Below are 56,414 nucleotides of genomic sequence, written 5' to 3'. Positions count from 1 at the left end.
CATCCGTACTCGCCGGTGACGATCTCGGCGACCGCGCTACACCACTATCGGGGACTCAACTCGGGGCCAGGCCGGCTTCGGTCGCTCGGGCAAGCGGCTCGCGGACAGTGTCGGCCCTGCGCTCTGGCCTGTCGGGTGCGTAGGCAACAGTGAACTCGCCCGCCGGAGCACAAGTGCAAGCAACCCGAACCGAACTAGGAGGCGCAGCCATGACGGCGGCGGTCGAGGTATACGCAGACGGCGCCTGCAAGCGCAACCCAGGCGGTAGAGGCGGGTGGGGTTGGGGCGTGGACGAAAAACACGCTCGGTCTCGGCCACGACGCCTCGACTACGAACCAGCGCATGGAGATCCGCGCAGCCCTGGAGGCAGTACGTACAGCGCCGGGAGCGCTGAGGATCTGGTCCGACTCCAGATACGTGGTCGACTGCTTGACCCAGGGCTGGTGGAAGGCGCGGGAGAAGAACGGCTGGAAGAATTCCAAGAAGCAGCCTGTAGCGAACCGGGACCTATGGGAGCCGCTGATCGAGGCCACAGCAGGACGCGAGATCACGTTCAGCTGGGTCAAGGGCCACTCCGGTGTACAGCTCAACGAAGTGGCCGACAGGCTCGCGAACTTCGGGATGCTAGGCGAGCCGGTAACGGCGCCGCTTGACTTGTCACGTGCCGAGGCCGAAGCGAAGGCCACCAAGAGGCTCGTGGTCTCGGCGAAGTGGACCGCGCGCGGTAAGGCGTGCGGTGAGTCCTACGCGACGGGAGCATCAGTCACGAATAACGAGCTCGGTTGGGTCCATGCGGAGTCCCTGCCGAACCAGTAGACAGGCCCTTGTCGCCGCAGGCAGCCTACCTAGAGAGGCCCGCACCCGCCGACCTAAGGCGGGTCTACAAGGGCGACGCCACACTTCTCTAGCGCCACTGATCTGCGGCCCCTAGGCGGCCCAGTTACGCTTGAACTGTCGGAATCTTCTTATACCGTCCGACCCATGAAGATGCCCAATGAGTGGCTGGGCGAGCAGACCCAGCTCCACATGACTGACGCCTACAATGGCGACCCAGCTCCCATCCCGCTATGGGGAGCCGTGGCCTCCCTCAATGGTGGCGCTGTCCCCCAGGACGCCATCGCACGCGCAAGCGGTGACGGCGGAGGAACCATCTGGCAGGTGACCTGGGTAGCCAATGGCCATGTGGGCTTCGCCCAGGCCACAAGCTCGCAACCGAACTGGACTGCGCATCCCCGGTTCGATGGACCGGATGAAATGACCGCTTGGCGCAGGCCTATCACTGAGGTCACAGCCGTCAACTTGATCAAGGTGGACTGCCGCAAAGTCACCAGCTATAGCGAGAGCGGCGGCGAGTGGCAGTGGGCCTCCGCCCAGGCAAGGATCACATTCAGTGATGGCACGACCGTTGTGTTGCCGCCCTTCGGTCCCGCCCGCAACGACTCAGAAGACCAGCGCGTGCAGTCTCAACTCGACACTCTGCGGACAGCGGCTTCATGAGCGAACCCAATCCGGGAGTAGACGGGCGGGCCTTGGAGGCCGAAACAACTGCTTACTGGCGGACTGTCGAGCAATGCTCGGAGATGTGGCGAGCACTTGCCTTCCCTCTTGCGGTCTCACCCGCGTTGGATCGGACCTTCAGGGTGGGCTTTCCTCTCGTCGCCCATTCACTCAACCACGCTGAGGCGGGCTTTGAGCTTCGAGAGCGGTCGCCCCATGTAGCGGCCACGAGCTCTCGGGTGGCTTTGGAGCACGCCCTTGCTGCGCAATGGGCCCTGCTGACGCAGGGTGGCCCGGAGCAGCTCGTGAAGCACATGCAGGCGGGCTACTTGCTCCGCACGAAGGCATTCGCAGGAGCGCTTGAAGATGATCCTGCGCTTACCCTCCATGTACCCGAGGAGGATCTCCGGACGCTCCACGAGGTGGCAGGCCAGGTGCCGGCTCCCGGCAAGGAGCGAGAGTGGAGCATGGAGCGAGTGTTTGACCGCTTCTCTGGCACTCCGCTGTTCTACGACCTCTATAGAGAACTTAGCGGAGCAGTGCACCCCTCCTACTCCACGATCCAGGCCCACCTCAATATGAATGACGGAGGCGATCGCCTTCACCAACGGGGCCAAAAACTCCTGGCGCACTCAAGTGCCCGGGCCACCGCGCTGGCGTCTGCTCTAGCCATGGACTTCATCGAGCGATGCCAGGCAGTTCCTCCCACGCCATCACCTATCGCTGGCGTGGCGGGTGCGGCCGGTCTGCCCCACGATCTCGCTTTCAGCGACCAGGCACCTGACCTGCAGCCGTTCAAAGGGGAAGCGCCTGCCTGAGGCCGCGTTGGGCCCGCCCTCGCGACCGTTTGTCCGAGCAAATGGTCGGTTGCGAGCGTGGGTGAGTGTCTTGGCCGGCCAAGTTGGTCGCGCTCGGCACGCTGACCAGCAGGCTGCGGCGTTCGGAGGCATTCGCGCGGGCCGGTCTCAACATCCCGGTAGCCGACGGCACCCGGGTGGGAAAGCGACGATGAAAGGTAGGGGCCTACTTGTCCGACGATGCGTCTGCCAGGCTGAGTTTCCCGGACCGTTGGGTTGGGGCACTACGCACAAGTCGAGTTACTGGCGTGCAAGGAAGCCAGCGAACTGGGCGTGCCGTTTCAGGGTCGTTCGGATTGCGTCCTTGATCGAGGACGGCCGAGTGCCTTCGGTGTTGAACGCCTTGAGCTCTACGATGCACGTGGTTTGCTGGCTACCTGGACGGTCGACCGCAACGTCGGCGCGCACCGTGGAGTACGGCGACCGGATGGTGCGCTCGTGCTCGGCGTTCACGCCCAGCATCTGGAGGCACTTCGCGATACGGCGCCCAAGTTGAGTGGGCTTGTCGGTAACGCCGCCGTCGTACCAGGCACGTGCGTCGTCCGCCCTGCTCGACTCGCGCTCTCGGAGCGGGGAGTAGACAGACGGGTTCCAGACTTCGTTGACGATGGAGTAAAAGTGGGACTTCTCGAAGCGGTCGAGGTAGGACTGGCTTGGCTCGAAGTCCGGATCGTCGAGGTTGCGGCAGAGCTTGTGTAGGTCTGCGGCGGCGATGGGAACCAGCCGCACATCGAAGTACAGCCGAGCCCGGTTGAGCTCGGACAGCGGCAGCGTCCTGCGGTCGTCTTCGTTCAGCTCGCGGTAGAAGGCGTTCCAGTCGAGTTTGTAGCCGTCACGCGCGTTGGTGAACCCGGCGACACGGGTGATCCTCAGCCCGTCGGTGACTGGCCACAGCATCACGACCTGGTACTGGGAAAGGTCCTGCAGCCGAGAAACCCGCTGGCTAAGGATGTCCCCCACGCGCTCGATGGTTGCCCCGAGTGTCGGTGAGCCGTCTGCCACCGTCTCGATGTTTTCGCGTAGCACCTCGAAATCCGCGAGCGGCTGCTCCTGGTTGTGAAACGCGAAGGTTTCTTCCACGATCTCGGCCCACTCGGAGTCGGCGGGGCCAGTCAGCTCGAAGTCTGACTGCAGCAGGATTCGTTCGTTCCGACTGGTTGCGGCCGCAAGGTCGGTCTGAAAGTCTGTACTCGTCGTGAGCCAGAGGAAGAGTACCGGGAGATCCTTGAGCTCGCCTCTGTCGAGAAGGCTCAGCCGCTCGACGAACTGCGAGGGAACTGCGGATCTCTCCGCCACATTCTCCTCGTACTGGTCCACCACGGCGATGATCAGCTCAGGCTGGTCACGGCGGCCGCGCGCGTCCCGGATTTCCTGCAGCAACGTCGCTTCGGACACGACCGCGGCACGAGACAGCTCCAAAACTTTCGTCTCTGGGAGGTGCGTTGCGAGCTCGCGGGCCGCGGAGCTCTTCCCGGAGCCGCTCCGCCCGTAGATGGGTAGAAACCGGATTCCGCCGCTGATCGCCATTGCGGACCGCGCCCGCTGGACGAGCTCCACGAGGGGACGGTTCGGTCGGAGCCGTCCCCGGAAGGCTGGGTCGAGATCCTCGTACCGAGAGGGCAGCCGAACGGTCACGTAGCAAACGTACCGGCACCGGCCGACTCTCCTGGGCACGGACCCGCCGCGGCGGACACGCCGCTCACGGTCAAAGCTATTCCCGCCGCCAGCGCTAGGCCAACTTGCCTTGTCGCGGCCAAGCTGGTCCTGATCGAGTGTGTTGAACTTCTGGTCCGTCGCGTTGGTCAGGTGTAGGACATGCTTCCCCTCGGTGCCCAGACCGCCCAAGAACCGAGATGCCCGGCCCCGCTGTGGTCATGGATCTGTTGGGTGAACTTGATGGACCTCAGCTTCTCGTGCGGCGACTTGCTAGTGGGGAGCACGCTGACCCGGACGTGACCGGTCCCGTAGATCTCATCGGTCTTGACGTCGAGCAGGACGCTCTTGGCGATCGCGCCGTAGGCGGCCGGGCTCGCCGGCTTGGGCTCCTCCGATTCGGTGGCGGCGCGGTTGATCGCGTCACCCATCTCCGCGAACAGTTCCGCATAGGAGACGGCCGGTCCGGCTGCAGGTGTTCCACCATGGCGGGGTCCTATGTGACCTTCGGTGTGCGGACGCGCTCCCGAGGGTGGGACGCGTGGCCGGGTTCGCGACACGGAGGCGCACCCGCCCGCCAGCAGCCGTCGGGGAGGCACAGCTCCCCGACGCATCCGTCAAGGAGATGCGAGATCACCATGCTTGAAAGACATGGACACCGACTGCCCCGGCTACGGCGGGGCGGACCCGGCTTAGCGAGGACGGCCTGGCGAGGGGATGTGCCGTGCAGTCCTCCCGGCGGCTCCTCGGAGATGCTCAACACGCGGGGTATCGGGAACGGGGGCATCGCCTTGCGCCTCGGCAAGAACGACGAAAGCTCGGTCGATCAACTGCGTCTCCGAGTAGAGCGATGCCTCGGGCATGCGCCTCCAGGTCAGTCGTAGGCCGGCGCCTCGGCGCCGGCCATCGCCGGGTCCAGCCGTACGCCGGCCGCGAGGTGCTCCTCGGCCTCGGCGGGCTCGCCGAGGTGGAGCAGCGCGAAGCCGAGGCGCATGTGCGCGGCGGCCAGGTCGGGGTCCGCGGCGAGGGCGCGGCGGTAGAGCCGGACGGCCTGGTCGAGGTCGTCGGGCTCGTGGAGCACTCCGCGGTTGAACAGGGCGGGCGCGAAGGCCGGGTCGGTCGCGAGCGCGTTGTCGTACTCGGTGGCCGCGGTCGCGGTGTCGCCCGCGGCCTCGGCGATGACGCCGAGGTTGTAGTGCGCGTAGACATTGCCCGCGTCCTGGTCCAGCACCGTGCGGAACGTCGCGCCGGCCTGCTCGGCGTCGCCGGCGCCGAGCTGGGTGAGGCCGGTCTGGACGAGGCTCTCGACCGAGGCCGCCGACGCTGTCGATGCCGACGAAGCGGCGCTCGGCGGCGACGGGTCGCCGGAGCACGCGCTGGTGACGAGCGCTCCGGCGAGGGTGAGTGCGGCGAGGGTCGGGCGGAGCATCCGGGGGATCAGCCCTCGGCCAGCTGGACGACGGTGAGCTGGATGTCGCGGAAGTTCGCCTGGCTGCCGCTGACGTAGCGCGGCCGGAAGATCTCGCTGCTGTTGGTCACGATGGCCACGAAGGTGACCGATCCGGTCACGGCGGCCGACGGGCTGGTCGCGGCGGGCAGGGAGAGCTGGCTTCCGGCGTGCGGGGTGTAGTCGGAGGCCGTGTCGACCCACCAGATCGCGGCGTTCGTCGACTCGCTGCGCACCGACAGGGTGACCTGGTAGATGCCGGCCGTCACCTCGACGGCGTTTCCGTTGACGGTGAGGCCGCCGCCGGTGGCGGTTCGGCCGAAGATGACCGTGTTGGTGCCGCCGGGGTTGAGGTTGGTCCCGTTCTGGCTGTGGCCGTAGGCGTACCGCGTGGTGACGGAGCCGGCCGGTCCGGCCGGTCCGGTCGGGCCCGCGGGCCCGGGAGCACCAGGGGCACCGGGGGCACCGGAAGGACCGGGCGCTCCCGGGGCGCCGGCGGGTCCGGCGGGACCCGGCGCACCCGCAGCGCCCGGCGCACCGGCGGGTCCGACGGGACCCAGGGCGCCCATCGGGCCGGTCGCCCCGGCGGGACCGCGCGGGCCGCCGCGCAGGTCCTTGCCGCCGCGCTTCCAGCGGATGTGGCTCTCGGCGGGCCGGCAGTCCTTGACGCTCGGAACCACCCGGATCTTGCCGGTCGTGACGTTGAAGCAGGCGCTGATCACCCGGACGCCCTTGCCCTGCGGGGCGGCCTCGACCGCGCCGGCGGTTCCGGCGAGCGTGGCCAGGGTCAGGACGACGACGGACAGGTGCGCCAGGAGGCGCCGGGGGGAGGCAAGCACGACCGAGATCGTAGGGACGCCGACGTGCCGGGGTGGATGCTTCGGGCGACGTCGGGACGATGTCCCGCAAGGTCGGGACCAGGGAGGGACGGTTGCGCCGCGATCGTTACCTGGATAGTCTGTGTCCAGTTAAGAGAGAGGTGTAGCCGTGCGGATGAACGAGGGCGTCGAGTGGGCCGCCCATGTCTGCGTGCTGCTGCACTGGCTCCACGAGGACGACGGCGACGCCGCGCCCGCTCCGGTGGCCGTGGCGCGGTTGGCGGAGGCCTACGAGCTGCCCGCGGCGTACCTCGTCAAGCAGGTCCAGGCGCTCACCCGCGCGGGCATCACCGAGTCCGTCCCCGGCAAGTACGGCGGCGTGCGCCTCGCGCGCCCCGCCGGCCGGATCACGCTGATGGACGTCGTCGCGGCGATCGAGGGTCCCGACGACGCCTTCGCCTGCACCGAGATCCGGCGGCGGGGGATGAACGAGGACCGGTCCGAGCGCGACTTCGCCAAGCCCTGCGGTATCGCGCACGCGATGCGTGGTGCCGAGCTCGCCTGGCGCCGTGAGCTGGCGGCGACCTCGATCCTCGACCTCGCGGCCGGGACGCCCCGCCGGGTCGCGGCCGACGCGCGGCGACACTTCGCGCGCACCTGATCCCGGGCGGCTCGGCCCCCGTGCCGAGACCGCTCGCCCCAGAACTGGACATCAAATGTCCATTTATCGAAGGAGAAAGAGCCATGACCCGCACCCCGATCCGTGACGCCTCGCCCGAGACCTACCAGGCCCTCCTGGTACTCGACGGGCGGCTGAAGAAGTCGCTGGGCCCGGTCCTCTACGACCTGGTCAAGCTGCGCGCCTCGCAGCTCAACGGCTGCGCCTACTGCGTCGACATGCACGCGACCGACCTCGAGCGGCGCCGGGTGCCGACCCGGAAGATCCACGGTGTCGGTGCGTGGCAGGAGAGCCCGTTCTTCGAGCCGGAGGAGCGGGTCGCGCTCGCGTTCGCCGAGACGCTGACCGGCGGCATCGGTGCCGTGGGCGACGAGCTGTGGGCCGAGGCCGGCCGGCTGCTGGGGGAGGAGCGCCGTGCCGACCTGATCGTCGCGGTGGGCGCCATCAACACCTGGAACATGGCCGGCGTCACCACCCACCTGCAGCCGGAGGGTGCCCTCGTGGAGGCCTGAGCGCCGACCGGGGCGCTCGAGTCCCTGCCAAACTAGAACACGTTCCACTATGGTCGTGGGGTGAGCAAGACAGCCTCGCTGACCAGGGTCGCGATCGCGTACGTCCTCGCGTTCGGCGCCGCGAGCGCGTGGCTGGCGTGGGGGCCCGACACGCGCTGGCTGTGGCTGGACGGGCTGCTGGCCGACCTCGTCGCCACCCTCGTCGTGTTCGCGGCGAGCCGGGTGCACCGCAACTCGAGCTTCTACGACGCCTACTGGAGCGTGCTCCCGCCGTACCTCGCGATCTACTGGTGGCTGGCCGCCGACGTCGCCCGCGAGGACGCGCGTGCCTGGCTGGTGCTCGGCGTGATCGCGCTGTGGGCGGTGCGGCTGACCGGCAACTGGATCCTCACCTTCCCCGGGCTGCACCACGAGGACTGGCGCTACCCGCTGGTCCGGTCCCGGGCCGGCCGGCTGGAGGTGCTGGCCGACCTGGTCGGGATCCACCTCGTCCCGACCTTCCAGGTCTTCCTCGGCATGGTCCCCGTGTACGTCGTCCTGACCCGCCCCGGTCCCGCCCTGCGCTGGCTCGACGGGGTCGCCCTCGTCGTGGGCGTCGGCGCGGTCGTCCTGGCGTTCGTGGCGGACCGGCAGATGCAGCGTTTCGCGCGCGAGCGCGCGCCGGGCCAGGTGATGGACCGCGGCCTGTGGGCCTGGTCGCGGCACCCCAACTACTTCGGCGAGATCTCCTTCTGGTGGAGCCTGGCCCTCTTCGGCATCGCCGCCGCGCCGGGCGACTGGTGGTGGCTGCCGGTCGGGGCGGTGGCGATGGTCGCGATGTTCCTGGGCGCGAGCATCCCGATGATGGAGCAGCGCAGCCTGGAACGACGGCCGGCCTATCGCGAGGTCGTCGCCCGGGTGCCGGTGCTGGTACCCCGGCCGCCGCGGCGGGTCCGGTCGACCTCGTGAGCCGCCCGCGCGTCGTCGTCGCCGGGCTGGGCGACAGCGGCCTGCTGACCGCGATCCACCTGGCCCGCGCGCACGTCGACGTGGTCGGCGTCTCCAGCAAGCCCGGCCTGGTCAGCGGCCAGGAGCTCGGCCTGCGCCTGGCCCGTCCCGAGCGCTGGGCGCGGGACTACCGGATCGGGTTCGACCGGTTCCGCCGCCTCGACGGCGCCGAGGTCGTGCACGCCGAGCTGACCCACCTCGACCCGGCCGCCCGGACCGTGACCGTCGACGACGGCACCACCGCCCGCCCGATCCCGTACGACGTCCTGGTGGTCGCGACCGGCGTCAGCAACGGCTTCTGGCGCCGTCCCGCGCTGCAGACCGAGGCTGAGGTGACCGCGACGATCACCGCCGCGCACGCCCGGCTCGCGGCGGCCGGCTCGTTGCTCGTCGTCGGCGGCGGGGCCGCCGCGGTCGCGAGCGCGCTGCAGTGCGCGACCCGCTGGCCCGCGTTGCGGGTGACGCTGGCGTTCCCGGGGGAGCGGGCGCTGCCGCAGCACCACCCGAACACCTGGACCCACGTACGCCGCCGGCTGCTCGCCGCGGGCGTCGACCTGCGCCCGGGGCACCGGGCGGTGGTCCCCGACGGGTTCGACTGCGACCGGATCACGACCGGTCCGGTCGCGTGGAGCACCGGCCAGCCGCCGTACCCGGCGGACGCGGTGCTGTGGGCGATCGGCCGGGTCCGGCCCAACACGGGCTGGCTGCCGGCGGAGGCGCTCGACGAGCAGGGCTTCGTCCGGGTCGGTCCGGACCTGCGGGTGCCCGGTCTCGCCGGGGTCTTCGCGGTCGGCGACGTCGCCGCGACCGACCCGCTGCGTACCTCGGCCCGCGGGCGTGCAGACCGGCTGGTCGCGGCCAACGTCCGGGCCCACCTGGCGGGCCGGCCGCTGGGGGAGTTCCGGCCCGCGCGGCGTCGGTGGGGCTCGGTGCTCGGTGTGGAGGACGACGGCCTGCGGGTGTTCACGGCCTCGGGCCGGCCGTTCCGGTTCCCGGCGTGGGCGGTCGGTGCGGTGCTCCAGCCGTGGATCGTGCGGCGCGGGATCTACCGGGGGATCCGCGGCTCCCGGCGGTGACGCCGAGGACCCTTCCACCGTGACAGTTTTGGTGGCAGAGTCGCGTCATGTATCCCGGGACCTGGGCCGCGACCACGCCGGACAAGCCGGCCCTGATCATGGCCGGCAGCGGCCGGACCCTCACCTACGGTGAGCTCGACGAGCGCAGCCTGCGCCTGGCCCGGCACCTGCGCGCGGCGGGACTGGGCCCTGGTGACGTCGTCGCGCTGATCAGCGACAACCGGCCCGAGACCTACGAGGTCTACTGGGCCGCCCTGCGCTCGGGGCTCTACATCACGGCGGTCAACAGCCATCTCGCGGCGGGCGAGGCGTCGTACATCGTGCGCGACTGCGGGGCCAAGGCCCTCGTCGTCTCGGCGGCCCTCGCGACGATGGTCGCCGACCTCGACGCCGACCTCGACCTGTCGGTCCGGCTCGCCTACGGCGGCCCCCTCCCCGGGTACGACGACTACGAGACCGCGCTCGCCGGGGCCGGCACCGAGCCGCTGCCGGAGCAGCCCCACGGCGACGACCTGCTCTACTCCAGCGGTACGACGGGACGCCCCAAGGGGATCAAGCCGCCCCTGCCCGCGATCGCCGTCGACGAGCCGGGCTACCTCTACCCGGCGATGTTCGCGCCGGCCTACGGCTTCGACGCCGACACCGTCTACCTCTCGCCCGCGCCGGTGTACCACGCCGCGCCGCTGCGGTTCGGCGGCGTGATCCACACCGTCGGCGGCACGCTGGTGATGATGGAGCGGTTCGACGCCGCGGCCGCGCTCGCCGCGATCGAGGAGCACGGCGTCACGCACACCCAGATGGTGCCGACGATGTTCGTCCGGCTGCTCAAGCTCGACGACGAGGTCCGGCTGGCCCACGACCTGTCGACCCTGCGCTGCGTCGTGCACGCCGCGGCGCCCTGCCCGGTCGACGTCAAGCAGCGGATGATCGCGTGGCTGGGCCCGATCCTCGAGGAGTACTACGCCTCGACCGAGGCCAACGGCGCCACCCGGATCGACTCCGCGACCTGGCTCCAGCACCCCGGCTCGGTCGGGCAGCCGCTGCTGGGTGTCCCGCACGTCGTGGGTGAGGACGGCGCGGAGCTGTCCGCGGGCGAGGTCGGCACGATCTACTTCGAGCGCGAGACCCGGACCTTCAGCTATCACAACGACCCGGAGCGGACGAGGGCCACCGAGCACCCGGAGCACCCGAGCTGGACCACGGTCGGCGACCTGGGCTACCTCGACGACGAGGGCTTCCTCTACCTGACCGATCGCAAGGCGTTCATGATCATCAGCGGGGGCGTGAACATCTACCCCCAGGAGATCGAGGACCTGTTCACGCTGCACCCGGCGGTCGCCGACATCGCGGTGATCGGGGTGCCCGACGACGACATGGGTGAGCGGGTGGTGGCCTTCGTGCAGCCGGCCGCGAGCGCGGAGAACGGGGAGGACGCGACGCTCGCGGCCGACCTGGCGGCGTACGCCCGGGAGCGGATCGCGCACTACAAGGTGCCGCGCGAGTTCCACTTCCGGGCGTCCCTGCCCCGCACGCCCACCGGGAAGATGGTCAAGGGCAGGCTGCGCGACGAGTACGTGGCGCAGGCCGGGGACCGCGTTCCTCCTAGGTGAAGATGCTGACGCCGCCGGGGCCGACGAGCAGCCCCACCACGATCAGCACGATTCCCCAGAGGAGCTGGCCTCGGAACAGGCTGACGATGCCTGCGACGACCAGGATCACGGCGAGGATCCACAAGATGAATGCCACGGTTTCCCTCCTGTCGGTGGGGCCGGTTGCCCCCGCTCCACCCAGTACCCGCGGGCCCTCCGGGCAGACGGTTCACCCGCTCGTCACCCTCGGGGTCTAGGGTCCGGGCGTCCGCATTCCCTGCTCGGAGGAAGCCCATGCGACGTACCCCTGCCGTGCTCGCCGCCCTGGCGGCGCTGACCGCGCTCACCACCCCGGCCGGCGCGTCCCCGCCCCCGCCCGCCCCGGACCGGCACCCGACGGTCCGCTTCGCCACCTTCAACGCCTCGCTCAACCGCGGCGCCGAGGGGCAGCTCGTCGCCGACCTCGCGACGCCCGGCAACGTCCAGGCGGCCAATGTCGCCGAGACCATCCAGCGGGCGCGCCCGGACGTCGTCCTCATCAACGAGTTCGACTACGCGCCCGGCGCGGCCGACCTCTTCCGCGACAACTACCTCGAGGTCGGCCAGCGCGGCGCGTCGCCGATCACCTACCCGTACGCCTACGTCGCGCCGGTCAACACCGGCGTCCCGAGCGGCTTCGACCTCAACAACGACGGCCAGGTCGGCGGCGGTGACGACGCCTTCGGGTTCGGGCTGTTCCCCGGTCAGTACGGGATGGTCGTCTACTCGCGCTACCCGATCGACACCGCACGGGTGCGGACCTTCCAGCACTTCCTCTGGAAGGACATGCCCGGCTCGCTGCTGCCGCGCGACTGGTACTCGGGCGCCGAGCAGGCGGTGCTCCGGCTCTCGTCGAAGTCGCACTGGGACGTGCCGATCCGGATCGGCCGCCGTACCGTCCACCTGCTGGCGGCGCACCCCACCCCGCCGACCTTCGACGGCCCCGAGGACCGCAACGGCAAGCGCAACCACGACGAGATCCGGTTCTGGGCCGACTACGTCGCGGGCCCCGCGCGCGGCCGCTACATCTACGACGACGCGGGCCGGCGCGGTGGCCTGCGGCCCGGCTCGAGCTTCGTGATCGCCGGCGACCTCAACGCCGACCCCTACGACGGCGACTCGGTCGACCACGCCGCGCGCCAGCTCCTCGACCACCCCCGGATCGCGACCCGCGTGGTCCCGACCTCCGCCGGCGCGCCCGAGGCCGCGGCCCTCCAGGGCGGCGCCAACCTCGACCACCGCGGCGACCCGGCCCGCGACACCGCGGACTTCGCCGACGGCGCACCCGGCAACCTGCGCGTCGACTACGTCCTGCCCTCGCGCCGGCTGCACCCGGTCCGGGGTGGGGTCTTCTGGCCGGTCGCGGCGGACCCGCTGGCGCGGCTGACCGGGGTCTATCCGTTCCCGACCTCGGACCACCGGTTGGTCTGGCTGGACCTGCGGCGCTGAGCGGCGCTGCTAGCGCTCCTCGTCGTCGGGGATGACGTGGACGGCGGCCTCCTCCGCGCTCGCCGCGGCGCCGTCGATACCGACGTCCTCGGCGACGAGGTCCGGCTCGAGGCCGTCGCCGGCGCCCGCGTCGGGCTCGACCAACCGGCCCGCGCGCCGCTCGCCCACCTCGGTACCGGCCTCGTCGGCGTCGTGGGGGAGTCCGTCGTCGTCGGCGTCCGGCGCGGAGCCGCCCGCCTCGTCGGGCACCTCCTCGGCCAGCCGATCGGCCAGCGGCCGGTCGTGGGTCTGCTCCCAGGGCGTGGTGCCGTAGCGCTGGGCGGCGGAGTACCTCTCCGGCGGCGAGTAGCCGCGGTCGAGCTCGTCGTCGACGTCATCGCCGAGCAAGGTGTCCTCCGGGGGCAGCTGCGGATCGCTGGTGGTCATGAAGGTGCGGTACCCGGAGGTCGCGAAGACCTACGCTGAGCCCGTGGAATCAGTCGCCCTGGCGTTCTCCTCGGGATGGGCCAGCGGGATCAACAGCTACCTGGTCGTGCTCGTGCTCGGCCTGGCGGACCGGTTCGGCTCCTTCGCCTCGATCCCGGACGTGCTGGGGAGGTGGGAGGTGCTGGCGGTCGCCGCGGTGCTCTACGCCTTCGAGTTCGTCGCCGACAAGATCCCGTACGTCGACTCGGCGTGGGATGTCGTCTCGACCGCGATCCGCCCGCTCGTGGGCGGCGTGGTGGGCGTGCTGATCGCGGGCGACTCGGCGTCGATCAACGAGCTCGTGGGCGGGGTGGTGGGCGGAGGCAGCGCGCTGGCGTCGCACTCGGTCAAGACCGGCACCCGAATGGCGGTCAACACGGTGCCCGAGCCGTTCAGCAACATCAGCATCAGCGTCGGTGAGGACGTCGCCGTGCTCGCCGTGGTGTGGTTCGCGATCGAGCACCCCTATGCCGCCGCGTCGATCGCGGCGGTGCTGCTGGTGGCGGGGCTGGTACTGCTGTGGCTCGCCTGGCGCACGGTACGACGGGGTTGGTTGCGGTTCCGCGCGTGGCGCGAGCGCCGGGCCGGCCGCACCGGCCGGGTCGAGGGCGCCGGGGTGGGCTCAGGGGGCGAGCAGTAGCTCGGTGCTCTCGGCGGCGAGCAGCAGCGAGCCGAGCAGGCTCGCCCGCTCGCCGAGCGCGCTCGCGGCGACGGTGGTCTGGGCGACCGGGTCCAGCGCGTGGCGGCGCAGCCCCATGCGCACCGACTCGAGGATCAGGTCGCCGGCCTGGGCCATGTCGCCGCCCAGGACGACGATCGCGGGGTTGAGCAGGTTGACCACCGCCGCGAGGCCGCGGCCGAGGTGGAGCCCGGCGTCCTCGAAGGCGCGGCGCGCGGACACGTCCCCGTCGTGGGCGGCAGCCACGATCTGCTCGAGCGTGGCGCCCGGCAGCTGGCCCCCGATGAGCGCCTGGATCGCCTCGACCGACGTGTAGGTCTCGAGGCACCCGCGACTGCCGCAGCGGCACAGGGGGCCGTGCTCGTCGACGGTGAGGTGGCCGAGCTCGCCGGCGCTGCCGGAGGAGCCGCGGAACAGCTGGTTGGCGATGATGATGCCGGCGCCCACGCCTGAGGAGATCTTGACGAAGACGGAGCTGTCGTGGCCGCGGGCCACGCCGATCCGATGCTCGGCCAGGGCGCCCAGGTTGGCGTCGTTCTCGATCTGGACGGCGGTCCCGAAGGTCTCGCGGGCCGCGGCGCGGGCGTCGACCCCGCGCCAGCCGGGCAGGATCGCGGCGCTCTGGATGACGCCGTCGGTCACCGGACCGGCCAGCCCGAGCCCGACCTGGCGCAGCACGGTGCCCGCGGGGTGGAGCCGGTCGACCATGGTCCGGGCCAGGGCGAGCGCCTCGCGGTGCCCGAGGTCGGGGTCGATCGGGCAGCGCTCCTCGGTGAGCAGCCGTCCGGTGACGTCGCCGATCGCCACGGCGAGGTGGCGGTGGCCGAAGTCGACGCCCGCGACGACGCCGGCACCGAGCGACATCCGGACCGCGGAGCCGCGGCGTCCGCTGCCCGCCTCGGTGTCGACCAGGCCGGCCTGGCTGAGGTCGCGGACGATATTGGAGACCGTGGCCGGTGCCAGACCGGTGGCCCGGGCCAGCTCGGCCTGGGTGAAGGCCCCGTCGGTGGCCGAGGCGTCGCGCAGGGCGTGCAGCACGCGACGCTGGTTGGCTGTCCGCAGGGACGCGGTCGAGCCAGGAGCGGCTGCGGACGAGGACATGGGCACACTGTGCCGGGGTGAGCCGAGAATGGTCAAGAACGGAACGCAAATCGTCGATCGATGCTCGATCGAGTCGTTTTGTGTTCAAGTCTTGACGACAACGATGTGACCCATGACACTCGAAGGCATCCATCGGAGCCGTCGAGGAGAAGTCCATGTCCACCCTGGTACGACGCGTCGCAGCCCTCAGCGCTGCCCTGTTCCTCGGTGCCACCGCGCTCAGCGCGTGCGGCGCCAACGACACCAAGAGCGGAGGCGACAGCGCGACCATCGCCCTCCTGCTGCCCGAGACCAAGACCACCCGCTACGAGGCCCACGACCGCCCCCTCTTCGAGGCGAAGGTCAAGGACCTGTGCAGCGACTGCAAGGTCCTCTACTTCAACGCCGACCAGGACGAGAAGAAGCAGGCCCAGCAGCTCACCAGCGCGCTCGACCAGGGCGCGGACGTCGTCGTCCTCGACCCGGTCAACGGCAAGACCGCGGCCGGCATGGTCGACGAGGCCAAGGGCCAGGACGTCCCGGTGGTGGCCTACGACCGGTTCATCGAGAACGCCGACTACTACATGTCCTTCGACAACGAGACCGTCGGCAAGATGCAGGCGCAGGCCCTGGTCGACGCGATGGGTGACAAGGGCAGCATCCTGATGCTCAACGGCGCCCCCTCCGACCCCAACGCCGCGCAGTTCAAGAAGGGCGCGCACAGCGTGCTCGACGGGAGCAAGGTCACGATCCTGGCCGAGTACGACAACCCCGACTGGAGCCCCGACAACGCCCAGAAGTGGACCACCGACCAGATCAACAAGTTCGACGCGAGCAAGATCCAGGGCGTCTACGCGGCCAACGACGGGCAGGCCGGCGGTGTCGTCGCCGCCCTCACCGGCGGCGGGGTCGCTGCGGACAAGCTGCCGCCGATCACCGGTCAGGACGCCGAGATCGCCGCCCTGCAGCGCATCGTCGCCGGGGAGCAGACCATGACGATCTACAAGCCGATCAAGATCGAGGCCGAGACCGCCGCCGAGGTCGCGGTGGCGCTGGCCAAGGGGGACGACGCGCCCGCGAAGACGGCGACCGGGATCGACCAGAGCGAGTACGAGAGCGTGCCGTCCTACATCTTCACGCCGATCGTGCTGACCGCTGAGAACATGAAGGACACGATCATCGCCGACGGCTTCTACCAGGTCTCCGACATCTGCACCTCCGACTACGCCGCGGCCTGCGCCGAGGCCGGCCTGTCCTGATGACGCTCACCGCTCCGGTGGCACCGGCCGGCGACACGGGCGAGGTCGTCCTGTCGCTGGCCGGGATCCACAAACGGTTCGGCGCGGTCCAGGCCCTCACGGACGTGGGCCTCACCGTCCGCGCCGGTGAGGTGGTCGCCCTCGTCGGCGACAACGGCGCGGGGAAGTCGACCCTGGTCAAGGTGATCTCCGGCGTCTACCAACCCGACGCCGGGCAGGTCGAGTTCGAGCAGCGCCCGGTCGTCATCGGCGGCCCGGCGGGTGCCCAGGCGCTCGGCATCGCGACCGTCTTCCAGGACCTCGCGCTGTGCGACAACCTCGACGTGGTGGCCAACCTCTTCCTCGGCACCGAGCACCGCCGGGGCCTGCTCCTCGACGAGGTCTCGATGGAGCAGCAGGCGTGGCGGCTGCTGCGCTCGCTGTCCGCCAAGATCCCGTCGGTACGGATCCCGGTCGCCTCGCTCTCGGGCGGGCAGCGGCAGACCGTCGCGATCGCCCGCTCGCTGGTCGGCGACCCGCGCGTGGTCCTGCTCGACGAGCCGACCGCGGCGCTCGGCGTGGCCCAGACCGCCGAGGTGCTCAACCTGGTCGAGCGGCTGCGCGACCACGGGCTCGGCGTGATCCTGGTCAGCCACAACATGGCCGACGTCCAGGCGGTCGCCGACCGGATCGTCGTGCTCCGGCTGGGGCGCAACGTGGCGGAGTTCGCCGCCGAGGAGGCGACGACCGACCAGCTCGTCGCCGCCATCACCGGCGCGTCGGACAACGTGGTCGCCCAGCGGGCGGCGCGTCGTACGGAGGGACGGGGATGACGATGACCGGCACGAGCGAGGCGACGGGGACGAGCGAGCCGCCCCGCCCGAGCGACGCCGAGGACGAGCGGCTGATCCGGGCGGTCTCGCCGTCCGACTACCTGCGCCAGGGATGGGGCAGGGTCCGCGGGGGCGACCTCGGGATGATGCCGGTGGTGCTCGGGCTCATCGTCATCTGCGCGGTGTTCTACGCCTACGAGCCGACGTTCCTGTCGTCGCGGAGCCTGGTGTCGATGCTGCTCTACGCCGCTCCGGTGGGCATCATCGCGCTCGGCATCGTGGTCGTCCTGCTGCTCGGCGAGATCGACCTCAGCGTGGGCTCGGTGTCCGGGTTCTGCGCGGCGATCATGGCGGTCCTCGTGGTCAACCAAGGACACGCGCTGTGGCTCGGCATCGCGGCCGCGCTCGGGGTGGGCGCGCTGATCGGCGTCGGCTACGCGACCCTGTACGTGCGCGTCGGCGTGCCCAGCTTCGTGTTCTCGCTCGCCGGCCTCCTCGCCTTCGAGGGAGCCCTGCTGTGGGTGCTCGCCGACGGCAGCATCAACATCCCGCGCGAGTCCGGGCTGGCCCAGTTCGCCCGCAACAAGTTCCTGACCGACGCCCAGGCCTACACCCTGGTCGCGGTCGTCGTGCTCTGCTACCTCGGCTCCCGGCTGTGGACGATCCGGCGGCGCCGCGCCGCCGGGCTCACGCCCCCGAACCTCGTCGCCGTGCTCCTCAAGGCGGCCCTGCTCGGCGGCGGCCTCGGCTGGCTCACCTACTACCTCGGCATCGCCCGGGGCTGGGGCTACCTGACGGTCCTGTTCGCCGTGCTGGTCGTCGTCCTCGACCTGCTGCTGCGCAAGACCCGCTGGGGACGCCACCTGTTCGCGGTCGGGGGCAACAAGGAGGCCGCGCGCCGGGCCGGCGTCCGGGTCGGGTGGACCTACTGCTCGGCGTTCGTCCTCTGCTCGGCGCTCGCCGCCCTCGGCGGACTGCTCGCCGCGGCCCAGCTGACCTCCGTGTCGCAGGACAGCGGGACCACCGACACCAACCTGACCGCGATCGCCGCGGCGGTGATCGGCGGCACCAGCCTGTTCGGCGGCCGGGGCTCGGCGTACGCCGCACTGCTCGGGATCCTCGTGCTGCAGGCGATCGAGTCGGGGCTCAACTTGATGAACGTGGACTCCGACATCCGCTACATCGTGACGGGCGGGGTGCTCCTGCTCGCCGTCACGATCGACTCGGTGGCGCGGCGGGCCCGGTCGAGCTCGGGCCGGGGCTAGCGGGCCCGACCGGCCGGATCAGGCGCGGGTGGGCAGCCCGTACAGGGTGGTGCGCTCGTGGACCGGCCGGTCGATGCCGGCGCCGATCTCGACGAGCTCCTCGACGGTCTTGGCCGAGCCGTGCTCGGAGCCGGCCATGCGGGAGATGGTCTCCTCCATGAGCGTGCCGCCGAGGTCGTTGGCGCCGGCGTTGAGCATGGCGCGGGTGCCGTCGATGCCGAGCTTGACCCACGAGGTCTGGATGTTGTCGATCCGGCCGTGGAGCAGGATGCGGGCCATCGCGTGCACGGCGAGGTTGTCGCGCAGCGTCGGGCCGGGGCGAGCCACGCCGGCCAGGTAGATCGGGGCCGAGGTGTGCACGAAGGGCAGCGGCACGAACTCGGTGAAGCCGGTGCTGCCGTTCTCGCGGGCGGTGTCCTGGACCCGGGACAGCACGCGCAGGTGACCGACCCAGTGCTTCGGGTTGTCGACGTGGCCGTACATCATCGTCGAGGTCGTCGGCAGGCCGATGCGGTGGGCCGTGGAGACGATCTCGATCCAGGTGCGGGCGGGCAGCTTGCCCTTGGTGAGCACCCAGCGGACCTCGTCGTCGAGGATCTCCGCGGCGGTGCCGGGCAGCGAGCCGAGGCCGGCCTCGCGGGCCTTGATCAGGAAGTCCTCGACGGACAGGCCGGTCCGGGCGGTGCCGTTGACGACCTCCATCGGTGAGAAGGCGTGGACGTGCATGCCGGGCACGCGCTGCTTCACGGCCGCGGCGATGTCGAAGTAGGCCGAGGCGGGCAGCTCGGGGTCGATGCCGCCCTGCATGCAGACCTCGGTGGCGCCGAGGTCCCAGGCCTCCTGGGCGCGGTCGGCGACCTCGGCGTAGGACAGCGAGTAGGCGTCGGCGTCGGTACGCCGCTGCGCGAACGCGCAGAACCGGCAGCCGACGTAGCAGACGTTGGTGAAGTTGATGTTGCGGTTGACCACGTAGGTGACGGCGTCGCCGACGGTCTCGCGGCGCAGGTCGTCGGCCAGGGCGACCACGGAGCGCAGCAGGTCGCCCTCGGCGGTCATCAGGGTCAGCGCGTGCTCGTCGGACAGGTTGCCCGGGTCGGCCTCGGCCGCGCGCAGGGCGGCCCCGCCCTCGGCGTGGAGGACGGCCGGAGCCCCGGTGCGCGCGGCGGCCTCGCCGACCGCGGCCCAGTCGCCGTAGACCGAGCCGAAGTCGCTGCGCCGGTCGTCGGTGCGGCCCTCGGTGTCGACGGCCTCGTGCAGGTCGGTACGGCCGCGGCCGTGGTCGGCGTCGAAGCCGCCGTCGGGCTCCTGCCAGGGCAGCCCGGTCGGGCGGACCTCGGGGATCGCGAGCCCGTCGGGACCGGCCAGGGCGGCGACGTGGGCGTGGACGCGCGGGTCGATCCAGGCCTCGCCGCGCTGGAGCGAGCCGGTGACGTACTCGGGGTGCACGGTCAGCCGGGCGCGCAGCTCGAAGCCGCAGGTCTGCGAGATCGAGCGCAGCCGGTCGAGCGAGGGCCAGGGCCGCTCGGGGTTGACGTGGTCGGGGGTCAGCGGCGAGACGCCGCCCCAGTCGTCGACGCCCGCGCCGAGCAGCGCCCGGCACTCGTCGAGGTCGACGAGGTTGGGCGGGGCCTGGATCCGCGCCTTGGGCCCGAGCAGCAGCCGGGTGACCGCGATCGCGGCGCGGTACTCGGCCAGGTCGAGGTCGTCGGCATGGCGCATCGCCGTGTCGGGCTTGGCCCGGAAGTTCTGGACGATGACCTCCTGCACCGCGCCGTAGGCACGCTGGGTGGCCCGCAGGGCGAAGATCGTCTCGGCCCGCTCGGTCAGGTCCTCACCGATGCCGACCAGCAGGCCGGTGGTGAACGGGATGCCGAGCCGGCCGGCGTCCTCGAGCACCCGCAGCCGGACCTCGGGGTCCTTGTCGGGGGAGCCGAAGTGGGCCAGTCCCTTGGTCTCGAACAGCCGCCGCGACGTGGTCTCGAGCATCATCCCCATCGAGGGGGAGACCGGCTTGAGCCGGTTGAGCTCCTCCCACGACATCACGCCGGGGTTGAGGTGCGGCAGCAGCCCGGTCTCCTCGAGCACCCGCACCGCCATCGCCCGGATGTAGGCCAGCGTCGAGTCGTAGCCCTGCTCGTCGAGCCAGGCCTGCGCCTCGGGCCAGCGGTCCTCGGGGCGATCGCCGAGCGTGAAGAGCGCCTCGAGGCAGCCCAGCTCGGCGCCCTGGCGGGCGATGTCGAGGATCTCGTCCGGCGACAGGTACGGCGCCCGCCCCTCGCGCGCCGCCTGGCCCGGCGTCTCGACGAACGTGCAGTAGTGGCAGCGGTCGCGGCACAGCTTGGTGATCGGGATGAACACCTTGGGTGAGTACGTCACCACCCCGGGGCGCCCGGCCGCGACCAGGCCCGCGTCGCGGACCTTGGCAGCGGCGGCGGTGAGCCGGTCGAGCTCGTCGCCGGTGGCGGCGAGCAGGGCCGTCGCCTCGGCCACGTCGAGCGCCGCGCCGCGCTCGGCGCGCGCGAGCGCACGTCGTACTTGCTGGGGGGTGGGCGCCTCGGACATCCCCGCCAGGCTATCGGGTGGGTGTCCGTGGAAGAACGTGTTTCGCCCTGTGACCGGGACCGCCCGCCGACCCGTCCGCCCACCCGTCCGGCGGGCTAGTTCGGGAGCCGGGTGCGCAGCTTGCCGACGGTGGCCACGAACGCCCCGCGGTAGGACCCCGGGAAGCTCCACGTGACGACCTTGCCGCGCCCGCCCGGGGCGATCAGCACGGTGTCGGAGCAGCGGCCGCTGACGGCCAGGCAGTCGCCGCCGTTGCTGGTGTAGCGCGCGGTGATCCGGCTCAGGTCGGCGAAGCCCTCGTAGCGCAGCTCCCAGGCCCGGCAGCCCGGCGAGGCGGTGCAGCGGGTCTTCTTCCAGAAGATCCGGGTCGGCTGGGCGACCCCGCAGAGCTCGGCCTCGCTGGTCTTGACCGTGCCCCAGCCGTAGGTCACCTGGGTCTGCGCCTGGATGCACCCGCGCTGGCCGCCGGCCTTGGTGTCGACCTCGGCGGAGGTGCCGCTGAGCGGCTTCCAGGCGCCGGCGCCACCGGTGTTGAGGACGACCTCGCCGCCGCTCGCCTCGGGCGGGGTGAAGGTGAACTGCACGGCGCGGTACGCCGAGCGGGCCTGTCCCTGCGGCGCGGCCGGAGCCTCGGCGTAGCACTCGTCGAGCTTCGCGACCGCCTCGTCGCGGCCCGCGGGCGGGTCGTCGGGGACCAGCGAGGCGGCGAAGTAGGAGCCCATCGTCTCGCTGCCGATGTCGTCGAGGCAGCCGGTGTCGGCGATCTTCCACTGCTCGCCGACCTGCTTCTCCCAGTCGTCGGAGCAGTCGAGGACGCTCTCGTAGAAGGCCTCGGCGTCGTCGGTGCGCCAGGTGCCGGTGTAGGTCCAGTCGTCGCCGTCGCGCTCGACCAGGCCACGCTTCTCGAGCTCGCCGGAGCGCGCGTCGCGGATCAGGTCGTCGGCCGCGCAGTCGAGCTGGGCGGCGTCGACCCACTCCGGGGCCTCGACGCCGTCGGCGATGGCGCTCGCGGCGGCCTTGTCGGCGGCGCTGAGCGGGCCGAAGCCGAGGCGTCCGGTGAAGTACGCCCACCCGCCGGTCCCGGCGCCGGCCACGAGCAGCAGCACCACGGCGAGCCCGACGAACAGCGGCCAGCGGCGCTTGCGCGGCGGCGGCCCGGGCGGCGGACCCCAGCCCGGAGGCGGCGGACCCCAGCCCGGAGGTACCGGCGGCGGTGCCTGCGGAGGCCCGGACGGGGGTCCGGACGGGGGCAGGGCGGTGGGCGGCTGCTGCGGCGGTCCGGAGGGCGGCGGTCCCGTGGGCCGGCCCCCGACCGGCGTGGTCGGCCACCCCTGCTGTCCGTGCGTACCGCTCATCTGCTCACTCGTCCCTGTTTCCCGGTGTCCACCGACCCGTACGGCGGACACCGCGGGTCAGGCTAAGGCATAGCCACCCTTCCCCTCAGTCGAGCGCGGGAACCTTCTCGGGCGCCGGAGCCGGCGGCTCGGGTGCCGACGGCGGCCGGCGGTCGAGCCGGCTCGGCCACCAGATCCGCCCGCCGAGGTCGAGGTTGAGCGCGGTGACGAGCACGGAGCGGACGATCATCGTGTCGAGCAGGACGCCCAGCGCGACCGCCACCCCGAGCTCGGCGAGGAACACCAGCGGCAGGGTCCCGAGGGCGAGGAAGGTGGCCGCCAGCACCAGGCCGGCCGAGGTGATCACGCCGCCGGTCGAGGACAGCGCGATGAGCGAGCCCTTGCGGGTGCCGTGGGTGATCGTCTCCTCGCGGACCCGGGTCATCAGGAAGATGTTGTAGTCGATGCCCAGGGCGACCAGGAAGACGAACGCGAACAGGGGGAACCCGGGATCGGCCCCCGCGAAGCCGAGGACGTAGTCGAACAGCAGGGCCGAGATGCCCAGCGCCGCGCCGAACGACAGGACGACGGTCGCCATCAGCAGCAGCGGTGCCAGCAGTGCCCGGAGCAGCAGCACCAGGATCAGGAACACCACCACGAGCACGATCGGGATGATCAGCTTGTTGTCGTGGTCCGCGGCGATCTTGGTGTCGAGGTAGACGGCGGGTCCGCCGCCGACCAGCGCATCGGCGCCGGCGACCTTGCCGACGGCGTCCCGGGTGGCCTCGACCAGGTCGAAGGCGGCCGGCGAGGCGATGTCGACGCTGACCGCGGACTCGAACCAGGCCCGGCCGTCGCCGAGGGGACGGACCGGCGTGGGCGCGCCGAGGCCGTCGACACCGGCGACCGCCGTACGGACGGCGTCGATGCGGTCGTCGTCGGCGACCACCTGGACGGTCACGGAGTTGTCGGCCAGGCCGTGCGCGGACATGAGCTTCTGCGCGGTGACCGAGTCGATCTCGCCGGTCACCGACTCCTCGGTGGTCAGTCCGGTCGCGTCGAGCTTGAACAGGCCGAGGCAGGCGATGAGCAGCAGCCCCGTGGTGACCACCCACACCGCACGCGGACGCGGGGCGATCCGGGCGCCGACCCGCGCCCACAGGCCGTGCGCGGTCGGCTCGTCGGAGGCGAAGGACGGGCGCTTGGGCCAGAAGATCCAGCGCCCGACGATCACCAGGAGGGCGGGCAGCAGCGTGATCATCGTGAGCAGGGTGACCACGACGCCGACCGCGAGCACCGGGCCGAGGCTGGCGGTGGAGTTGAGGTCGGCGAAGACCAGGCAGAGCAGGCCGACCGCCACGGTCGCGGCGCTGGCGACCAGGGCCGGGGTGGCCCGGTGCAGCGCGAACGCCATCGCCTCGTGCCGGTCCTCGTGGCGGCGCAGCTCCTCGCGGTAGCGCGCCACCAGGAGCAGGGCGTAGTCGGTGCCCGCACCGATGCACAGGATGCTGAGGATGTACTCGCTCTGGTCGTTGACCGTCAGGTCGGCGTACCTGGCCAGGAGGTAGACCACGCCGCGCGACATCATGTAGGCGAGCGCGGCGCACAGGATCGGCAGGATCCAGAGGATCGGGCTGCGGTAGGTGAGCAGCAGGATCAGGATCACCACGCCGAACGTGATCATCAGCAGCTGCACGTGCGAGCCCTCGAAGGACTCGGCGAAGTCGGAGGCCTGGCCGCCGAAGCCGCCGACGTACGTCGTGACGCCGTCGATCTTGGCGATGTCACGGACCTTCTTCGCGCTGGCGGGGACCTTGGCCCAGCCGCCGTCGCCGAAGTTGAAGTTGAAGAACGAGTAGGCGACCTCGCCGTCCTCGGAGATCAGTCGCGGTGCCGGCTGCCCGGACGCCGCGAGCGCCTCGGCGCCGTGCGGCGTGAGCACGCCGGTCTCGGTGACGCCGGCGACCTGGGCGATCTCCTTGGCCTGGGCGTCCATCGCGTCGAGGTCGGCCGGGGTCAGCCCACCCTTGCGGTGGTAGACGACGAGCGTCGGGATGTCGTTGGGATCGAGGTCGGTCGACAGCTCGTCGGCGACGCGCGAGGACTCCGCGGAACCGGGCAGCCAGGACGAGGCCTGGTTGTCCTTGACGTCGGCCAGCTTGCCGCCGAGGAACCCGAGGCCCCCGGTCAGCAGCAGCACGACGACCAGCACGACCCACTTGGTGACGGGGCCGGTCAGCCTTCCGGCGATCTGACGGTGCATGGCGCTCACTCTCCCCAGGGGTTCGGTGCATCGGCATCGGGATTCATCCGGATCCGACCCTGAGATCCGCCCTGAATCATCGGTGCGCGGGAACTCTTCACCCTGCGCGCGAGCGCCCGCCGTCCAGAAGACACGCGACGGCCCCAGGATGTGACATCCCGGGGCCGTCGAGCAGGCTCAGTCTTGGGGAAATTCAGAGGCCGAGGAACCGGCCGATGATCTCCTTCTGGATCTCGGTGGTGCCGCCGTAGATCGTCTGGATGCGGGTGTCCGCATAGGCCTTGGCGATGGGGTACTCCATCATGTAGCCGTAGCCGCCGTGCATCTGCAGGCCCTGGTCGACGATCTTCTTCTGCAGCTCGGTGGTCCACCACTTCGCCATCGAGGCGAGCGAGGTGTCGACCTGGCCGGCGTTGAGCAGCTCGACGCAGTGGTTCACGAACGTGCGGGCGATGTAGGCCTCGGTCGCCATCTCGGCCAGGACGAAGCGGGTGTTCTGGAACTTGCCGATCGGCTTGCCGAACGCCTCGCGGCTCTTGACGTAGTCGAGCGTCATGTCGAGCACGGCCTCGATGGCCGCGATCGCGATCGTCGCGATGGAGACCCGCTCCTGGGGGAGGTTCTGCATCAGGTAGACGAAGCCCTGACCCTCCTCGCCCAGCAGGTTCGCCTTGGGGACCATGACGTTGTCGAAGCTGAGCTCCGCGGTGTCCTGCGCCTTGAGGCCGAGCTTGTCGAGGTTGCGGCCGCGGGTGAACCCGGCCATGCCCTCCTCGACGACCAGGAGGCTGATGCCGTGGGCACCGGCGTCGGGGTTGGTCCGGGCCACGACGATCACCAGGTCGGCGTGGATGCCGTTGGTGATGAACGTCTTGGAGCCGTTGAGGACGTAGTGGTCGCCCTTGTCGACGGCGGTGGTCCGGATGCCCTGGAGGTCGGAGCCGGCGCCGGGCTCGGTCATCGCGATGGCGGTGACGATGTCGCCCGAGACGGTGCCGGGCAGCCAGCGGGCCTGCTGCTCGTCGTTCGCGAGGGCGACGAGGTAGGGCACCGTGATGTCGTTGTGCAGGGCGAAGCCGAGGCCGCTCGCGCCGACCCGGGTGATCTCCTCGGTGAGGACCATGTTGTAGCGGAAGTCCTTGATGCCGGGGCCGTCGTGGGCCTCAGGGACGTCGAAGCCGAGGAGACCCGCCTGGCCGGCCTTGCGCCAGACCTCGCGGTCGACCATGCCGTCCTTCTCCCACTGCTCGTGGTGCGGCACGACCTCGCGCTCGAGGAACGTGCGCGCGGTCGCGCGGAAGTCCTCGTGCTCGGTCTCGAGAATGCTGGGACGCTCGGGCATCAGCTCACCCACTCCTTGATCTGTGCGATGGTCGCGGCGGGGTCGTCGCTCGCGGGGGAGACGGACAGGTTCGTGACGCCGGACTCCTTGAAGGCGGCGATCCGCTCCTGGACGTACGACGCGGGGCCGACCAGGTTGCCGGCCTCCAGCCACTCGAGCGGGACGAGGGCCTCGGCCTCCTTCTTCTTGCCCGAGAGGTAGAGGTCCTGGATCTCCTTCGCCTCCTTCTCGAAGCCGTACTCGCAGGCCAGCTGGTTGTAGAAGTTCTTGTCGCGCGCGCCCATGCCGCCCACGTAGAGGGCGTAGAGGGGGCGCATGAAGTCGAGCAGCGCCTTGGTCTCGGGGCCCTCGCCGATGGCGACCATGCCGCCCGCGGAGATCTGCAGCGGGCCGAGCTCGGCCGAGCGCTTCGCGGCGCCGCGGGCCAGGGACGCGCCCCAGACCTCCTGGGCCTTCTCGGGGTAGTAGAGGAAGGGCAGCCAGCCGTCGGCGACCTCGGCGGTCATCGCGACGTTCTTGTCGCCCAGCGCGGCCACCCACAGCGGCAGGTCGGCGCGCTCGGGGCGGTTGAGCAGCTTGAGCGGCTTGCCCAGGCCGAGGCCCTGGCCCTCGGGGAGCGGGACCTGGACGGTCTTGCCCTGGTAGTCGAGGCGCTCGCCGCGCAGGCCCATCCGCAGCACCTCGATGACCTCGCGGGTGCGGGTCAGCGGGCGGTCGTACGGGAGGCCGTGGAAGCCCTCGATGACCTGGGGGCCGGAGGCGCCGAGGCCGAGCACCGCGCGGCCGCCGGAGACGTTGTCGAGGCCGGCCGCGGTCTGCAGCAGGGCGCCCGGCGTACGGGAGAAGACGTTGAGGATGCCGGCGCCGATCTCGACCGTGTCGGTCTTGGCGGCCAGGTAGCCCATCAGGGTCGGCGCGTCGAAGCCGTAGGGCTCGGCCACCCAGATGGTGTCGAGCCCGGCCTTCTCGAGGGCGACGACCTGGTCGGCCGACTCGCGCGGGTTGCCCGCATAGACGAGGGGCATCGAGAGCTTCATGGAGGTCCCTTCTGGCCGTACGGCCGACGGTGACGGTCCCGGGCGCGAGGGGTCCCCGCCCGGCGGCACAACTGTGACAGTAACACTGTCACGATGCAACGGTTGCTGTCGATGAGACGACGACAGGACGCGCCGTTCGCGACGTGATAGGAGGAGACACGTGACTTCCGAGAACTCTTCTGCCGAGACGCCCCGCTACACCGTCGCCGTGATCGGCGGGACCGGCCCGCAGGGCAAGGGCCTGGGCTACCGCTTCGCCCGCCACGGCCACGACATCGTGCTCGGCTCCCGGGCCGCCGAGAAGGCCGAGACCGTCGCCGCCGAGGTCAGCGAGCGGCTCACCGGCCTGCCCGGTGCCGGGACCGCCCGCGGCGCGGCCAACGCCGACGCCATCGCCGCCGCCGACGTCGTCCTGCTCGCGGTGCCCTACGACGGCCACGACGACCTCGTCACCTCCCTGGCCGAGGCGCTCGCGGGCAAGACCGTGATCTCGTGCGTCAACCCGCTGGCCTTCGACAAGCGCGGCGCGCACGGTCAGGTCATCGACGCCGGCGAGGGCTCCGCCGCGGAGTCCGCGGCCCGCATCGCGCCCGAGGCCACCGTGGTCGGCGCCTTCCACAACGTCGCCGCCCCCGCCCTGTGGGGCGCCGATGACTTCCTCGACGAGGACGTCATCGTGGTCGGCGACTCCGTCGAGGGCAAGCAGGTCGCGATCGACCTGGCCGCCTCGGTCACCGGCCGTCCCGGCATCGACGGCGGCAAGCTCCGTCTCGCGCGGGTGCTGGAGCCGTTCACCGCGGTGCTGATCTCGATCAACCGCAAGTACAAGACGCACTCCGGCATCCGGGTCACCGGCCTCGACGCGCCTCACTGACCAGTCGGTCCACGATCGGTGCGGCAGCCTTGCCCGGCTGCCACACCGATCCGGTCATCGGGTCGACCAGGTAGGGGCCGTCGGCGCACTCGGCCGTGATCTCGATCGGGTCGTCCCAGGCGCTGAGCCCGACGATCCGGACGTGCGGCGGCGGGCAGCCGCGGTAGACGTCGGGCGGGGCGCCCGTGAAGGCGGCCATGTCGGTGCGGAGCACGGCGAGGTCGTCGGCCGGGATCGCGGCCCGGCCGCTACCGACGCAGAGCACCGCGACGGCGAGGTCCTCGGCCCGGGCGACGCCCGGGCCGGACCGCTGGTCGGGCGTCTTGTCGACGCAGGTGAGCGCGGCCGCGTCGGGGGCGGACGGGGGAGCCAGCCGCTCGCGCTGGGCCCGCAGCAGGGTGCCGAACCGGTCCCACACCTCCTGCGAGCCGACCCGCACGACGCCGCCGACGGCGACCTCGCGGCAGCCGTAGAGCCCCGCGTCGGCGACCACGGTCGACCCGTCCGGGTAGGCGAACGCGAGCTGGAAGCCGGGCCCGAGCTCGAGCGTGCACGCGGCGTCGGCCGGCTGCTCCGCGAGTCCGTTGATCGTCGCGGCCAGGTCGTCGACGTCGGTCACGAGGGCGTCGCGGGGGACCGCGACCGGCGTACCGCCGCCGGGGCAGAGGCGGACCGAGGTGGCGCCGTCGGGGACCTCGCCGGGCCCGTCCTGGGTCCGGGCGTCGACGGGCTGGGCCGGGCAGGCGGGGGCGTCCAGCGGCGAGGCCGCCACGCGGTCCGCGCCGCGCTCGGGACCGGACCCGCCGTTCACCACGGCGACCACGCCGGCCACCGCCAGCACGGCCGCGGCGCTGCCGCCCGCGACGAGGACGGTCGTGCGCCGGGCGCGGCGGGCGATCCGCCGGGCGCCGTCCGCTCGTCCGGGTGCCGGAGGCGGGGAGGGCACGGCCTCGGCCAGCCCGTCGCGCAGCCGGTCCTGCTCGGTCTCGTCATTCATCGCCGGGCTCCTCTCGTCGTAGGTGGGGAGAGGAGCGCAGGGTCGTCAGGGCTCGCGAGCACTGGCTCTTGACCGTGCCGACGCCGATCCCGAGGGCGGCGGCGGTCTGCTGCTCGGTGAGGTCCTCGAAGTAGCGCAGGACCACGACCGCCCGCTGCCCGCGCGGCAGCCGCCCGAGCGCGGAGACCAGGTCGTTGCGCGCGTCCCGGTCCTCGCTCGCCGCGGCCCGCTCGGGCAGGTGCTCGGTCGGTCGCTCGGCACGCCACTTGCGGCGCCACCAGGAGACGTAGGTGGTGTACATGACCCGCCGCACGTAGGCCTCGAAGCCGTCGGGCCCCACCCGGGACCAGGCCCGCCAGGACTTCGCCAGCGCCGTCTGGACCAGGTCCTCGGCGAGCTGGTGATCGGTCGTCAGCAGCCACGCCGAGCGCCACAGCGCGTCGCCGCGGGCCACGACGAACGCGTCGAACGCGCCCTCGTCGTCCGCACGGACCACCGCGTCGTGGGCCATCGGGTCCTCCACCACCGTTCGCTCCATCGGCACTCCTCTCACCCACCAGAAGCGGGTGGGGGTGCCGGAAGGTTGTCAGCCGGTGGTCAGCCGGCCAGACCGTCGACGACCTCGGCCCCGGGGGCCTGCGCGAACAGGTGCCCCGGCACGAGGAGCTTGGAGCGGCGCAGCCCCGAGCCGATCACGGCCAGCGCCATCTCCGGGACCCGCGCGTCGACCAGCAGCCGCCAGCCGGACGGCAGCCCGACGGGGGTGATCCCGCCGTACTCCATGCCGGAGTCGGCGACCGCCCGCTCCAGCGGCAGGAACGACGGCTTGCGCACGTCGAGCAGCCGCTTGACCGTGTGGTTGACGTCGGCCCGGGTGTCGGCCCGGACCAGGCACGCCGCGACCCGCTCCTCGCCCTCGCGCTTGCCGGCGACGAGGACGCAGTTGGCGCCCGCCGCCATCGGTACGTCATAGGCGGCGCTCATCGCCGCCGTGTCGGCCAGGTCCGGGTCGATCTCGACCACGGCGATCGCCGCCGCCCCCGGCCAGGCGGCGAGGGCGGCGGCGACGGGGGCCGCGACGAGGTCCGGTCGCTCCAGGGCGGGCAGCGAGGTCAGACCGGGGAGCTGCGGGAGCTCGGGGTGCTCGGGAGGGGCGGCGCTCATGGCGCCATCCTGCCCGGTCGGGCTCGCGGCTACTGCCAGCCCTGGACCCGGGTGCCGTAGCCGTGGTGGTCGTAATGGTTGTCGTAGTCGTAGCCGCCGGGGTCCGGGTCGTCCGGGTGCCGGCGCCCGCGCAGGACGGTGGCGACCAGGCCGGCCGCACCGGCGGCGAGCCAGGGCAGCGAGAGGATCCAGCCCGTGTCGGCGATCTTGACCGTCTCGCTGGCCACCAGCGCCCACACGCCGACCAGGCCGACGAACGCGACCCCCATCACCAGGTGACCGGTGTTGACCGGGTGCCAGCCGGAGCGGCGCGGCGCGGCGGGCTCCGCGGTGATCGGCTCGGTGGCGGGCTCGCCCGGCTGCTCGTCGAAGATGCTCATGCTGCGCTCCGGAACTCGATCTGGCCCAGCTTGAGCTGAGCGTCCACGGTCAGGGTGGGGTCGTCGGGGCGGGTCAGGTGGCCGCCGCGGCCCTCGTTGCCCTGGTTCTTGCCGAACATGAGCACCTCGCCGGCGTCCACGTCGCCGGTGGCCTCGATGGTCAGGCCCTCCTTGGGCACGATCACCTCGATGTGGCCGACGTCCAGGTCGAGGTCGAGGGTCCGACCGTCGAGGTTCTCGAGGTCGGTGACCTTGCGCAGGTCGATGACGATCTCACCGACCCCGAGCTCGTAGGACGACTTCAGCTGCGACGACTCGGTGATCGGGGGCTTGGTCTGGCCCATCTCGAGCCGGTCGACGGTGGCGGTGGCGGCCGTGGCGACGGCGGCGACCAGCCCGATCAGGATGAGTCCGCCCGCCCGGCCGTAGAAGGCGCCCACGAGGAGCATCACGCCGACGACGCCGAGCACGGTGGCCGGGTAGACCGACGGCAGCACGTCCGCGCCGGCCAGGTCGATCGTGGCGACGATCCCGACCGCGAGCGCGGTGAGCGCGAAGGTGAAGGGGAAGAGCAGCGGGCCGCGCTTGCGGGGGTTCGCCGGGCGCCGCGGCGGGGGCGGCGGCGTCGGCCGGTACGACGAGTAGGTCGCCGGGTAGCCGGCCGTCCCCGGGGCCGGCGGGGGCGGCGGCGGCACCGGCGGTCCGGTGCGCAGCCAGGGGTGGGTGCGCCCGGACTTGGCGGCGTTGCGCCCGCCGAGCACCACGATGAGCACCAGGCCGGCCGCCATCAGGGGCCAGGGGAAGTCCGGTCCGCCGACGGTGTCGCCGATGACGGCGGCGACCGCGACCACGCCGGCCACCACGAGGGCCGCCGTGCGCACGCCCTCGTCGAGGCGGATCACCGTGTCCTCGGTGCCCTCCTCGGGGACCAGGAGCCAGCCGACGGCGTACAGGATGAGGCCGCCGCCACCGAAGAACGTGAGGACCACGAACGCCACGCGCACCAGCAGCGGGTCGATGTCGAGGTGCCGGGCCACGCCGGCGGCCACGCCGGCCACCTTGCGGTCGTCGCGGCTGCGGCGCAGCCGGGCCAGGTCCCGGACCTCGTCGCGGGTCACGCGCGGTCCGGTGTCGCCGGGTTCGCGCGGTTCGCGGGGCTCGCCGTTCGGGCCGGTGGGCCCGGATGCGGTGTCGGTCGGTGCGTTCATGTGCTCCAGCCTGGTGGTTCGGGACGGTCCACACCATCGGGGACCGCCCTGATCCTCGCCCATCACCCCGGGGGCCGGGTCAGGGTCGGGTCAGGGTGCTTCCCCCTGCTGGTGCGCCACCCGCTGTGTGACGATGGAGGCATCATGAGCAGCACTGCCAGCATGCCCGCACCCCCGGTGCCGGCCCCCGCCCCGGCGCGCGACGTCCGCCGCGCCTGGCGCGACCTGCGCGAGCCGATGATCGGCGGTGTCGCGGCCGGCCTGGCGGCGCACCTGGGCGTCTCGGTGCTGTTCGTCCGGGCCGCTTTCGTGGTGGCCACGTTCATGGGCGGCGCCGGCGTCATGGCGTACGCCGCCCTGTGGGTGCTGATGCCCGCCGGCCCCCCGCCCGAGGTGCTCGCGCCCGGCCTCGAGAGCGCGCTGCGCGGCGGGCGCCGTCCCGGCCGCCGGGGCCGCCGGTTCTCCGACATCGGACCGGTCGTCACGCTCGCCGTGCTCGGTGTCGGCCTGGTCTTCGCGACCGGCGCCGTGCTCGGGACCGGCTGGTGGATCTGGCCGCTCGCGATCGCCGTCGTCGGCGTCGCCCTGCTCTGGCGCCAGGCCGACGAGGCCCAGCGCGAGCGCTGGCTCGACGCGACCGGCCGGATCGACCCGGCCCGGGTGGTCGTCGGAGGCGGCGGTTGGGCCGCCTGGGCCCGGATCGCGGCCGGCGTCGGCCTGGTCGTGGTCGCGCTCGTGCTCTTCGTGCTCCGCGACGCCTCGCTCGCCGTGGCCCGCGACGCGACCCTCGCCGTCCTGCTGGGCCTGGTCGGTCTGGTGATCGTCCTCGGCCCGTTCGTCTACCGGCTGATGGCCGACCTGAGCACCGAGCGCGAGGAGCGGGTCCGCACCCAGGAGCGCGCCGACGTCGCCGCCCACCTGCACGACTCGGTGCTCCAGACCCTCGCCCTGATCCAGAAGAACCCCGCCGACGCCGCCCGCCTGGCCCGCGCCCAGGAGCGCGACCTGCGCGCCTGGCTCTACGCCGGGGAGTCGATCGACGAGACCAGCGTCGCCAGCGCGCTGCGCGCCGCCGCCGCCGAGATCGAGGACGCCTACGGCATCACCGTCGACGTCGTCGCGGTCGGCGACTGCGACTTCAGCGAGCACGCCCGCCCGATCGTCCAGGCCGCCCGCGAGGCGACCACCAACGCCGCCAAGCACGCCGGCGTCCCGCGGGTCGACGTCTACGCCGAGATCACGCCCGCCGGGATCGACGTCTTCGTCCGCGACCGCGGCGCCGGCTTCGACCCGGAGGCGACCCCGGAGGACCGGCTCGGCGTACGGCGCAGCATCATCGACCGCATGGAGCGCCACGGCGGCCGCGCCGAGATCCGCTCCGCGCCCGGCGAGGGCACCGAGGTGCGCCTGCACCTCGACCACACCCCCAAGGAGAGCAATGAGTGAGCCGGTGCGCGTCGTCGTCGTCGACGACCACGCCATGTTCCGCCGCGGCGTCAGCGCCGAGCTCGGGTCGACCGGCGCGGGCCGGGTCGAGGTCGTGGCCGAGGCCGCCGACGTCGACGAGGCCGTCGCCGCGGTCACCACGCACCGCCCGGACGTCGTCCTGCTCGACGTGCACCTGCCCGGAGGCGGTGGCGTCGAGGTGATCCGCCGGGTCAACGACTCCGAGGTGCGCTTCCTCGCGCTGTCGGTCTCCGACGCCGCCGAGGACGTCATCGGCACCATCCGCGGCGGCGCCCGCGGCTACGTCACCAAGACCATCACCGGCCCCGAGCTGGTCGACGCGATCGCCCGGGTCTCCGACGGGGACGCCGTGTTCTCCCCGCGCCTGGCCGGCTTCGTCCTCGACGCCTTCGCCGGCGCCGGGATCTCCGCCGACCTGGCCAGCGTCGACGAGGACCTCGACCGGCTCACCGAGCGCGAGCGCGAGGTGATGCGGCTCATCGCCCGCGGCTACTCCTACAAGGAGGTCGCCAAGGAGCTCTTCATCTCCATCAAGACCGTCGAGACCCACATGTCGTCGGTGCTGCGCAAGCTCCAGCTCTCCTCGCGCCACGAGCTGACCCGATGGGCCTCGGACCGGCGGCTGCTGTGAGGCGACGGGCCGCGCTCCTCGTCGCGGTCCTGCTGCTCGGCGCCTGCGCCGAGACCCCCGCGCCGGCCCCCGCTCCCGCTCCGCCGCCCAGCGCGACGCCCACACCCACGCCCACACCCACGCCTGCCCCCACGCCTGCCCCCACGCCTGCCCCCACGCCCACCGGGCCGGCTGCGCCGGCGTACTCCGACTGGGAGCTGGGCGTCCACGTCCTGCCCCGCACGGCCCAGGGCTTCGGCGAGATCCGGCCCACCCCGAAGCCGCTGCGGCACCGGCGCTACCCGACCGCAGACCTGCTCCCGCCGCCGGCCGACGGCCGCTTCCACTCCTCGATCGGACCGGTCACGCCGGCCATCCGGCAGCGCATGGGCGAGACCTGGTCACCCGCCTGCCCGGTCGGGCTCGACGACCTGGCCTACGTCACCGTCTCGTTCCGCGGCTTCGACGGCGCGGCGCACACCGGCGAGCTGGTGCTGGCCGAGGACCAGGCCGCCCCGGTGGTCTCGGTGTTCCGGGCGCTGTTCGCGGCGGACTACCCGATCGAGGAGATGCGACTGCCCACGACCGCCGACGTCGAGGCGCCGCCGACCGGCGACGGCAACGACACCGCGGCCCTGGTCTGCCGGGCGACCCGCGGGGCGGCGTCCTGGTCGGCGCACGCCTACGGCCTGGCGCTCGACCTGAACCCGTTCCTCAACCCGTACCACCAGGGGGACGTCGTGCTGCCCGAGCGCGCGTCGGCGTACCTCGACCGGAGCCGGACCCAGCCGGGCATCATCCACGCCGGCGACCTGGTGGTGCGCGAGTTCGCCCGGATCGGGTGGAGCTGGGGCGGTTCGTGGAGCTCGCTGAAGGACTACCAGCACTTCACCGCGACCGGTCGCTGAGCGGGGCCCCCGACTGGATAGGGTGCGCCCATGGAGACCCTGCGCCTGATCCTGCTCATCCTCCACATCCTCGGCTTCGCCGCGCTGATCGGTGGGCTGCTGGCGCAGGCCGGGCCCGGTGACAAGAAGGTCACCGGCGTGATGCGCGACGGCGTCGGCACCGCCTTCCTGGCCGGCCTGCTGCTCGTCGGCGTCCTCGAGGGCACCGACGGGGTCACCGTCAACCACGCCAAGATCGCGGTCAAGCTCGTCATCGGCCTGATCCTGCTGGTCCTGGTGATGGCCAACATGCGCAAGGCCAAGATCCCCAACGGCCTGTGGGCCGGGCTGCTCGTGCTCGCCGTGGCCGACGTCTGCGTCGCCGTCCTCTGGTCGCCCGTCCACAGCTGACGCCGCGCGGCGCCACCGGCCGCACGATCGTCGGTACGGCGCCGTAGGCTGGTCGGAGCATGACTACGACGCCTCCGGCCCTCACCGCAGACCAGCTCCTCGAGGGCCTCAACGACCCTCAGCGCGAGGCGGTGAAGCACGAGGGCGTGCCCCTGCTCGTCGTCGCCGGCGCCGGCTCGGGCAAGACCCGGGTGCTGACCCGCCGGATCGCCTGGACCATCGCGGTCCGCAAGGCCCACCCGGGCTCGATCCTGGCGATCACCTTCACCAACAAGGCCGCGGCCGAGATGAAGGAGCGCGTCTCCGAGCTCGTCGGCAACCGCGCCCGCCTGATGTGGGTGAGCACCTTCCACTCGGCGTGCGTGCGGATCCTGCGCAAGGAGGTCGAGCACCTCGGCTACGAGCGGGTGAAGTCGAACTTCTCCATCTACGACGCCCAGGACCAGAAGCGGCTCATCCAGCTCGTCTGCAGCGACCTCGAGCTCGACCCGCGGCGCTTCCAGCCGGGCCCGATCCTGCACTGGATCAGCAACCACAAGAACGAGCTGCGCGATCCGGACGAGGTCGCCGCCGAGGTCCGCAACTCCGTCGACGAGGCCTACGCGACGGCGTACAAGGCCTACCAGCGGCGGCTGCGCGAGGCCAACGCCTTCGACTTCGACGACCTCATCATGGAGACGGTGCGGCTCTTCCAGCTCAAGCCCGAGATCCGCGAGACCTACCGGCGCCGGTTCCGGCACGTGCTGGTCGACGAGTACCAGGACACCAACCACGCGCAGTACTCCCTGATCCACCAGCTCTGCGGCCAGCAGCTCGAGGAGCACGACGAGACCACCCTCGACGGCCTGCCCGCCGACCGGGTGCCGCCGGCCGAGCTGATGGTGGTCGGTGACGCGGACCAGTCGATCTACGCCTTCCGGGGCGCCGACATCCGCAACATCATGGACTTCGAGAAGGACTTCCCCGACGCGCGCACGATCCTGCTGGAGCAGAACTACCGCTCCACCCAGACGATCCTCACCGCCGCCAACGCGGTGATCGAGCGCAACGAGAGCCGCAAGCCCAAGCGGCTGTGGTCCGACGCGGGCGACGGCGACAAGATCGTCGGCTACGTCGCCGACACCGAGCACGACGAGGCCCGGTTCGTCTCGACCGAGATCGACGAGCTGACCGACAAGGGCGTCAAGCCCTCCGACGTCGCGGTCTTCTACCGGACCAACGCGCAGTCGCGCGTGTTCGAGGAGATCTTCATCCGTACCGGCCTGCCCTACAAGGTCGTCGGGGGCGTGCGGTTCTACGAGCGCCGCGAGATCCGCGACGCCCTGGCGTACCTGCGGATGCTGGTCAACCCCGACGACCAGGTCTCGCTGCGCCGCATCCTCAACACCCCCAAGCGCGGCATCGGCGACCGCGCGGTCCTCGCGATCACGATGTTCGCCGAGCGCGACCGGCTGACCTTCTGGGAGGCGCTGCAGCGCGCCGGCGAGGCCCCCGGCCTGGCCACCCGCAGCCAGACCAACATCGAGGGCTTCGTCAGCCTCGTGCAGGACCTCCAGCAGATGGTCGCCGCGGGGGAGCGCCCCGACGTCATCCTGGAGACCGTCCTCGACCGCTCCGGCTACCTCGCCAGCCTCGAGGGCTCCGACGACCCCCAGGACGCCACCCGCGTCGAGAACCTCGGCGAGCTCGTCGCCGTGGCCCGCGAGTTCGCCGAGGACCCCGTCGCCGGTCCCTCCGCCGACCCCGCCGACGTCGACGCCGGCACCGTCGAGCCCGGCCTGGCCGACTTCCTCGAGCGGGTCGCCCTCGTCGCCGACTCCGACCAGATCCCCGACGCCCCCGAGGACGACCCCGACGCCCCGCCGGACCAGGGCGTGGTCACCCTCATGACCCTCCACACGGCCAAGGGCCTGGAGTTCCCGGTCGTCTTCCTCACCGGCATGGAGGACGGCGTCTTCCCCCACTCCCGGGCCCTGGGCGACCGCCCCGAGCTCGAGGAGGAGCGCCGCCTGGCGTACGTCGGCATCACCCGCGCCCGCCAGCGCCTCTACATCTCGCGCGCCGTCGTCCGCTCGGCCTGGGGCGCGCCGGCCCACAACCCCGGCTCCCGCTTCCTCAACGAGCTGCCCATCGACCTCGTCGACTGGCGCCGTACCGAGGCCGACCAGACGCGGTGGTCGCGGCCGTCGTACGACGGGTACGGGTCGGGTGGCGGCGACCAGGGCGGCAGCCAGCGCCTCGGCGCCCCCACCGCCGCCGGCCGCCGCAACTTCAGCTCGGCCGCCGCCCGCGCCGACGCCGCCGCCAAGTCCAAGCCCTCGCGCCCCATCCCCGTCCTCGCCCCCGGCGACAAGGTCACCCACGACTCCTTCGGCCTCGGCACCGTGGTGTCGGTCGAGGGCGCCGCGGAGAAGTCGGTCGCGTCGATCGACTTCGGGTCGGACGGGGTGAAGCGGCTGCTGCTGCGGTACGCGCCGGTCGAGAAGCTCTAGCGCTCCCCGAACCGCACCTGGAGCAGGCTGCGCGGCGTCTTGCCGTGCCGCTCGCGGTAGGCCGCGACGATCTCGTCGGTCGTGTCCTCGCCGGCGTGCAGCCGGACCAGGTAGGGCACCAGCCAGTGCAGGTCGGCCGCGTCGAACTCGGTCGCGAACCGCGGGTCGAGGCCGGTGCGGTCGTCGTCGAGCACGTCGGTCAGCGGCACCTGACCGCCGGCGTTGGCCGCGTGCGGACCGATGGAGAAGGAGACCCGGGACGCGGCCCCGTCCGGGTGCAGGGCGACCTCGACCGGGTGCGGGTACGGGCCGGGACCGGTGCGGGCCACCACGAGGAACTCCAGCGGCTGCTCGGCCTGGTCGTGGCCTGTGCGCTTCGTCATCTGCGGCCGCCTAGCGATCTGCCCGCTCGAAGACGTGGAGCTCCACGTCCTCCCAGGCGACGGCGTCCGGCAGCGCCGGGCCCAGGTCCCCGGAGAGCCGGAGGATCGTGGCGAGCGCGCCGTTGCACAGGTCGAGCCACCGGTCCGCGGAGATCGGGCGACCGCCCTCGAACGCGTCCGGCGTACCGTCGTCGAGCCAGACCCCGGCCGTGGCGTTGACCGAGAACCGCCGGGTGAGGGCGGCGCGCGTCCAGTGCCCGTAGGCGAACATGTCGTTCGCGGACAGCGCCGTCAGCAGCCGGAGATCGGGCCAGTCGGTGAACCGGTGGTAGCGCCGGTGCAGGATCGCGGGGTCGTACAGGTGGGCGTCGCGGGTGGCGATGAGGATGCCGTCGTCGAACACGCCGATCGCCGGGCGCTCGCGCGGCGCGACCTCGTCGGCCGCGGCGGCCGGCGCGGCACGGGTGAGGTCGACGGTGCCGCTCGCCGAGCTCGGTGCGCCGGCCATCAGTCGTCGATCTCCAGGCCGCGCTCGCGCAGCGACCGGAGCGTCGCGGCGTCGGGCGTGAGGGAGATGAAGTCGATGCTCGCGAGGTGGGGGAGCAGGTCGAGGTCGTCCCAGGAGCCGATGTCGAAGGCGTCGTCCTCGCCGTCCCACTGGGGTGCGATCTCCTGGTAGATCTCGTTGCCCGCGTCCACCACGAGGTCGCGCACCTGCGCGGCCAGTGCCGCGTCGATCGGGAGCCGTGCGAACCACGCGAGGACCTCGGGGATCGGTGCCGCGCCCTCGGTGGCGAGGTCGATGGAGCGGTCGGCATACGACTGCACGAACGCGGTGAGGGAGAACCGCGGCTCGAGGATCCCCTGCTGGTACATCAGCTCGTCGATCACGGCGAGCTTGAGGTTGAGGTCGGTGAACACCAGGGGAGTGCCGGACGCCTCGACCGGCTCGACCGGCTCGACCGCGTCCCGGTCCTCGCCGCGGTACGCCGCGCGGAGCACGGCCTCCAGCGGCTCGCGATCGGCCGGGTCCAGGCCACGGCGGGCCAGCTGGTCGAACGGGTCGACCCCGGAGACGCTGCCGGTCAGGCCCGGGCCCGGTGTCGCACCGGCCAGGAGCAGCCGGTGCAGCAGGGGCGCGTCGTCGCCGTCGAGGGTCGGGTTCTCGAGGAGCACGTTGACCGGGGTGAGGAACGAGAGCTGGACCGACGCGTCGAGCCGCTGCTGGAGCAGCCAGCCGGCGATCTCGCGGCGGTGGCGCGGCACCGGGTTGCTGAGCGCCGCGTCGAGCAGGTACCGGCCGTCCGGTGAGTCCACGATCACGTCGAGCAGCTCGTTGAGCGAGCCGGTCAGCGCCCGGCGGTGGCAGGTGTCGAGGGCGGCGATGGCCCGCTGCCCCTCGGCGGGGTCGACCGGGCGGTCGAGGACGTGGCTCGCGTAGCGCACGTCGGCCAGCTCGTCGGCCGTACGCCGCTCGGGCTCGCCGGCCCGGACGACCCACTGGAGCTGCGGTACGCCGATCGCCTCGGAGTGGAGGATCGCCAGCGGGCTCGGGGCGTCCTCGGCGAGCAGCGCGGCGCGGGTCCGGCGCAGCATGCCCTCGGAGGCCCGCCAGTCGAGGTCGTCGCACCAGAGGACCGCGTGCGCCACCGGCAGCGTGGTGGCCGCGCCGTCCACCTCGCCGGCCACCACCTCGTACAGCCCGGCCGGGTCGCGCCCGGCGACGAGCGAGAGCAGGTCGTCCGGTACGCCGGCGAACAGCTCGGCCTGGTCGGCGAAGCCCGTCGTGAGCGAGCCGTCCACGGGGTACGACAGGAGCAGGCCGCGCCCGTCGTGGGTGAAGTGCCAGACCCACCAGTGGTCGCCGGCGCGCAGCCGGCCGCGCACCGCGTCGGGCACGAGGTCGAGTCCCTCGAGCGGCGGGCCGTCCCAGGCGAGCGGGTGCGCGGCGCTCGGCGCCGGCACCGGCTCCGGCGCCACCGAGTCAGGTGCCACGGCCGCGATCGCCGCGAGCTCGCTGATCACCCGCGTTCGGTGGCGCAGCTCCCACCGGCGGGTGCCGTGCAGGACGTCGAGCACCGCGTCGGCGCGAGCGAGCAGCACGATCACCACCGGTTGGGTGCCGAAGTCCGCCTTCGGGTCAGGGACACCGGCCAGCAGGAGCACCGCGTTCCCCTCGACCCACCACAGGGGCGCGGTGGGCAGGCCCGTGGCGCGCATCTCGCGGGTCACCGGGCTGCGGCGCACCACGCCGGTGTCCGGGTCGTGGACGGTCATCTCGGACGCCGGGCCCCAGCGTGCGCTCATCGTCTCGATCAGCCGCTGGGACCAGCCCTCGAGCGCGTCGGCCGTCCACGGCTCGCTCGTCGCGATGATGGCCGACAGCGTCCGTGCGTCCCCGCGGCCGCTGAGCTCACGACCGCCGACCGAGAAGGTGCGATCGCCCCAGGCGACGGTGGCCGGGTCCTGCTCCCACCACGCCGCGCTCGCCCGCTCGACCTGGTCGACGAGCTCGTCGAGCCCCGCGCTGCGCCGGATGCCGTAGCCGAGCCGGGCGTCGTCGCCGGGCCGGGGCTGCTCGTCGTACGGACAGGCGGCGAAGACCTGCTCGACCTGCTCCCGGCGACTCGTGCCCGGGTCGGCGAAGTCGTCGAGCGAGAACGCCGAACCCAGCCGGTACGGCCGGCGCAGCGCCGTGCTGAACCCGAAGTCGTCCATGCCGAAGCCGTTCTGGTGCCCCACCTCGGTGAGGCTGCCCGGCACGTGCCAGTGCGCGCCGTCGAACCACGCGACCCCGGAGATCAGCGGCACCGGCCGCCCGCCGAGGACCCGGAGCTCCAGGAGCTGCTCGGCCTCCTCACCCCGGGCGTTCTCGCCCCGGGCCGCGACCAGGTCGCGCAGGTCGTCCGGTACGCCGCCGAGCATGCGCGCCACGAGCGTCTCCAGCGCCTCGGCCAGCGCGTTCTCGCGGCCCTCGGGGCCCTCGCCGGCGAGCTCGGCGTGGTCCTCGAGGAACTGGGCCGGGGCGTCCGTGGCGAACGCGCAGCTCGGGTCCTGGAGGAGCAGCAGCGCCCGCCCGTCGTCGGTGAAGATCCAGACGGTCGTCGTCCCGTTGCGCGCCTGCAGGCCGAACCGCGACGCCGCGACCGGGGTGTCGCGCAGCCGGACCTCCCCCTCGTCGAACATCGCGCTCATCAGCCAGGCCCGCCGCCGCAGCTCGAGCGGCTGCTCGCCGAGCATGAGGAGCTCGTGCACGGTGTCGTCCTCGTCGACGAGCGCGCTCATGCTGCCCAGCGCGTACTCCCGCGGCAGCACCAGCAGGATCTGGCGCAGCATGCTCGTGCCCGGCTCGCCGTCCCAGTCGGTCATCAGCGCGCAGAAGAGCTCGCCGCGATCCCACAGCTCGGCCTCGGGCATCCGGACCGCCACCATCAGGTAGTCGAGGATGCCCTCGGGCTCCTGCTCCTCGCCGACCAGGCGCGGCGTACGCCGCTGCGGGGCGCCCCACCCCTCGCGCAGGACCCGGCGCACGCCCTCGGTCCAGGTGGACGCGCGCTGCGCGTAGTCGCCGTGGTCGTCCGTGGGGTCCTCGCCCGGGTCGTAGCCGCCCATCGGCAGGATCCAGACACCCTGGGCCGCGTCGCCGTCGACGCCCTCGAAGCTGAACTCGTCCTCCGGCTCGTGCTCGAGGAGGTGGGCGACGAGGCGGTCGCAGAAGCCGGGCACCTCGTCGAGCCCGAACGGCGGCAGGAAGATCGGCAGGTCGTCGTCGTCCGCGGTCACGCTCGCGAGGCTAGCCGCGCCGGGGAGGGGGCCGAACCACGGAATCCGCGGACCGGCCGGTCAGGTCAGGTCCGGTCAGGTGAGGTCAGGGAGTGACGCCGTGCTGGCGCAGCGCCGCGTCGGGGTCGACCGGGTCGCCGCCGCCGGGGCGGACCTCGAGGTGCAGGTGGGGGCCGGTCACGTGACCGGTGCCGCCGACGTAGCCGATCAGCTCACCGGCGCGGACCTTGTCGCCGGCCGAGACCGCGAAGGCGCTCTGGTGGCAGAACCAGAGCTCGGTGCCGTCGTCGAGGGTGATCACGGTCTTGTTGCCGTAGGCGCCGTCGAAGCTGGCCGAGGTCACCGTGCCGTTGGTCACGGCGCGGATCGGGGTGCCGGTGGGGGCCGCGAAGTCGAGGCCGGTGTGGTAGCTCGACCAGAGGCCGTACTCGCCGTAACGGGCGGTGAGGCGGTAGACCGAGGGGTCGACCGGGAGCACCCAGCGGTTGAGGGCGATCTCGGCGGCTTCCTTCTCGGCAGCCTGGGCGAGGTTGCCGAGGGCGCTGGTGCGCTCCTCGGCGGAGCGCTCGGCCTCGGCGACGAGGTCGGTACCGGCGGACTGGGCGAGGGCGTCGCGGTCGGAGTCGCGGCTGACGGTCTCGCTGCGGGTGCCGACGGCGGCGTTGCCGAAGGAGCCGGTCAGGGCGTTGGCCGCGCTGACCCGGTCGCCGGCGGAGGCGAGCTGGGGGTCCGCGGAGGTGACGACGCCGCCGATGGCGACGGCCAGGGTGGCCACGCCGACGGCGACGGGCAGGGTCGGGAGGCCGCGGAAGAGCGGTCCGCGCGAGCCAGCGTGACGTACGGCGCGCCGCTTGCCGCTCGGGGCGACCGCGCGCAGCCCGGCGGAGGAGTCCGTCATCGGGTCGGCGAGCGGGATGTCGCGCAGGGCGGGGAGCTCGACGGTGGGGGCCCGGTCGAGGCGGGGAGCCTCGATCGTGGCGATCTCGACGGGGGCGATCTCGACCTGGGCGATCTCGACCGGGGCGGGCGTCGCGGGGCGCGCCACGCGCTTGCCGACGTACGCCGAGGGCTTCTCCGCGGCGATCTCGGGACGCCGGGCGACCCGCTTGCCGACGTACGCAGCGCCGCTGGGGGAGCCGGAGTCGGGGGTCGAGTGGGCGCGCGAGGCGCGGTGATCCGCTCGGTGGTTACCCATCGACTGCTGACTCCTTGGTGGACGATCGTGCAGGCCGTTCCGACCCTGGGGTGCCGACCGAGGCGTCCGAGTGTTGCTCCGACCGAGGTGGCCGTCGGGTGACGGCCGGGTGAAACATGCGTGCCGACGATAGCCGATGCCGGGACGCCTCCGAAATCGTACGGGTGGAACCTGGGGATGACCGGCGAACGGGCAAACCGCCGTGAGCGGCGCGTGACACCCATCACCTTGTCCGTCCTGGACTCGTCCTACTCGTGGGTCAGGACTATCGTGCCCGGGGGTGTGCCGCTGCGTGCACCGAACCTCTGACCAAGACGTGAGGACGTATCAGTGGACCTGATGGAGTACCAAGCGAAGGAGCTCTTCGCGAAGCACGGCGTGGCCACCACCCTCGGGACGGTCGTCGAGACCGCCGAGGAGGCGCGGGCCGCGGCCGAGCAGATCGGCGGCGTGACCGTCATCAAGGCGCAGGTCAAGGCCGGTGGCCGGGGCAAGGCCGGTGGCGTGAAGCTCGCGAAGACGGCGGACGAGGCCTTCGAGCACGCGTCCAACATCCTCGGCATGGAGATCAAGGGCCTGACGGTCAACCGCGTCCTGGTCACCCCGGCGACCCCGCCGGAGGAGGAGTACTACTTCTCCTTCCTGCTGGACCGGTCCAACCGGCAGTACCTCTGCATCGCGTCGGTCGAGGGCGGTGTGGAGATCGAGGAGGTCGCCAAGACCAACCCCGACGCCGTGAAGAAGATCGGCATCGACCCCGGCAAGGGCGTCGACGCGGCGAAGGCCCGGGAGATCGCCACCGAGGCGAAGTTCCCCGAGGCCGTCTTCGAGCAGGCCGTGAAGATGATCGAGGACCTCTACAAGGTCTTCGTCGAGGAGGACGCGACCCTCGTCGAGGTCAACCCGCTCGCCCGCCTCGCCGGTGACAAGCTCGAGGCGCTCGACGGCAAGGTCTCGCTCGACGAGAACGCCTCCGAGGTGCGTCACCCCGAGCACGAGGAGTTCGAGATCCGTGAGGAGGCCGACCCGCTCGAGGCGAAGGCCAAGGACCTCGGTCTCAACTACGTCAAGCTCGACGGCCAGGTCGGCATCATCGGCAACGGCGCGGGTCTGGTCATGAGCACCCTCGACGTCGTCGCGTACGCCGGCGAGAACCACGGCGGCGTCAAGCCGGCCAACTTCCTCGACATCGGCGGCGGCGCCAACGCGCAGGTCATGGCCAACGGTCTCGACGTCATCCTGAACGACGAGCAGGTCAAGTCGGTCTTCGTGAACGTCTTCGGTGGCATCACCGCGTGCGACGAGGTCGCCAACGGCATCAAGGGCGCCCTCGAGCTCCTCGGTGACAAGGCCACCAAGCCGCTCGTCGTCCGTCTCGACGGCAACAACGTCGAGGCCGGCCGCGCGATCCTGAACGAGCTGAACCACCCGCTCGTGACGCAGGTCGACACCATGGACGGCGCGGCCGACAAGGCCGCCGAGCTGGCGAACGCCTGAGGCCGGGGGAGCAGAGAACATGAGCATCTACCTCAACAAGGACAGCAAGATCATCGTCCAGGGCATCACCGGCGGCATGGGTGCCAAGCACACCGCCCTGATGCTCGACTCGGGCGCTCAGATCGTCGGTGGCGTCAACGCCCGCAAGGCCGGCACGACCGTCTCGCACAAGGACGCCAGCGGCGCCGACGTCGAGCTCCCGGTCTTCGGCACGGTCGCCGAGGCGATCAAGGAGACCGGCGCCAACGTGTCGGTCCTCTTCGTCCCGCCGGCGTTCACCAAGGACGCCGCGATCGAGGCGATCGACGCCGAGATGCCGCTGATCGTCGTCATCACCGAGGGCGTCCCGGTGCAGGACACGGCCGAGGTCTGGTCGTACCTGCAGGGCAAGTCCACCCGGATGATCGGCCCCAACTGCCCCGGCATCATCACGCCGGGCGAGTCGCTGGCCGGCATCACGCCGCACACCATCGCGGGCAAGGGCCCGGTCGGTCTCGTCTCCAAGTCGGGCACGCTGACCTACCAGATGATGTACGAGCTGCGGGACTTCGGCTTCTCGACCGCCATCGGCATCGGCGGCGACCCGATCGTCGGCACCACGCACATCGACGCCCTCCAGGCCTTCGAGGAGGACCCGGAGACGTCGGTGATCGTGATGATCGGCGAGATCGGCGGCGACGCCGAGGAGCGGGCCGCGGACTACATCAAGGCCAACATCACCAAGCCGGTCGTCGGCTACGTCGCGGGCTTCACCGCCCCCGAGGGCAAGACCATGGGCCACGCCGGCGCCATCGTGTCGGGCTCCGCGGGCACCGCCCAGGCGAAGAAGGACGCGCTCGAGGCCGTCGGCGTCAAGGTCGGCAAGACGCCGTCCGAGACCGCCGCGCTGGCTCGGGAGATCCTGCAGTCGCTCTGACGTACGGAGCAACGCGAAGGCCCGCCACCCCTCGGGGTGGCGGGCCTTCGTCGTCTGCTCAGAGCCGGTCGGCCGCCTTCGGCAGCATCTGCTCGACCGGCGTGGCGCCGACGAAGTCGTAGTCCTGCCCGACGATCACCGAGGTCAGCACGACGAGCTCGGTGCCCTTGCGCAGCACCCCCGTCTCCATGATGTACACCGCGTCGCCCGACGGGTCGACCTCCTCGGCGACCGGCCCCAGGTGGGCGTCGGTGATGACCGCGTCGGTGCCCGCGACGGCCACCTTGCGGGTCTGGAGCGCCCGGTAGTCGCGCAGCTCGGCCGGTCGCGACGCGCACTCCTCCAGCCAGCCGTTGACGCGGGACCAGGCCCGGGTGGCGGCGGCCTCGTCGTCGTACCGGGCGACGACCTGGATCAGGGAGTCGCCGCCGACCTCGGGGGCACCCGCCTCGCTGTTGCGCAGCTCGTAGTCGGCGCGGACGACGCTGGTGGCGCCCGTGCCGGCCAGGGACTGCTCGGCGCACGGGTTGAAGACCGACTGACCGTCGCCCTCGCCGGCCCCGGTCCGGAACCAGTCGGCGCCGTCGCTGTAGACGGTGTCGTCGTCGGTCAGCAGCACCGCGGTGGTCAGCGCGTCGGCGCCGGTGGTGTCGGTGGCCGCGGGGGTCTTGTCGTCCGCGCCGCAGCCGGCGAGGAGGGCGGGCGTCGCGAGCAGGGTCGCGGCGAGGAGGAGGCGGGTGGTCCGGCGGTGACGGCGCACAGCGGTACCCCTTTCGTGGTGCTCGAAGGGTGGAGGGAGGGAAGAGGAGAGGCGAGGTGCGGCGGGCTCAGCCGCGGCAGGCGCTGCCGACGAACCGGCACAGGCTGGTGACGACCGCACCGGCCTCGTCGGCCGTCTGCGAGGCCTGGGTGACGATGTCCCCGGCCGGGTCGGACGCGCCGCCCTCGCTGGCCTGGGTGAGCAGCAGGAGGGCGTTGCCCACCCGGATGACGTAGGTGATGTCGAGGCCGGGGGCCGGCGAGCCGTCGTACGTCGACGAGCGGCCGAGGATCCACGACTCGTCGCCGAGGTCCCCGTCGGCCACCGTGTGGTGGCTGACGAAGCCGGCCGAGTCCGGCGTACCGGTGGGGCAGGCGCGGTAGGCGTCGACGATGGCGTCCGCCGCGCTCCGTGCCTCCGCGGCCGAGCCGTACGTCGACAGCTGGCGCCCCCGGAAGTCCTCCGGCTCCTGCCACCGCGCCGTCACCCGGTCGACCGGCGCGGGAGCGTCCGGGACGTCCGTGCCGCACGGGGCGAACGTGAACGCCTCCTGGCCGCGCGCGGGGCCCTCGAGGGAGCCGTCGCCGTCGACCTGGGGCCAGCCGTCGGCGAGCGGGAGGTCGTTGGGGAGGGTGGTGGCTCCGGCCGGGGCGGTGGGGTCCGTGGGATCGGTGGAGTCGGAGGGCGCGGCGGAGCCGGTCGCGGTCACCGTGGCCTTGGGGGCGGTGCCGGGCAGGAGCAGCTCGGCGGCCCGCGGGATCATCCGGGTGACCGGCGTCCCGTCGAGGAAGTTGTAGTCCTGGCCGACGATGCGCGAGTCGAGGATCGCGATCCGGTTGCCGACCCGCACCAGCCCGGTCTCGGCGATGTAGGAGTCACTTCCGTAGGGGTCGATGTTCTTGGGCACCGGCCCGTAGTGGGCGTCGATGACCTGCGCCTCGCTGTCGTCGAGGCCGGCCGGGACCGGGGTCGTCTGGAGCACGCGGTACTCAGGGGTGCCGTTGGCCTTGGCGTGCTTGCCGCAGTCCGTGATCCAGGAGGCGACGGTCTGGAGCGCCTTGTCCGCCTCGGCCGCGCTCGGGAACTGCGCGACGACCTCGCGGAACTCGTCGCCGGAGACGCTGGGCGCGCCGTCCTCGAGGTTGCGCAGCTCGTAGCGGCGCTGGAAGATCGTGCCGGCGCCGAGCCCGGCCAGGTTGCTGCGGGCGCAGAGCTGGAAGGCTGACTGGCCGTCGCCCTCGAACGTGTCGATGGTGAACCAGTCGGCGCCGTCGCTGTAGACGGTGTCGTCGTCGGTGAGCAGGTCCGCCTCGGACAGCGCCTTGGCGCGGTCGTTGGCGACCCGGCTGTCGTCGCCGCGGGAGCCGTCGAGCGAGAGGGCGAGGACCGGGACGGTCACGGCGGCCACGGCGAAGGCGGCGGCCCCCGCCACCAGGGCGGTACGGCGACGCCGGATCCGGTCGCCGCGGCGGCGTACGTCGGCTGCGGACAGGGGCATCTCGCCACCTCCATGGCCGGTGCTGAACCCGGCGCCGAACCGGGAGAGCTCCTCGATCGGGTCGTGCTGCTCAGGCATGGGTCACCCCTCCTCCCGCGAGCCCGGACTCGTCGGCCAGCAGGGTGGCGAGCGCCGCGCGTCCCCGGCTGAGCCGGGCCTTGATGGTTCCCTCGGGTACGCCGACCTCGGCCGCGACCTGGTGGACGGGCAGGTCGGCGATGTGGTGGAGGACGAGCGCCTGGCGCTGTGCCTCCGGAAGCTGCTTGAGGGCCGCGACGAGGGCGACGTGCGACTCGTCGACGGCGGCGGCCGTGCCGATGTCCTGCAAGGCCCGGTCGGGGGCCCGCTCGCCGCGCTTGCGGCGGCGCCAGCGGCTGACGGCGAGGCGGTAGGCGGTGGTGCGGACCCAGGCCTCGGGGTACTCCGCCTTGTCGAGCTTGCGGCGGTGGGCCCAAGCCCGGGCGAAGGCCTCCTGGGTGCACTCGGTGGCCTCGTCGAAGTCACCGATCATCGCGTAGACCTGGCCGGTCACCCGGCGGAACGACGCGGCGTAGAAGTCGTCGAAGTCGCTGGCTTCCACGTCGCACCTCCTCTGGGACCACCTGGTCTCCGTCGCGGCCCCGTGCGGGGCTTTCGGGAGTGATACGCCGGTGCGGTCGACCCGGTTGCACGGGGGCGCGAAGTTTTTCCTCCGCGCTCCCGGGGCGGGCTCAGGAGGCGGGCGTCCCCATGACGGCCAAGCGTTCCACGGAGCGGCGGGTGAGCGCCACGAAGTCGGGGTTGGCCATCCGGGCGCGGGGGGCGGCGACGTAGACGAGCACCGAGACGGAGGTGCCGCGGCGGACCACGGCGACGTCGTACTCGACGGTGCGGTCGCCGGGCAGGGCGGTGCTGAGGTGCCAGGCGGAGAGGGTGTCGCCGTCGTGGGCGAGCTCCTCGACCTCGGTGCCGGCGGTGGCGTCGAGGTCGGGGCAGGCGGCCATCTGCTCGCGGAAGCGGGCGACGAAGGCCCGGGCCGCGCCCGTGGGCAGCGTGCCGACGGTCTGGGTGAGGCCGACCTCGGGGGGCAGCTTGGCGTCGCTCAGCACGAAGGTGCGGAACTGGTTGTCCTTGACCGGCTGGTTGCGGAACTTGCCGAACAGGTGGACGGTGTCGCAGCCCACCGCGCCGGAGTCGATCCGGTCCTCGGTGAGCTTGGCGGCGGGGGTGCCGACCCAGGGGCCGGGGTCCTGGGTGAGCGGCGGGAGGTCGAGCTCGGAGAGCATCCAGGGGACGTCGCCCGTGCGGTACGGCGCCCGGTCGACGACCTTGGGCTTGTCGGGGGCGCACGCGCCGCCGTCGGCGTTGGCGCACATCCGGCCCACGGCGGTGGCCAGGAGCTGGGCCACGCCCACGCGGCCGGGCTGCCCGGGGGCGACCTTGGCGCTCAGCGAGGTGACGGTCGTGTAGAGGCCGGTCCGCGCCACCCCCACGACGTACGTCGTCCGGTCGGCGCGCGAGCGCAGCACGACCAGCGCCGACTGGTCGCCGACGCCCGGCAGCGCCGCGGTCGAGACGAGCTGGATCCGCGGCGGGGCGGCGTCCTTGTCGGCCGGCGTCGGGCAGGTGGTGAACCAGCGCAGGGCGCGGCGGTAGGTCCGGATCGCGCGCGGCTCGGCCGAGGAGGCCTCCGCGAGCTGGACGACGCCGCGCGCGGCGCGCGGCTTGGCGCTGTTGCGGAACGTGCGGACCCAGGCGGAGGTGCCCTGCGGGTCGGCGTACCGCTCGGTCTGGCAGGGCAGGACCAGGCCGTTGCCGGCCGAGTTGTCGGTGGTGGTGCCCTGCTGCCAGCCGCGGCCCGGGAGCGCGTCCTGGACGACCTCGACGGGGAGCAGCGCGGTGTCGGGCAGCGTGGTGACGGCCGGGCCGGGCGGGCGCGGGGTCGAGGTCACCGACGGCAGGTCGGCCCGGTCGAGCGTGGGCCGGTCGCCGGTCGCGTCGTGGGCGACCGCGCCGCCGGCGACGAGGGCGACCACGGCCGCGGCGCCGCCGATGACGGTGTGCGCCCGGCGCCGGGCGGCCCCGGCGCGGCGGATGATCGTGACCCGCGGCCAGGTCACCGAGCGCACGGCGTCGCCGAGCGAGCTGAGCGAGAGCGGGATCGCGGAGGTCGGGATGGCCAGCGCGGTCGCGAACGCCGCGGCCCCCTGCTGGAGCTCGCGCTCGGCGGCCTCGAGCGGCAGCCCGATCTCGTGGGCCATCTCGGCCATGGAGACGGCGGCGAGCTGGGTGAGCAGCAGCGCCTTGCGCTGGTCGACGGGGAGCGCGGCGAGGGCGTCGAGGATCGCGCGGTGCTCGGCGGCGATGTCCTTCTTGCGGTGCCAGGGGCGGGTGCTGCTGCGGCGCAGCGCCTTGCGCCAGGCGTCGGGACGGACCGCCATCTCGGGGTCGTCGAGGCGCCCGGTCTTGCGCCAGTGGTGCCACGAGACGACGAACGCCTCGCGGACCGCGCTGCGTGCCGCGGCGAGGTCGCCGGTGAGCGCGAAGGTCTGGAGCAGCAGCCGGTCGCGGGAGTCGCGGTAGAAGGCGTCGAAGCCCGCGGTGAGATCCGCGCTGCTGACGTGCGCGGACCGGGGCTGCGGGCTGGTGGGGCTCTCAGGAACGTCCGCGGTCATGGCCGCACCACCGTACGCCGCGACGGGGCCCGGTTCGAATCACGGGTCGGCTCGCGGCTGTGTCCTTGGTCGCTCCGGCGTGGCGGGCCGGAGCCGGGCCGCCCGCGCGTGAAGATGGTCGGACCATGACGTTGCAGGCTCAGTCGACCCCGCGCCGGACCGGGTCCGGTCGTACCACCGCCCGGTCGGACGCCGACCTGCGCCGCGAGCTCGCTACGACCCGTCCGCTGGTCCCGACGGCGACCATCGGCGGCGCGATCGCCGCGGGCGGCCCGCTCCTGGTCTGCCTGGCGCTGGCCGTGGTCGGCTGGTTCCTCACCGACGCAGGCGGCGAGGGGAGCCCGAGCGGCGCCCTGCGCGTCGGCGCCCACGGCTGGCTCGTCGCGCACGGCTCGACGGTGGCCGTCGAGGGCATCCGGATCACCGCGATCCCGCTCGGCCTGACCCTGGTCTGCGCCTGGGTGACCTGGCGGGTCGGGCACCGGGTGGGGGAGTCGGTCTCGGGCCACGGCCCGAACGCCGACCGGATCGCCGACGGCGCCCGGGACTGGACCGTCCCGCTCGCCGCCGCCCTCTTCACCGTCGGGTACGCCGTCGTCGGCGTGGTCACCGCCTCGGTCGCCGCGACCGCGGCGTCCACGCCCGAGCCGTCCCGGGTGGTGCTCTGGTCGGTGCTGCTGGGCCTGGCCGTGGGCGGACCGGCGATCGCGTCCGGCTCGGGGCGCGCGGCGATCTGGCTGCCCGCCGTACCGGCGATGGTGCGCGACGTCCTGCTCGTCGCCCGCCGGATCCTCGGCACCTGGGCGCTGGTCTGCCTGGTCGCCCTCGTGGCCGCCTTCGTGCTCGACTTCTCCACCGCCGCCAACGTGGTCTCCCAGCTCCACGCCGACGCCGGTGCCGTCGTGCTCATGGTGGTGCTGACCCTGCTCGTGCTGCCCAACGCGCTGCTGTTCTCCAGCGCCTACCTGCTCGGCCCCGGGTTCACCGTCGGCGCCGGCACCACCGTCTCGACGACGGCGGTCGTGCTCGGCCCGCTGCCGATGTTCCCGCTGCTCGCCGCGCTGCCCGACCAGGGCAGCCAGCCGTGGTGGACCGACTGGCTGATGCTCACCCCCGTCCTCGTCGCCGTCTACGTCGCCGGCCGGGTCCAGCGCGACCGGCCGGTGCTCGCCTGGGACCAGGCCGCCATCCGCGGCTGCGCGGGCGGCATCACCGCCGGCGTGCTGCTCGCCGCGCTGACCGCCTTCGCCGGCGGCGCCGTCGGCCCCGGCCGGATGCGCGACGTCGGCCCCTACACGTTCGACGTGCTGCTGCACTCGATGGCGTCCTTCGGGATCGGCGGCGTGGTCGGCGCGGTCGCGGTCTGCTGGTGGCAGCGCGACGCCGACTCGTGGGTCCGCACCCGGCTGGGTGCTGTCCGCGACCGGCTGCCGCGTCGGCGTTGAGGCCCCGGCGGCCGTAAACTCCGGCCGTGCCCGCTCGCCCTCGCCTCGTCGTCCTCGTGTCGGGTTCCGGCACCAACCTCCAGGCCCTCCTCGACGCCTGCACCGACCCGTCGTACGGCGCGCGGGTGGTCGCGGTCGGCGCGGACCGGGACGACATCGAGGGCCTGGCCCGCGCGGAGCGCGCCGGCGTACCGACCTTCGTCGCGCGCCTCGGTGACTTCTCCGCCCGCGAGAACTGGGACCGTGCCCTCGCCGACAAGGTGGCCGCCTTCGAGCCCGACCTGGTCGTGCTGGCCGGCTTCATGAAGCTCGTGGGCGAGACCTTCCTGGAGCGCTTCGGCGGCCGCACCGTCAACACCCACCCGGCGCTCTCGCCGTCGTTCCCCGGCATGCACGGGCCCCGCGACGCGCTCGAGTACGGCGTCAAGGTGACCGGCGCGACCCTCTTCGTCGTCGACGCGGGCGTCGACACCGGCGCGATCGTCGCGCAGGCCGTCGTCCCGGTCGAGGACGACGACACCGTCGAGACGCTGCACGAGCGGATCAAGGTCGCCGAGCGGGGCATGCTCGTCGAGTCGGTCGGCCGGATGGCCCGCGAGGGCTTCACCGTCGACGGCCGGCGGGTTCGGCTGGGAGGCTGAACCTCAGGCCATGGCTGCCCGGCCTCGGCGGATGCCGGCGTCGTCCCGGTGGTGTGATCGCAAGGCGCCGCCGCGACGGCACACCGGGTCGTGTTCCGAGCGTCGGCAACGCGGCGAGCGCGCCGCCGGGGTGGCGCCGCCGCCGCCATGGGACGGGTAGACATGGCCTAGAGTGAGGGCACACGACTGGCGCAGGTGGGCAACCACCAGGGAGTGACGAGTCGGCATCGATCGCCTGGGTGCCCTCATCGAGATCCACCGACCGATGAGGAGCCCCTCGATGTCCGCCACGCCCGACCAGATCAAGATCAAGCGCGCGCTGGTCTCCGTCTTCGACAAGACCGGTCTCGACGACCTGGTCCGCGGCCTCGCGGCCGCCGGCGTCGAGCTCGTCTCGACCGGCGGCTCGGCGGCCCTCATCGAGAGCCTCGGTCTGCCGGTCACCAAGGTGGAGGACCTCACCGGCTTCCCCGAGTGCCTCGACGGCCGGGTCAAGACGCTGCACCCGCGCGTGCACGCCGGCATCCTGGCCGACCGCCGCCTGCCCGAGCACGTCGCCCAGCTCGAGGAGCTCGAGGTCGCGCCGTTCGACCTGGTCGTGGTCAACCTGTACCCGTTCGCCGCGACCGTCGCCTCCGGCGCCGGCATCGACGACTGCATCGAGAAGATCGACATCGGCGGTCCCTCGATGGTCCGCGCCGCGGCCAAGAACCACCCATCGGTCGCGATCGTCACCGACGGTGCCGATTACGCCGCCGCCCTCGCCGCGGCGCAGGGCGAGGGCTTCACCTACGCCGAGCGCAAGGCGCTGGCCGCCAAGGCGTTCGTGCACACCGCGACGTACGACGTCCAGGTGGCCTCGTGGATGGGCTCGGTCCTGACCGACTCCTCCGAGGGTAACGGCTTCCCGGCCTGGATCGGCGGCACCTGGGACAAGCAGGCCGTGCTCCGCTACGGCGAGAACCCGCACCAGCCCGCCGCGCTCTACCGCTCCGGCTACGGCCCCGGCGGGCTCGCCGCCGCCGAGCAGCTGCACGGCAAGGAGATGTCCTACAACAACTACGTCGACACCGACGCGGCCCGCCGCGCGGCGTACGACCACGGGGACCTGCCGACCGTCGCCATCATCAAGCACGCGAACCCCTGCGGCATCGCCGTCGGCACCGACGTCGCCGAAGCCCACCGCCGCGCCCACGAGTGCGACCCGGTCTCCGCCTTCGGCGGCGTGATCGCCACCAACGTCCCCGTCTCGGTCGAGATGGCCCGCCAGGTCGCCGAGATCTTCACCGAGGTCATCGTCGCTCCCGGGTACGACGAGGGCGCGGTCGAGGTGCTCCAGGGCAAGAAGAACATCCGCATCCTCGTCGCCGAGCCGCTCACCGCCGGCGGCGTCGAGACCCGCCCGATCAGCGGCGGCCTGCTCATGCAGCACACCGACCAGTTCCAGGCCGCCGGCGACGACCCGGCCGCGTGGACGCTCGCCACCGGCGAGGCCGCCGACGAGCAGACCCTCGCCGACCTCGCCTTCGCCTGGCGCTCGGTGCGCGCGGCCAAGTCCAACGCCATCCTCCTGGCCAAGGACGGCGGCGCCGTCGGCATCGGCATGGGCCAGGTCAACCGCGTCGACTCCTGCCGGCTCGCCGTGGAGCGCGCCAACACGCTCGTCGAGGGCGTCGAGCGGGCCCGCGGCTCGGTCGCCGCGTCCGACGCGTTCTTCCCGTTCGCCGACGGCCCGCAGATCCTGCTCGACGCGGGGGTGACCGCGATCGTGCAGCCGGGTGGCTCGGTGCGCGACGAGGAGACCATCGCGGCGTGTGCCGCGGCCGGGGTGACCATGTACTTCACCGGCACCCGCCACTTCTTCCACTGAGACCGGTCCGACGGTGAGCACCGTGGTCGCCGGCCGGCGCTCCGAGACGGACCACCGGTGCGAGGTGGTCGTCGAGACGGAGGGGCGGCAGGTCCGCTTCGACGTCATCGCGATCCCGGACGGCACCTACGGCTACTCCCGGGCCGAGCACGAGCTGGCCGAGGCCGGCGCGCCCAGCTCGCGGGTCGGGCTGTGGGCGCGGCCCGACAGCCACCGCTGGCTCGTCGGGCAGCTCGCCGCGGCGGGCGTCGGCGACGCCGAGGCGTCCCGGGTGCTCGCCGCCGTCCGGGCCGGGATCGGCGCCAAGGAATTCCGGTTCGTCTACTGATGGACCGCACTGAGAGGATGAGCACGTGACTGCACAGAAGCTCGACGGCAACGCCACCGCGGCCGCCATCAAGGACGAGCTGCGCGTCCGCATCGACAAGCTCCGCGAGCAGGGGATCACCCCCGGCCTCGGGACCGTGCTGGTCGGTGACGACCCGGGCTCGCGCTGGTACGTCAACGGCAAGCACAAGGACTGCGCCGAGGTCGGGATCTCCTCGATCCGGGTGGACCTGCCCGAGGTGGCCACGCAGGACGAGATCGAGGAGGCCGTGGCCGGCCTCAACGCCGATCCCGCGTGCACCGGCTACATCGTCCAGCTGCCGCTGCCGCGGGGGCGCGACGAGAACCGGGTGCTCGGCCTGATCGACCCGGCCAAGGACGCCGACGGGCTGCACCCGACCAACCTCGGGTGGCTGGTGCTCGGCAACGAGGCGCCGCTGCCGTGCACGCCGTACGGGATCGTCGAGCTGCTGCGTCGCCACGAGGTGCCGATCGCGGGCGCCGAGGTCGTGGTCGTGGGCCGGGGCATCACCGTGGGGCGTCCGCTCGGGCTGCTGCTCACGCGCCGCTCCGAGAACGCGACCGTGACGCTGTGCCACACCGGCACCGTCGACCTGGCCGCCCACGTGCGCAAGGCCGACATCGTGGTCGCCGCGGCGGGCGTGCCGGGGATCATCACCGGTGCCATGGTCAAGCCGGGTGCGGCCGTCCTCGACGTGGGCGTGAGCCGGGTCGACGGCAAGATCGCCGGCGACGTGGCCGACGACGTCTGGGACGTCGCGGGGTGGGTCTCGCCCAACCCGGGTGGCGTCGGACCGATGACGCGCGCGATGCTGCTGGCCAACGTGGTCGCGATGGCCGAGAAGCAGGCCGCGCGCGAGGGCGGGAAGGCAGCGCACTGAACGACGAGTCCCCGGAGACGGCGCCGACCCCGGAGGTCGCGCCGGTCCGTCGCTACCCCTCGACGCTGGGCGGGGCGTGCTACATCGCCGTGCTGCTGGCCGTCGGCGCCGGCCTGGTCGTGGCCGGGGTGGGGGAGTGGCGCGTCGGGCTGCGGATCGTCGCGGGCGGCCTCGGTGCGGCGGCGCTGCTGCGGCTGGTGCTGCCCGAGCGCGACGCCGGGATGCTCGCCGTACGGCACCGGTTCCTGGACGTCGGCATCCTCGTCGGCGTCGGGATCGCCCTGGTGCTGCTCGCCGGCAGCATCCCCGAGCAGCCCGTCTAGCGCAGGCCCGTCCCGGACGGGCCCGGACGCGACGAAGCCCCGGTCGATCAGGCGGATCGGCCGGGGCTTCGTACGTCAGTGCGCGGGCGCGCTCGGGCTCAGATCAGGCCGAGGTCGGTGACCGCCTGCTTCTCGTCGGCCAGCTCGGCGACGGAGGCGTCGATCTTGCCGCGGGAGAAGTCGTCGATCTCCAGGCCCTGGACGATGCTCCAGTCGCCGTTGGCGGTGGTGACCGGGAACGAGGAGACCAGGCCCTCGGGGACGCCGTAGGAGCCGTCGGAGACGACCGCCATCGAGACCCAGTCGCCGGCGGGGGTGCCGTGGAGCCAGTCGCGGGCGGCGTCGCAGGTCGCGGACGCGGCCGAGGCGGCCGAGGAGGCGCCCCGCGCGTCGATGATCGCGGCGCCGCGCTTGGCGACGGTCGGGATGAAGGTGTCGGCGATCCACGCCTGGTCGTTGACGACCTCGGCGGCGTTCTTGCCGGCGATCTCGGCGTGGAAGATGTCGGGGTACTGGGTGGCCGAGTGGTTGCCCCAGATCGTCATCTGCTTGATGTCGGTGACGGCGGCGCCGGTCTTGGCGGCCAGCTGGGAGATCGCCCGGTTGTGGTCGAGGCGGGTCAGCGCCGAGAACCGCTCCTGGGGGATGTCGGGGGCGTTGGTCGCGGCGATGAGCGCGTTGGTGTTGGCCGGGTTGCCGGTCACGCCCACGCGGACGTCGTCGGCGGCGACCTTGTTGAGGGCCTTGCCCTGGGCGGTGAAGATCGCGCCGTTGGCGGAGAGGAGGTCGCCGCGCTCCATGCCGGGACCGCGCGGGCGCGCGCCGACGAGCAGGGCGAGGTTGACGCCGTCGAAGATCTTCTCGGGGTCCGAGCCGATCTCGACACCGGCGAGGTTCGGGAACGCGCAGTCGTCGAGCTCCATCACGACGCCCTCGAGGGCCTTGAGCGCGGGCTCGATCTCGAGCAGCCGCAGCTCGACGGGACGGTCGCCGGCGATCGCGCCGGAGGCGATGCGGAAGAGCAGGCTG

Annotated in this window: 52 protein-coding genes and 1 pseudogene (1 of these 53 only partly in view); 27 read left to right on the top strand and 26 right to left on the bottom strand. The window is 72.5% G+C overall.

Translation table 11 applies throughout. From position 1 onward, the window contains the following. Positions 1–321: 321 nt before the first annotated feature. The 3 genes and pseudogenes from CCO04_RS23835 to CCO04_RS23825 form a co-directional block, all read left to right on the top strand. Positions 322–816: pseudogene (locus tag CCO04_RS23835) on the top strand (ribonuclease H); the annotation flags it as partial. Between the two features lie 165 nt (positions 817–981). Continuing rightward, the gene (locus tag CCO04_RS23830; protein ID WP_215816637.1) at positions 982–1,497 is read left to right on the top strand and encodes a hypothetical protein; all 516 of its coding nucleotides are present in this window, start codon (positions 982–984) and stop codon (positions 1,495–1,497) included. Between the two features lie 239 nt (positions 1,498–1,736). Then, complete coding sequence (locus tag CCO04_RS23825) at positions 1,737–2,315, top strand: hypothetical protein (protein ID WP_215816636.1); 579 nt, start codon at positions 1,737–1,739, stop codon at positions 2,313–2,315. A 279-nt stretch (positions 2,316–2,594) separates the two neighbouring features. On the opposite strand, the gene CCO04_RS23820 is transcribed toward CCO04_RS23825, so the two are convergent. The 4 genes from CCO04_RS23820 to CCO04_RS23805 form a co-directional block, all read right to left on the bottom strand. Beyond that, positions 2,595–3,989, bottom strand: coding sequence for an ATP-binding protein (locus tag CCO04_RS23820; protein ID WP_215816635.1), 1,395 nt, complete (start codon positions 3,987–3,989; stop codon positions 2,595–2,597). A 167-nt stretch (positions 3,990–4,156) separates the two neighbouring features. Beyond that, entirely contained in the window at positions 4,157–4,438 is a 282-nt protein-coding gene (locus CCO04_RS23815) for a hypothetical protein (protein ID WP_215816634.1), read from the bottom strand. A 443-nt stretch (positions 4,439–4,881) separates the two neighbouring features. After that, on the bottom strand, positions 4,882–5,436 hold the full coding sequence (locus CCO04_RS23810; protein ID WP_215816633.1) for a tetratricopeptide repeat protein: 555 nt from the start codon (positions 5,434–5,436) through the stop codon (positions 4,882–4,884). 8 nt (positions 5,437–5,444) lie between these two features. After that, positions 5,445–6,293 (bottom strand): hypothetical protein, encoded by an 849-nt coding sequence (locus tag CCO04_RS23805; RefSeq protein ID WP_215816632.1) that lies wholly within the window; start codon positions 6,291–6,293, stop codon positions 5,445–5,447. Positions 6,294–6,447: 154 nt separating this feature from the next. Between CCO04_RS23805 and CCO04_RS23800 the strand changes: the two genes are divergently transcribed. From CCO04_RS23800 to CCO04_RS23780, 5 genes are all read left to right on the top strand, one after another. After that, a complete protein-coding gene (locus tag CCO04_RS23800) occupies positions 6,448–6,933 on the top strand; it encodes an Rrf2 family transcriptional regulator (RefSeq protein ID WP_252373828.1) in 486 nt (161 codons plus the stop codon). Between the two features lie 83 nt (positions 6,934–7,016). After that, a complete protein-coding gene (locus tag CCO04_RS23795; protein ID WP_215816630.1) occupies positions 7,017–7,463 on the top strand; it encodes a carboxymuconolactone decarboxylase family protein in 447 nt (148 codons plus the stop codon). A 60-nt stretch (positions 7,464–7,523) separates the two neighbouring features. Continuing rightward, positions 7,524–8,411, top strand: a complete 888-nt coding sequence (locus CCO04_RS23790; RefSeq protein WP_215816629.1) for a DUF1295 domain-containing protein — start codon at positions 7,524–7,526, stop codon at positions 8,409–8,411. Continuing rightward, positions 8,408–9,526, top strand: coding sequence for an FAD-dependent oxidoreductase (locus tag CCO04_RS23785; RefSeq protein ID WP_215816628.1), 1,119 nt, complete (start codon positions 8,408–8,410; stop codon positions 9,524–9,526). The genes CCO04_RS23790 and CCO04_RS23785 overlap by 4 nt, the downstream gene beginning before the upstream one ends. Positions 9,527–9,573: 47 nt before the next feature. Then, positions 9,574–11,136, top strand: a complete 1,563-nt coding sequence (locus tag CCO04_RS23780) for an acyl-CoA synthetase (protein ID WP_215816627.1) — start codon at positions 9,574–9,576, stop codon at positions 11,134–11,136. On the opposite strand, the gene CCO04_RS23775 is transcribed toward CCO04_RS23780, so the two are convergent. Continuing rightward, positions 11,129–11,272 (bottom strand): GPGG-motif small membrane protein, encoded by a 144-nt coding sequence (locus CCO04_RS23775; RefSeq protein ID WP_170222488.1) that lies wholly within the window; start codon positions 11,270–11,272, stop codon positions 11,129–11,131. The two genes, CCO04_RS23780 and CCO04_RS23775, sit on opposite strands and share 8 nt — an antisense overlap. 137 nt (positions 11,273–11,409) lie before the next feature. Between CCO04_RS23775 and CCO04_RS23770 the strand changes: the two genes are divergently transcribed. After that, complete coding sequence (locus CCO04_RS23770; protein ID WP_215816626.1) at positions 11,410–12,603, top strand: endonuclease/exonuclease/phosphatase family protein; 1,194 nt, start codon at positions 11,410–11,412, stop codon at positions 12,601–12,603. 9 nt (positions 12,604–12,612) lie between these two features. On the opposite strand, the gene CCO04_RS23765 is transcribed toward CCO04_RS23770, so the two are convergent. Further along, positions 12,613–13,029, bottom strand: a complete 417-nt coding sequence (locus tag CCO04_RS23765; protein WP_215816625.1) for a DUF5709 domain-containing protein — start codon at positions 13,027–13,029, stop codon at positions 12,613–12,615. A 43-nt stretch (positions 13,030–13,072) separates the two neighbouring features. Here CCO04_RS23765 and CCO04_RS23760 point away from each other — a divergent pair, with 43 nt between their 5' ends. Next, positions 13,073–13,708 carry a DUF4126 domain-containing protein gene (locus CCO04_RS23760; RefSeq protein WP_215816624.1) on the top strand — a complete coding sequence of 212 codons (636 nt, stop codon included), beginning with the start codon at positions 13,073–13,075 and terminating at the stop codon, positions 13,706–13,708. On the opposite strand, the gene CCO04_RS23755 is transcribed toward CCO04_RS23760, so the two are convergent. After that, a complete protein-coding gene (locus tag CCO04_RS23755; RefSeq protein ID WP_215816623.1) occupies positions 13,691–14,848 on the bottom strand; it encodes an ROK family transcriptional regulator in 1,158 nt (385 codons plus the stop codon). The two genes, CCO04_RS23760 and CCO04_RS23755, sit on opposite strands and share 18 nt — an antisense overlap. A gap of 155 nt (positions 14,849–15,003) precedes the next feature. Here CCO04_RS23755 and CCO04_RS23750 point away from each other — a divergent pair, with 155 nt between their 5' ends. Genes CCO04_RS23750 through CCO04_RS23740 form a run of 3 tightly spaced genes read left to right on the top strand, consistent with a single transcriptional unit; the run spans position 15,004 to position 18,163 of the window. Next, positions 15,004–16,086 carry a substrate-binding domain-containing protein gene (locus tag CCO04_RS23750; RefSeq protein WP_215816622.1) on the top strand — a complete coding sequence of 361 codons (1,083 nt, stop codon included), beginning with the start codon at positions 15,004–15,006 and terminating at the stop codon, positions 16,084–16,086. Further along, positions 16,086–16,898 carry an ATP-binding cassette domain-containing protein gene (locus CCO04_RS23745; RefSeq protein WP_215816621.1) on the top strand — a complete coding sequence of 271 codons (813 nt, stop codon included), beginning with the start codon at positions 16,086–16,088 and terminating at the stop codon, positions 16,896–16,898. The genes CCO04_RS23750 and CCO04_RS23745 overlap by 1 nt, the downstream gene beginning before the upstream one ends. Before the next feature lie 2 nt (positions 16,899–16,900). Further along, a complete protein-coding gene (locus CCO04_RS23740) occupies positions 16,901–18,163 on the top strand; it encodes a sugar ABC transporter permease (RefSeq protein WP_215816620.1) in 1,263 nt (420 codons plus the stop codon). 18 nt (positions 18,164–18,181) lie between these two features. Here the strand turns inward: CCO04_RS23740 and CCO04_RS23735 are convergent, their stop codons facing one another. The 5 genes from CCO04_RS23735 to CCO04_RS23715 all read right to left on the bottom strand — a co-directional run bounded on the left by CCO04_RS23735 (position 18,182) and on the right by CCO04_RS23715 (position 26,701). Then, positions 18,182–20,725: a bifunctional FO biosynthesis protein CofGH gene (locus tag CCO04_RS23735; protein ID WP_215816619.1), complete on the bottom strand. Its 2,544-nt coding sequence runs from the start codon at positions 20,723–20,725 to the stop codon at positions 18,182–18,184. A 95-nt stretch (positions 20,726–20,820) separates the two neighbouring features. Then, a complete protein-coding gene (locus tag CCO04_RS23730; RefSeq protein WP_215816618.1) occupies positions 20,821–22,080 on the bottom strand; it encodes a hypothetical protein in 1,260 nt (419 codons plus the stop codon). Positions 22,081–22,165: 85 nt separating this feature from the next. Beyond that, positions 22,166–24,322, bottom strand: coding sequence for an MMPL family transporter (locus CCO04_RS23725; RefSeq protein ID WP_215816617.1), 2,157 nt, complete (start codon positions 24,320–24,322; stop codon positions 22,166–22,168). 193 nt (positions 24,323–24,515) lie between these two features. Then, positions 24,516–25,664: an acyl-CoA dehydrogenase family protein gene (locus CCO04_RS23720; RefSeq protein ID WP_215816616.1), complete on the bottom strand. Its 1,149-nt coding sequence runs from the start codon at positions 25,662–25,664 to the stop codon at positions 24,516–24,518. Further along, a complete protein-coding gene (locus CCO04_RS23715) occupies positions 25,664–26,701 on the bottom strand; it encodes an LLM class F420-dependent oxidoreductase (RefSeq protein ID WP_215816615.1) in 1,038 nt (345 codons plus the stop codon). Before CCO04_RS23715 ends, CCO04_RS23720 begins: the two co-directional genes overlap by 1 nt. Before the next feature lie 160 nt (positions 26,702–26,861). On the opposite strand from CCO04_RS23715, the gene npdG reads away from it, so the two are divergent. Continuing rightward, a complete protein-coding gene (gene npdG / locus CCO04_RS23710; protein ID WP_215816614.1) occupies positions 26,862–27,575 on the top strand; it encodes an NADPH-dependent F420 reductase in 714 nt (237 codons plus the stop codon). Here npdG and CCO04_RS23705 read toward each other — a convergent pair. The 5 genes from CCO04_RS23705 to CCO04_RS23685 are packed head-to-tail and all read right to left on the bottom strand — an operon-like array spanning position 27,550 to position 31,324. Beyond that, positions 27,550–28,572, bottom strand: a complete 1,023-nt coding sequence (locus tag CCO04_RS23705; protein WP_215816613.1) for a hypothetical protein — start codon at positions 28,570–28,572, stop codon at positions 27,550–27,552. The genes npdG and CCO04_RS23705 overlap by 26 nt on opposite strands. Then, positions 28,565–29,110: a SigE family RNA polymerase sigma factor gene (locus CCO04_RS23700; protein ID WP_252373730.1), complete on the bottom strand. Its 546-nt coding sequence runs from the start codon at positions 29,108–29,110 to the stop codon at positions 28,565–28,567. Before CCO04_RS23700 ends, CCO04_RS23705 begins: the two co-directional genes overlap by 8 nt. Positions 29,111–29,169: 59 nt before the next feature. Beyond that, positions 29,170–29,736, bottom strand: a complete 567-nt coding sequence (locus CCO04_RS23695) for a YbaK/EbsC family protein (protein WP_215816612.1) — start codon at positions 29,734–29,736, stop codon at positions 29,170–29,172. A 29-nt stretch (positions 29,737–29,765) separates the two neighbouring features. Then, a complete protein-coding gene (locus tag CCO04_RS23690) occupies positions 29,766–30,116 on the bottom strand; it encodes a hypothetical protein (RefSeq protein ID WP_215816611.1) in 351 nt (116 codons plus the stop codon). Further along, complete coding sequence (locus CCO04_RS23685) at positions 30,113–31,324, bottom strand: PspC domain-containing protein (protein WP_215816610.1); 1,212 nt, start codon at positions 31,322–31,324, stop codon at positions 30,113–30,115. Before CCO04_RS23685 ends, CCO04_RS23690 begins: the two co-directional genes overlap by 4 nt. A gap of 144 nt (positions 31,325–31,468) precedes the next feature. Here CCO04_RS23685 and CCO04_RS23680 point away from each other — a divergent pair, with 144 nt between their 5' ends. From CCO04_RS23680 to pcrA, 5 genes are read left to right on the top strand one after another with little or no spacing between them, the layout of a single operon-like run. Next, positions 31,469–32,770, top strand: coding sequence for an ATP-binding protein (locus CCO04_RS23680; RefSeq protein WP_215816609.1), 1,302 nt, complete (start codon positions 31,469–31,471; stop codon positions 32,768–32,770). After that, entirely contained in the window at positions 32,763–33,422 is a 660-nt protein-coding gene (locus tag CCO04_RS23675; protein ID WP_215816608.1) for a response regulator transcription factor, read from the top strand. The genes CCO04_RS23680 and CCO04_RS23675 overlap by 8 nt, the downstream gene beginning before the upstream one ends. Beyond that, positions 33,419–34,309 carry a M15 family metallopeptidase gene (locus tag CCO04_RS29980; protein ID WP_215816607.1) on the top strand — a complete coding sequence of 297 codons (891 nt, stop codon included), beginning with the start codon at positions 33,419–33,421 and terminating at the stop codon, positions 34,307–34,309. The genes CCO04_RS23675 and CCO04_RS29980 overlap by 4 nt, the downstream gene beginning before the upstream one ends. A 30-nt stretch (positions 34,310–34,339) precedes the next feature. Then, complete coding sequence (locus CCO04_RS23665) at positions 34,340–34,699, top strand: hypothetical protein (RefSeq protein WP_215816606.1); 360 nt, start codon at positions 34,340–34,342, stop codon at positions 34,697–34,699. 59 nt (positions 34,700–34,758) lie between these two features. After that, positions 34,759–37,191, top strand: a complete 2,433-nt coding sequence (gene pcrA, locus CCO04_RS23660; RefSeq protein ID WP_215816605.1) for a DNA helicase PcrA — start codon at positions 34,759–34,761, stop codon at positions 37,189–37,191. Here the strand turns inward: pcrA and CCO04_RS23655 are convergent. From CCO04_RS23655 to CCO04_RS23640, 4 genes are all read right to left on the bottom strand, one after another. Beyond that, on the bottom strand, positions 37,188–37,574 hold the full coding sequence (locus tag CCO04_RS23655) for a hypothetical protein (protein WP_215816604.1): 387 nt from the start codon (positions 37,572–37,574) through the stop codon (positions 37,188–37,190). The genes pcrA and CCO04_RS23655 overlap by 4 nt on opposite strands. Before the next feature lie 10 nt (positions 37,575–37,584). Continuing rightward, on the bottom strand, positions 37,585–38,082 hold the full coding sequence (locus CCO04_RS23650) for a hypothetical protein (RefSeq protein ID WP_215816603.1): 498 nt from the start codon (positions 38,080–38,082) through the stop codon (positions 37,585–37,587). Beyond that, positions 38,082–41,357 carry a hypothetical protein gene (locus CCO04_RS23645; protein ID WP_215816602.1) on the bottom strand — a complete coding sequence of 1,092 codons (3,276 nt, stop codon included), beginning with the start codon at positions 41,355–41,357 and terminating at the stop codon, positions 38,082–38,084. Before CCO04_RS23645 ends, CCO04_RS23650 begins: the two co-directional genes overlap by 1 nt. An 85-nt stretch (positions 41,358–41,442) precedes the next feature. Next, the gene (locus CCO04_RS23640) at positions 41,443–42,552 is read right to left on the bottom strand and encodes a peptidoglycan DD-metalloendopeptidase family protein (RefSeq protein ID WP_215816601.1); all 1,110 of its coding nucleotides are present in this window, start codon (positions 42,550–42,552) and stop codon (positions 41,443–41,445) included. 330 nt (positions 42,553–42,882) lie between these two features. On the opposite strand from CCO04_RS23640, the gene sucC reads away from it, so the two are divergent. After that, positions 42,883–44,049 (top strand): ADP-forming succinate--CoA ligase subunit beta, encoded by a 1,167-nt coding sequence (gene sucC, locus CCO04_RS23635; RefSeq protein ID WP_215816600.1) that lies wholly within the window; start codon positions 42,883–42,885, stop codon positions 44,047–44,049. 19 nt (positions 44,050–44,068) lie between these two features. After that, entirely contained in the window at positions 44,069–44,965 is an 897-nt protein-coding gene (gene sucD / locus CCO04_RS23630; RefSeq protein WP_215816599.1) for a succinate--CoA ligase subunit alpha, read from the top strand. Positions 44,966–45,023: 58 nt separating this feature from the next. On the opposite strand, the gene CCO04_RS23625 is transcribed toward sucD, so the two are convergent. From CCO04_RS23625 to CCO04_RS23610, 4 genes are all read right to left on the bottom strand, one after another. Next, entirely contained in the window at positions 45,024–45,725 is a 702-nt protein-coding gene (locus CCO04_RS23625; protein ID WP_215816598.1) for a hypothetical protein, read from the bottom strand. 67 nt (positions 45,726–45,792) lie between these two features. Beyond that, positions 45,793–47,301, bottom strand: a complete 1,509-nt coding sequence (locus tag CCO04_RS23620; protein ID WP_215816597.1) for a hypothetical protein — start codon at positions 47,299–47,301, stop codon at positions 45,793–45,795. Further along, positions 47,294–47,803 (bottom strand): RNA polymerase sigma factor, encoded by a 510-nt coding sequence (locus CCO04_RS23615; RefSeq protein WP_215816596.1) that lies wholly within the window; start codon positions 47,801–47,803, stop codon positions 47,294–47,296. The genes CCO04_RS23620 and CCO04_RS23615 overlap by 8 nt, the downstream gene beginning before the upstream one ends. A gap of 130 nt (positions 47,804–47,933) precedes the next feature. After that, positions 47,934–49,877 (bottom strand): sigma factor-like helix-turn-helix DNA-binding protein, encoded by a 1,944-nt coding sequence (locus tag CCO04_RS23610; protein WP_215816595.1) that lies wholly within the window; start codon positions 49,875–49,877, stop codon positions 47,934–47,936. A gap of 125 nt (positions 49,878–50,002) precedes the next feature. Between CCO04_RS23610 and CCO04_RS23605 the strand changes: the two genes are divergently transcribed. The 6 genes from CCO04_RS23605 to CCO04_RS23580 all read left to right on the top strand — a co-directional run bounded on the left by CCO04_RS23605 (position 50,003) and on the right by CCO04_RS23580 (position 55,385). After that, on the top strand, positions 50,003–51,322 hold the full coding sequence (locus tag CCO04_RS23605; RefSeq protein ID WP_215816594.1) for a DUF6350 family protein: 1,320 nt from the start codon (positions 50,003–50,005) through the stop codon (positions 51,320–51,322). Between the two features lie 26 nt (positions 51,323–51,348). After that, the gene (gene purN / locus CCO04_RS23600; protein WP_215816593.1) at positions 51,349–51,963 is read left to right on the top strand and encodes a phosphoribosylglycinamide formyltransferase; all 615 of its coding nucleotides are present in this window, start codon (positions 51,349–51,351) and stop codon (positions 51,961–51,963) included. Between the two features lie 280 nt (positions 51,964–52,243). Further along, complete coding sequence (purH, locus tag CCO04_RS23595; RefSeq protein WP_215816592.1) at positions 52,244–53,833, top strand: bifunctional phosphoribosylaminoimidazolecarboxamide formyltransferase/IMP cyclohydrolase; 1,590 nt, start codon at positions 52,244–52,246, stop codon at positions 53,831–53,833. 13 nt (positions 53,834–53,846) lie between these two features. Beyond that, the gene (locus tag CCO04_RS23590; protein WP_215816591.1) at positions 53,847–54,161 is read left to right on the top strand and encodes a hypothetical protein; all 315 of its coding nucleotides are present in this window, start codon (positions 53,847–53,849) and stop codon (positions 54,159–54,161) included. Between the two features lie 25 nt (positions 54,162–54,186). Then, on the top strand, positions 54,187–55,062 hold the full coding sequence (locus CCO04_RS23585) for a bifunctional methylenetetrahydrofolate dehydrogenase/methenyltetrahydrofolate cyclohydrolase (protein WP_215816590.1): 876 nt from the start codon (positions 54,187–54,189) through the stop codon (positions 55,060–55,062). Positions 55,063–55,151: 89 nt separating this feature from the next. Continuing rightward, positions 55,152–55,385 (top strand): DUF3017 domain-containing protein, encoded by a 234-nt coding sequence (locus tag CCO04_RS23580; RefSeq protein WP_308281485.1) that lies wholly within the window; start codon positions 55,152–55,154, stop codon positions 55,383–55,385. Positions 55,386–55,483: 98 nt separating this feature from the next. Here CCO04_RS23580 and CCO04_RS23575 read toward each other — a convergent pair whose 3' ends face one another. Continuing rightward, on the bottom strand, positions 55,484–56,414 hold the 3' portion of the coding sequence (locus CCO04_RS23575) for a malate dehydrogenase (RefSeq protein WP_215816589.1). It continues 56 nt past the right edge of the window; 931 of the gene's 987 nt are visible here — the last part of the coding sequence; its start codon lies off the right edge, out of view — the gene reads right to left on this strand; it ends in the stop codon at positions 55,484–55,486.

This window comes from Pimelobacter sp. 30-1, from assembly GCF_018831735.1.
GTDB lineage: Bacteria > Actinomycetota > Actinomycetes > Propionibacteriales > Nocardioidaceae > Nocardioides.
The sequence above is the reverse complement of the archived record's forward strand: the minus strand, read 5'-3'. Positions and strand labels throughout refer to the sequence as shown.

Bases quoted from the DNA above. Each gene is read 5' to 3' on its own strand.
- CCO04_RS23830 (WP_215816637.1), top strand. From the start codon at position 982: ATGAAGATGCCCAATGAGTGGCTGGGCGAGCAGACCCAGCTCCACATG.
- CCO04_RS23815 (WP_215816634.1), bottom strand. From the start codon at position 4,438: ATGGGTGACGCGATCAACCGCGCCGCCACCGAATCGGAGGAGCCCAAG.
- CCO04_RS23810 (WP_215816633.1), bottom strand. From the start codon at position 5,436: ATGCTCCGCCCGACCCTCGCCGCACTCACCCTCGCCGGAGCGCTCGTC.
- CCO04_RS23800 (WP_252373828.1), top strand. From the start codon at position 6,448: ATGAACGAGGGCGTCGAGTGGGCCGCCCATGTCTGCGTGCTGCTGCAC.
- CCO04_RS23795 (WP_215816630.1), top strand. From the start codon at position 7,017: ATGACCCGCACCCCGATCCGTGACGCCTCGCCCGAGACCTACCAGGCC.
- CCO04_RS23780 (WP_215816627.1), top strand. From the start codon at position 9,574: ATGTATCCCGGGACCTGGGCCGCGACCACGCCGGACAAGCCGGCCCTG.
- CCO04_RS23770 (WP_215816626.1), top strand. From the start codon at position 11,410: ATGCGACGTACCCCTGCCGTGCTCGCCGCCCTGGCGGCGCTGACCGCG.
- CCO04_RS23765 (WP_215816625.1), bottom strand. From the start codon at position 13,029: ATGACCACCAGCGATCCGCAGCTGCCCCCGGAGGACACCTTGCTCGGC.
- CCO04_RS23755 (WP_215816623.1), bottom strand. From the start codon at position 14,848: ATGTCCTCGTCCGCAGCCGCTCCTGGCTCGACCGCGTCCCTGCGGACA.
- CCO04_RS23750 (WP_215816622.1), top strand. From the start codon at position 15,004: ATGTCCACCCTGGTACGACGCGTCGCAGCCCTCAGCGCTGCCCTGTTC.
- CCO04_RS23745 (WP_215816621.1), top strand. From the start codon at position 16,086: ATGACGCTCACCGCTCCGGTGGCACCGGCCGGCGACACGGGCGAGGTC.
- CCO04_RS23740 (WP_215816620.1), top strand. From the start codon at position 16,901: ATGACCGGCACGAGCGAGGCGACGGGGACGAGCGAGCCGCCCCGCCCG.
- CCO04_RS23735 (WP_215816619.1), bottom strand. From the start codon at position 20,725: ATGTCCGAGGCGCCCACCCCCCAGCAAGTACGACGTGCGCTCGCGCGC.
- CCO04_RS23730 (WP_215816618.1), bottom strand. From the start codon at position 22,080: ATGAGCGGTACGCACGGACAGCAGGGGTGGCCGACCACGCCGGTCGGG.
- CCO04_RS23725 (WP_215816617.1), bottom strand. From the start codon at position 24,322: ATGCACCGTCAGATCGCCGGAAGGCTGACCGGCCCCGTCACCAAGTGG.
- CCO04_RS23720 (WP_215816616.1), bottom strand. From the start codon at position 25,664: ATGCCCGAGCGTCCCAGCATTCTCGAGACCGAGCACGAGGACTTCCGC.
- CCO04_RS23715 (WP_215816615.1), bottom strand. From the start codon at position 26,701: ATGAAGCTCTCGATGCCCCTCGTCTATGCGGGCAACCCGCGCGAGTCG.
- CCO04_RS23705 (WP_215816613.1), bottom strand. From the start codon at position 28,572: ATGAATGACGAGACCGAGCAGGACCGGCTGCGCGACGGGCTGGCCGAG.
- CCO04_RS23700 (WP_252373730.1), bottom strand. From the start codon at position 29,110: ATGGAGCGAACGGTGGTGGAGGACCCGATGGCCCACGACGCGGTGGTC.
- CCO04_RS23695 (WP_215816612.1), bottom strand. From the start codon at position 29,736: ATGAGCGCCGCCCCTCCCGAGCACCCCGAGCTCCCGCAGCTCCCCGGT.
- CCO04_RS23690 (WP_215816611.1), bottom strand. From the start codon at position 30,116: ATGAGCATCTTCGACGAGCAGCCGGGCGAGCCCGCCACCGAGCCGATC.
- CCO04_RS23685 (WP_215816610.1), bottom strand. From the start codon at position 31,324: ATGAACGCACCGACCGACACCGCATCCGGGCCCACCGGCCCGAACGGC.
- CCO04_RS23680 (WP_215816609.1), top strand. From the start codon at position 31,469: ATGAGCAGCACTGCCAGCATGCCCGCACCCCCGGTGCCGGCCCCCGCC.
- CCO04_RS23675 (WP_215816608.1), top strand. From the start codon at position 32,763: ATGAGTGAGCCGGTGCGCGTCGTCGTCGTCGACGACCACGCCATGTTC.
- CCO04_RS23665 (WP_215816606.1), top strand. From the start codon at position 34,340: ATGGAGACCCTGCGCCTGATCCTGCTCATCCTCCACATCCTCGGCTTC.
- pcrA (WP_215816605.1), top strand. From the start codon at position 34,759: ATGACTACGACGCCTCCGGCCCTCACCGCAGACCAGCTCCTCGAGGGC.
- CCO04_RS23655 (WP_215816604.1), bottom strand. From the start codon at position 37,574: ATGACGAAGCGCACAGGCCACGACCAGGCCGAGCAGCCGCTGGAGTTC.
- CCO04_RS23650 (WP_215816603.1), bottom strand. From the start codon at position 38,082: ATGGCCGGCGCACCGAGCTCGGCGAGCGGCACCGTCGACCTCACCCGT.
- CCO04_RS23640 (WP_215816601.1), bottom strand. From the start codon at position 42,552: ATGGGTAACCACCGAGCGGATCACCGCGCCTCGCGCGCCCACTCGACC.
- sucD (WP_215816599.1), top strand. From the start codon at position 44,069: ATGAGCATCTACCTCAACAAGGACAGCAAGATCATCGTCCAGGGCATC.
- CCO04_RS23620 (WP_215816597.1), bottom strand. From the start codon at position 47,301: ATGCCTGAGCAGCACGACCCGATCGAGGAGCTCTCCCGGTTCGGCGCC.
- CCO04_RS23610 (WP_215816595.1), bottom strand. From the start codon at position 49,877: ATGACCGCGGACGTTCCTGAGAGCCCCACCAGCCCGCAGCCCCGGTCC.
- CCO04_RS23605 (WP_215816594.1), top strand. From the start codon at position 50,003: ATGACGTTGCAGGCTCAGTCGACCCCGCGCCGGACCGGGTCCGGTCGT.
- purH (WP_215816592.1), top strand. From the start codon at position 52,244: ATGTCCGCCACGCCCGACCAGATCAAGATCAAGCGCGCGCTGGTCTCC.